Genomic DNA, 55,566 nt, shown 5'->3' with positions numbered 1-55,566 from the left:
CTGTTCCCCCACGAGGACATGACCGCCGACATCAAGGGCAACCTCGCCCGCACCCACGACAAGGACCCCTGCCAACCCGCGATGCGAGTCGGCCGGGTACGCGAACTGGGCTGGGCGGCGACCTTCCTGACGTCGCCCTACGCCCGCTTCATCTCCGGCCACACCCTCGTCGTCGACGGCGCCAACTGGCAACGCCGTACCCTCCTCAACCCCACAGTCGTCACCGTGCGCGAGCAAATGGGGAAACGACCGTTCGAGCCGTAGGCCGGCCCCACCACACCGGGATCGCCGCTGATCACCAGGACCTGCCGCGAGGCGTCGAGTTCCATCCGAAGCCCGAGGCCGGAAACCCTCCTGACTCCGATCCCTGCCAAGGCGTCCCCGTCCGACAGTGACGTGGAGCCGACGAACCCGTCGCCTTCGGCCACCGCGTCTGCCGGAGCGGCCGGTTCCTCCGCTGAAGCGGTGAGATCCACTTCGCCGAACACGGGATCGGAAACCAGTCGCACCGGTGGCACTCCTTCAAGGTCGGACCTCCATGGTGCCGTGGGAGGTCGTCGGCTCTGCGCTCACACCCCCACCAGCCGACCAGGCGAGAGCGGAAACGTCGGAGCCACTCGTCCGGGCTAGTCTCGTTCCCGCAGCGGTCGGAAGAAGTCCCGTAGGTCGCGGGCCAGTTGCTCGGGCTCCTCGTGGGCCATGAAGTGCCCGCCGCGCTCCGGGGTGTGCCACTGCCGCAGGTCGGTGAAGATCCGCTCGGCGAGGCCGCGCGGCATTCCGCGGAACGCCGGCTCGTTGCTCAGCGTCACGGCGCCGGGCACGGTGATCGGCGGCACCGACCGGTTGTGCGGCCAGTCGTAGTACTCGCGAAACGACGTGCCGATCGACCCGGTGGTCCAGTACAGCGTCGCCACCGTCAGCAGCGTGTCGCGGTCCCAGCGCGTCGTCACGTCGCCGCCACAGTCGCTCCAGTCGCGGTACTTGTCCACGATCCACGCCAGCAGCCCCGCCGGGGAGTCGACCAGCGCGGCCGCGACGGTGTCCGGGCGGGTGGACATGATCCCGCTGTAGCCGCCGTCGGCGGCGTCGTACACGGCCAGCGCGTCGAGGAACGCCTGCTCCTCGGGCGTCGGCGGCGCCGCACCGAAGTCGGTCGGGACCACCGACGAGGTGACCAGCACGCCGGCCACCTCGTTCGGGAACAGCGCGCCCAGCCACTGCGTGATCCCGCTGCCGATGTCGCCGCCCTCCGCGCCGAAGCGGCCGTAGCCGAGTACGTCGGCCATGAGCGTGTGCCATGTCTCGGCGACGGCGCGCCGCGTGAACGGGCCGCTCGGCGGCTCGGAGAAGGCGAACCCGGGCAGCGACGGGATCACCACGTCGAACGCGTCCGCCGGGTCCGCGCCGTGCGCGCCCGGGTCGGTCAGCAGTTCGGCGATCCGCAACATCTCCACGAAGCTGCTCGGCCATCCGTGGCTGAGCACCAGCGGCAGCGGCGCCGGCCCTCCGACCGGGCCCTTGCCGCGCATGTGTACGAAATGCACCTTGCGGCCGCCGACTTCGGCGCGGAAGTGCGGGTACGCGTTCAGTCGGGCCTCGGCCGCCCGCCAGTCGAAGCCGTCCGCCCAGTACGCCACGAGCTTGCGCAGGTCGCCGGGATCGACCCCGGCCGCCCCGTACGCCGCGTCCGTCGCGGTGGTGAACCGGGTGCGTACGAGCCGCTCGCGCAGGTCGTCGAGCACGTGGTCGGGGACCGAGATGTGGTATCGCTCTGTGCTCATGTGTCCTTCGGTGGTTCATCCGCCGGCAGGGCGCGTGTCCCGGGACGACCGGGGCGCGGCCGGCGCGAACTTCGCATCGATAGCTGCAAACGCCGACCGCCCTTCGCTGATTCCGGACAGTCGCAAGCAACGCCCCGACGGATCCGGGGCCGACCGTTTCCCCGGCTGTCGGGCGCCATGCACAGTCGCCACAGGGTCTTCGCCGGTGGTCAACCTGCTGTACCCCTACCGGATCGTCTCGGATATCCGGCGAACCAGCGCCCCCGGAGCCCCCCGCCCGTCGCCCTGGTCAAGTGTGGTGGGACTGTCTCCCCCGCCCGGCACACCGGCCGCACGAGCCGCAGGCGGAGGGACTTCCCCGACCCGCAGCTCTCGACCGACACGCGCGCGCTCCGGCCGGAAACACCTGTCGAGTCGGCGATATGGGCCATGGGTCGGGGACGCGCCGCAGCCGCGCGCTGCGAAAGATCGTCGCGGCCGGTTCGCCGGGATGCCTGCGTGATGGGGTCGATCTCAGGGCTGTTCGCCGCCGGTCAGGCGTGTGCCGATCAGATCCCGACAGACCTCGACCGAGAAGGCCATCAGTGCGCCGGCCTGGGCATCGCGGAAGTGCCGCTGGATCGGCGAGGATCGCAGGAACCCCGAGCCGCCGCCGACCCGGAGCCCGAACTCCGCGATCGACTTGGCCACTTGGTTGGCGTACAGCTTCGCCTCCACGGCGGCATCCAGGGTGCCCGGCGCGCCCCGGTCGGCGAGCCACATGGCGCGTTCCGCGAGAGTGCGGGCGGCCAGGAGCTTGACATGGGCGTCGGCGGCGTCGAAGTGCACCCACTGCATGTCGCCCACCGGCCTGCCGGTGGTCGGTACGACGCGTTTGCGGGCATGGTCGACCAGCGCGTCGAGCGCGGCCTCGGCCACGCCGATCGACAGCCACGGCAGGCCGAGCGCGATGATGTTCGGCGCCGTCGGGTCGACGATGCGACATCGGTTCTCGTGACGCAGGAGCGTGTTGCGGAAGTTCACCAACTGGCTGCGGGTGCCGCGCAGGCCCATCGAGTCCCAGATCGACACCATCTCGACGCTGTCGTCCCGGCCGACCCCGAAGAACGCGGGCCCGTCCTCGACCAGTGCGTTGACCAGGAAATGATCCGCGATCTCACACCCGGACACGAACCGCTTGGCACCGTCCAGTTCGAATCCGCCGTCCACCGGACTGGCTCGCTGGAGCGGCATCAGGAACAGGTTCCCGCCGGTCGGCTCCGACAACGCGTTCGCGAACCGTTTGCCCGCCGCCAACTCGTCCGCATAGACGGGCGGTCCGAAGCCGACCAGCGCCTGCGCCGCGCCCAGATGCATCGTCCACACGCACGCCGTCGACGGGCACGCCTTGCCGACGATGCGCAGGATCTCCCCGAGCGCCTGGTAGGACAGCCCGGCACCGCCCCGGTCCCGAGGCATCGCGGCCAGGTCCAACCCCGCCTCGTGCAAGGCCGTCAGATTGGCGAGCGGGAGAGTGGCCTCGTGATCATGCCGGTCCGCCGCCGCCGCGAACCGTGGGGCCAGGTCCTGCGCCGCGTCGACGAACCGCTGTTCACCTCGGGAAACCGCAAACGGAGAAGTCACCGACCCAGCCTAGAAGCCGCGCCCGGAAGTCGCTTGCACGTTGGCCGAGTTCGGCCGAGTTCGACGGAGTCCGGTCGGGCGACGCGAGCCGGCGACCGGAGGATCAAGGGATCGCGGCCGGCCCCGGCCGCGATCCCCGGCAACGGGCGGGCATGCCTTCGCCTCCCACGCTCGGGACGGTCAGGGGCAGCGCTCCGGCAAGCGCATTCGTCCTCCGGGAGACAGGGCGCCCGCCGTGCCGCCCGTGGTGCGCGACGGGCGGCGGCGCAGCGGGGGAGCCGACGGTCCGTTCCGGTGACGCCCTGGGGCGGCCGTACCGGGGTGAATCGGTGTACGCGATGGTTCCTTCGATCGACACCCACGGTGCGGCCGTACCAGGGTGAACCGGTGTACAGGATGGCTCCTTGGATTGCCTGGCCGGCGGGCCAGGCCCGGAACCTGGTGCCGGATCACATCCCGGTCAGGACCATCATGAACAGGACGAGTACGAGCAGGGCGATGTAGGCAACGGAGTGAACGCGATCCGGGACGCGGCGGCCGATGCGCTTCACCACGGCGATGGTGGGCAGCGAACCGCCGAGCAGGGCCGCGGCGGAGATCAGATCGACGTAACCCACCCGGCCCGCATGCGCCGACGAGCCGGCCGCGAGTGCGTACACGATGCTCCCGACCACGGCGACGGGAAGGCTCAGCGGGTTCGCCATCGCGGCCGCTTCGGCCATCGGGAGACCCCTGCGCCGCAGGAGCGGGACCGTCATGACGCTTCCGCCCACTCCCAGGCACGCGGCGACCGCGCCGATGCCGGCTCCGCCGAAGGTGGTGGTGAGCCGGCCGAGGGGCGCCGGCCGTACGGCGTGTGTGGGTACCACGAACCCCTTCCGCAGCAGACTGTCGACGATCGTCACGACCAGATAGGCGGCGAAGAGCACGTGCAGCAGCGGGCCGTCGACCCACGTGGTCGCGACGGAACCGACGACGGCGCCGATCGCGACGAAGGCCGGCAGCGGCCACAGGTACTCGCGACGGAGCCGCCCGAGGCGCAGTTGCACCAGGGTCGCAGTCAGCGAATTCACCAGCATGACCGCCGTCGACGTCGCCACCGCGACGTGCATCGCATCGGTACCGGAATCCGCGGTGACCGTCTGGAAGGCGTAGACGACCGGGACGGTGATGAACCCGCCGCCGAAACCGAAGAGCACCGTCGTGACGCCCGTCAGGCAGCCGAACAGAAGGAGAACAAGAAGAGGAGTGAGCACTGCAGGAACGCTACGGACGCCCCTGGCCGGCGGGCAATCGATCGATCGCCATGTTCTTACGCGTAGCGGACAGCAAGGGTAGCGTCGCCACATGCGCAACATCCCCGTCGCGGAAGTGGACGGCCTCGATCGTGCCGTGCTGGCCATCGGCACCGACTATCCCCCCGATCACCTGCTCCCGTTCCACGAGCATCGCCGGACCCAGTTCCTCTACGCCGTCACCGGCGTCATGCAGGTGGAGACCGTCGACGGCACCTGGACCGTGCCCGCGCACCGCGCCGTACTGATCCCGCCCATGACCGCGCACCAGGTCACCATGACGCGAGTCGGCACGCGCAGCCTCTACATCGAGCCGAGTGCCGTCCCGTGGTTTCCCTCGCGCTGTCGAGTCGTCGACGTCTCCGCGTTGCTGCGGGAACTCATCCTCGATGCCGTCGAGATGGAACCCCGCTACCCCGAGCATGGGCGCGATGCCATCCTCATCGATCTGCTCCTGCACGAGATCAGGAACCTCACACCGCTTCCGCTCGATCTTCCGCTTCCCGCCGATCGGGAGCTGCGTCGACTGTGCGACGCGTTTCTCCGAAGTCCCGATATTCATGACCCGCCCGCCCGCTGGGCAGCAGCCCTCAACGTGAGCGAACGCACGCTCAGCCGCCTGTTTCGCAGTGGCACGGGTCTGAGCTTCACCCAATGGCGACAGCGTGCGTGTGTGCTGCACTCGCTGCGCCACCTGGCCGCGGGGGCGCCGGTCGCCCGGGTCGCGACCGCACTGGGCTACGAGAATCCCGCCGCCTTCACCACGGCGTTCGGAAACCTTCTCGGCCGCCCACCGACCGCCTACGGACCCGCCGCCATCCTCCGGCAGCGGTGAGCGGCGGGGGACGGTCGGCGAATCGACTCGGCGGTGGGCCCGCGTGTTCGCCGTGCAGTCGTCGGCTACGGAGCCGGCCGAGGTGGGCCCGCAGGTGGCTCGGGCGGGGCGCGGCAGTGCGGGGCCCGGCAGGGTGGGGCCGGGCGGCACCACGGCGCCGAGCCCGCACGGAGGGTGCAGGTCAGGCTTTGCCGTTGAGCATGATGGCGGTCAGGACGGTGCCGGCGACGCCCCAGCCCCCGTCGACGACTTCGTCGATCAGCACGACGGAGGTGCGGGCCCGCTCGCCGTAGAGTAGGCGATCACCACGCGGACGCCTGCGGTTTCGAGGGCGTCGGTCACCCGGGACCGGGCAGTGGCGTGAGCCGGGCATTCGGGGACCTTCAGACAAGTGGGGACCTGACGGCAGAAGATCGCGGCGCACGACTTCGGGGCAATCGGGCCCAGGAGCCGCGAGCGGGCGAGGATCTCGACGTCTTGGCGCGGCCCGATGGTCCGCTCGCCGGCGGCGACGTCCCGGGGCCGGTCGACCGTGTCCGACCCCTGACGCGCGAACTCGGTTTCGGAGGGCCCGGGTCGTCGTCGAGAGCGTCGCCGGCATCCTGCCTGCCGGGTTTGCCGAGCAGGTCGGCGTAGTAGGCCCCGGACGCCTCGGGTGTCGGTCCGCCGGCTCCGGCGCGGTGGAGTGCCGTGGTGAGGTGGGTGTGCCGGGCCCGGTCCAGGGTTTCGGCCGCTTCACCGGGTGTCTCGCCGCAGCGCGAGTTCCCTGTGCCGTGGACTCCCACGATGGACCGTGTCACGAAATGTCCCAAGCAGTGGGCGGGTTCAGGCGTAGGCGGTTCGACCATGTCGGGGACCGGCGCACGAAGAGCGCGACGTCCGCAGCGAAACTGACGAACAACGGTTCGCCGACTTCTCTGCCGAACACGCCCGGTGGAGCGGGCAGCAGGAATCCATCGATGCGTTGTTCGGCGGCCAGATCCCATGCCTGCACGTCGCCGTCCGCGGAGCCGGTGACGGCCACGGGCCGCCCGTTCCAGGTGGTGCACGCCACCACAAGCACCGACCCGGTGTGTCCGGTGAGGGGTTCGCCGGATCGCCCGAGTGGCGCGTCGGGTCCCGGGCGGCCCAGGTCCCATACCCGCACGGTGCGATCGTCGGATCCGGTGACCGCGACGGGCCGCCCCTCCACGAAGGTGCATGCCACCGCATTCACCGTCCCGGTGTGCCCGGAGAGGGGATCGCCGAGTTGCCGTCCGTCGCGCAGGTTCCATACCCGCACGGTGTGGTCGTCGGATCCGGTGACGGCGGCGAGCAACTCGTCACCATCCAGAACAGTGCACGCCACCGCATTCACCGTCCCGGTGTGTCCGGTGAGGTGACCGAGGAGTACTCCCGTGGTCAGGTCCCATACCCGCACGGTGTGGTCGTCGGCTCCCGTGACGGCGACAAGCCGCCCGTTCCGGACCGTGTACGCGATCGCATTCACCGCCCCGGCGCGTTCGGTGCGGGCGTCCCTGCGCTCGTACTCGAAGGGATCGGCCGTCCGCACGACGGCCGTCCAGGTGCCCGCTTCGGTCTTGTCCGCGAAGGCCAACGCGAGAGCCGCCGCCCGGAACCGTGTCGCGTCCAAGGCAAGGACGCGACGGCGGGTGGCGGGGTCGGCGTGGTGATGGTCGTGGATGGAGGTGCGGTAGACGGCACGGGCCAGCAGCGCCCCGGAGGTTTTGGCATCGAGGAATGCGGGGGCCAGTACGGCCGGGTCGCCGTGGACCAAGTACTCGGTGTCGACCAGGAGTTCGTCGAGGCGGCCGGCGGCTTCGGCGTAGGCGAGAGCGTGGCGCACGAGGTAGGGGGGTGCGCTGTCCCAAGTGCGGATGCGGCCGTCGAACGTGGTGTGCGTGGCGAGGAGATGGTCCAGGACGTCGCCGGGGGTGGGCGTCGCGGAATCGAGCGTGGGCTGTCGGGTGAGATGGTCGACGAGTGCCTGGTGGAAGAGGCGGTACAGCAGGGTTCCCTCCCGGTCGGGGATCGCACGCAGGTAGAACAGTGCGTCCGGCAGGAACGTTCGCGCGCGTTCGGGATCGACGTCGGCGAACAGGCCCGCCAACGGCAGCGCCACCTCCAGCGGCATGCCCTCGCCCCGGGCCGGCGCCAATGCCGACAGCACCGCGCGGATGCCGGGACCATCCGGACGGCAGGCCATGTCCAAGTCGAACACCGCCGGCAGCGTCGTGGGCACGGAACGGCCCAACTCTCCCGCCTCGTCGAGGTCGGCCGGCACCGGGACCCGGGTCAGGTGGAGGGTGAAGATCTCGGCCACCAGGAACGCCCCCCATTCCGCGCTCCGATCCGAGTGCGGAGACAGGCGATCGGCGATCGCCTGGGCGAGACGATGTCGGATCGCACGCATGCGAGGCGGAGCGTAACCGGCCAGGTCGGCGAGGCGAGCATTGAGGTGGTCCGCCAAGTCCTGGCGGATCTCGGCACGATCGACGGTGTCCAGGTCCAGCAGCCCACCCGCCGCGGACGCCCGGTCGAGCAAAGCCGCGAAGGCCGGCCACGACCGGGTGCCCACCAACAGGCGCACTCCCGCCCTGCCGTCCGGGCGGCGCACGTCCGCCAACCGGATCAGCTCCGCACACAACACCCCGGGGTCGGACGCCTCGTCCAAGGCGTCGACCACGACCACCGGGACCTCGCCCCGCTCGCGCAGCAGGCCCGTGCACACCGTCGTGCCCATCGACACGCCGGACGCGCGCACCATGCCGAGTTGACGAGCCATCGACGCGAACACCTCGGAAGAGGTGCGACCCCGGGCATGCACGGCGGCCAATCTGTCGTTGACCGAGGGACACCCCGACGCGTCCCGGGCGTCCAGGCGTTCGCGCACGTGCGGCGCGACCTCCACCAACTCCGGGTGCGCGGCGCATGCCAACGCCCCCAACAGAGCCGACTTCCCCACCCCGGGACTGCCGGTCACCACCCGCAGGCCACCCGCCTCGACGTCGTCCAACCAGGGTGCGAGCAGGCGCAGTTGCGAGCGTCGACCGGTGAACCGGGTACCGGCCCGGTCGGTGAAGTGCCGGGCGTCCGAAGGGTCGAGGAACACCCGCAGCATGGGATCCACACCGGCCGCGCGGGCGGTTGCGGGATCGTAAGCGGGGTTGGGGAAGAACGGCAGGTCCGGCTCGTCCTCGGCCAGGACCATCGCGGTGCTCTGCACGCTCTGCACCGTCCCGGGCATCCCCTCCACCTGCCGGCGGATTCTGCGGGCCACCGTCGAGAACGGCACGTGCGACCGTGCGGGGTCCGTGTCCAACCCGGTGCGAGCGATCTCATCGAACACCTCGGCAAGGGCGACGCTGAACCGCCCGTCGTACGCGCTCTCGTGCCCGCTCGACGCGGCGATCACCCACGCGTTTGCCGGCGAGTCCGACCGGTGCACCAAGTGCGGTAATGCCGCCGCGCGACCGGCCCGGCACAAGTCGAACAGGAACAACGTCGGAACACCCAGTTCCTGCGCGTCGTCCACCCATTGTGCGGCGTTCGTGCCATGCCCCACCCGGGCGTCCGCGGGAACCACATCCACACGATCGGGGTTCGAACCGCTCGCCTGCCCGTGGGACGCCACGTAGACGACCCGCGCGGTCCCGATTGCGCCGGCCACCGCAACGCGCAAAGCGGCCGAACCGATGTCCATGTGTACATCGGTCGTATACCCGAGTCGGTTCAGCGCGGCCACGACCGGCGGCACCACCTCGTCCACGAACGGCAATTCCGACCACACCGACGCGCCGACCGGAACCTCGCCCCCCGACCCGTCCGCCGCGAAACGCCCGATCCCCACCACCAACGCACGCCCGACGACATCCACCCACGCCCCCGACTCCCGTACGGAGCAATCAGCGTGCCAGACATCGCACATCGGCCGGGCCACACCGCCGAACGCGAGCGAGACCGCAGGCACAGGCGTCCCGGACGTCTCGTGAGACATGTCGGCCCGACCGGGACAGCCGCGTGGTCGAAGCAATCGGGTCGGGCCGCGTCGGGCGGCTCAGCGTGGTGGGGGGCCCGCTGTCCAGGCGCCGAGGAGGAGCCCGGTGTGGTCGGCGAGTTGGGCCGGTGTCAGGGGGTGCCCGGTCTCCAGGATGACGGCGACGACAGGGCCGGCGAGTTGGGCGGCGGCCAGCGGCGGAGTGGGCATGGCGGCGGCGTGCGGACGTACGCGAGCGAGCACGGCCGAGGTGGCGGTGCCGACGAGGTCGGCGGCGCGGACGAGATCGCGTACCGCGCTGTCGTGCTGCGCCTCGCCCAGCAACGCCCGGTAGGCGAGGCCGGCCGGCGAGGTGGTGAGGAAGGTGGTCAGTGCTTCGAGGAAGGCGAGGAGGTCGTCGGCGGGACGGGCCTGCGGCTCGACGGCCAATTCGTGGGCGGCGTCGGACGTGCTCGCCTCCAGCAGGATCTCGGCCTTGGTGGACCACCACCGGTACACGGTCTGGCGCCCGACTCCGGCGCGTTCGGCGATGCCCTTCATGGTCATCGCCGCGTACCCCTGTTCGACGAGCATGTCGTCGACCGCGTGCAGAACGGCGATCCGCGCCGATTCGCTGCGGGGGCGTCCGGGTGTGGCCTGTCCGTGGGCTGTGCGTGACATGCGACCAGCTTATCAAGACACGATGCCTCGAAATGATGCTAGCCTCATATCGAGGCACGTTGCCTCGAAATTGGAGCGGGCCGCCACAGGCATGTCCCGCACTCCCCGGACACCATAGGGAAACCCCATGAAGACAACCCACCGCTGTACGGTGCTGGCCCGGCGCCACCTCACCCCCCGCACGGTCAGACTCACCTTGGGCGGCCCGAGCCTCATCGGCCTGACTCCCCTGCCGGCCCAGGACATCGAGGTGCTGCTCGCCGACGCCCGCGGGAGCCGGGTCAAGCGGCACTACACGATTCGGCAGGCCCGCCCGCAGGTCGGCGAGTGGGACATCGACGCGGTCCTGCACGCCGGCGGCGGGCCGGGCAGCACCTGGGCGGCGAGCGCCGAACCGGGTTCGCCCGTGGAGTTCGTCGGCCCCAAGGGAAAGTTGCAACTCCGGCCGGCCGACGGCCATCTGTTCGTCGGCGACGAAGCCTCCCTGCCGGCGATCGCGGCCCTGACCGAGGCACTGCCGGCCGGTCAGGAGGCCGCCGTCGTCGTCGAGACCGAGTCTGCCGCCGACCGGGTCCCGATCGTGGCGGGCCGGGTGCGCTGGCTCGAGCGCGACGGCGTCCCGGCCGGCGACCCGCAGGCGCTTCTCGCCGCGGTCGCGGAGGAGTTCCGGGCGGGCCGCTTCGAACAGGTCTACCTCCTCACCGAGGCCCACGCGGCGCGGTCGCTCCGCGAACTCGTGCACGGCCTGGGTGTCCGGCCCGACCACGTCTTCGCCAAGGGCTACTGGACCGCCGACCGCCGCCCCGCCGTCACCTCGCGGAACCCGACGTGACCCCAACGGCGCCCGAATTGCGGGGCGCACCGACGAAGCGACAGGTCACCGCCGCCTTCCGAGGACTCCTGGTCGTCCGGCTGCTCGGCGCCCTGGCCAACGGCGTGATGCTGCCCTTCATCATCCTGTGGGCGCATCGTGTCGGCGGGCTGAGCGGAGCGGCGGCCGGCGCGCTGTTCCTCGTCCAGGCCGCCGGCGAGTTCACCGGCGGTCTGGCGGGTGGCGCCCTGGCCGACCGCATCGGCCACCGCCGCATGCTGCTGCTGTCCACCACCGGGATGGCCCTCGGCTACGGCAGCCTCTTCCTGGTGCACCACCCGATACCCGCCCTCGGTCTGTTCCTGGCCGCGGGGCTCTTCGAGTCGGCGTTCCACCCCACGATCGCAGCGCTCATCGGCGACCTGCACGCCGACGAGGACCTCGCCCACGCGTTCGGCCTGACCCGGGTGGTGGCCAGTGTCGGCGGCGTGATCGGCCCGATCCTGGGAGCCGTCGCCGTCACCTTCTCGCTGTCGGGCGTATTCGCCGCCACAGGCGCCCTGCTCGTCGGCGCCGCCCTGACGGTGCTCGTCGCCGTTCCCCCCGACCGCGTCATCGGCCCGGAGACGGCCGAGAAGGACAGCGGGGAAAACGCCGCGGAGGTCTACGGCGCGGTCACCCGGATCCTGCGCGACCGCAGACTGGCACTGCTCATCCTCGGCGGCAGCCTGCTCAGCATCACCTTCACCTGGTGGGAAGCCGACGGCCTGGTACTCCTGAACGGACTCCACCCCCTGGGTACCACCGCCTACGCGGCCCTGTTCGCCATCGACGCCCTCGCCATCATCGTGTTCCAACTCCCCGTCACCCGCTGGACCCGCCGACACGACACCGGTCGCCTGCTCTTCCTCGGCGCCGCGCTCCAAGGCGCGGGCCTCGCGGGATTCGCCGCCGCCGGACTCGGCTACCCCGCACTCGTCGTGGCCGTCCTCGTCACCTCCCTCGGCATGATGATCACCGGCCCCGTCACCTCGGCCTTCATCACTCGCCACGCCCCACCGGGACGCAGCGCCACCTACCAGGCCGCCCTGTCCACCACACAGGACATCGGCACCGCGATCGGCCCCACCTCCGGACTCGCCCTCGGCCGCATCGCCACACCCGCCCTGGTATGGATCTCGGCGCTCCCCCTGGGCCTCATCGCCGGCATCGCCACCGCACGGGCCGCCCGCCCGCCGTCACGACCGGACCCCGGTGCCGCGACGGTCGGCAGCGCACATTCGTCGTGAAAGGGACCATCAAGGACCCGGTGTACACCCTGGGCAAAGGGAGTCATCCGATGCCCGACATCGCGATCACGACATCCGGGTCGACTGCGGTGGAGGCCGTTTCGGGAACGTCCGGGCCGGCTGACGGGCCGGGCGTCGACCGTATGTCGACGGCTGCGGTGGCCGAACTCGCGGGGAAGGGAGCCGAGTTGGCCGGGGCCGGGCGATCTGTGCCGGCTCGGTTCCCCGGCGTGGTCCGGGAGTTGCCTGCACCGATCCGCTGTGCGGGTCGCCCGGTCCGCGACGTCTCTCGGATTCCCGCCGGACCCGGCCACGTTCGACCGGGCTCAATTGTCCGAGTCGGGGTCCCACCCGCAGTCCACGAGCAGTTCCCGGACCCGCCGCACCGCCGGGTCGGTCGACTCCAAGTCGCCGGCAATACCGTATGCGTCGTGGTGGGCCTCCAGGAAGGTGGTGAACGCGAACATCACATCCCCCAGGCTCCGCACCGACATTCCCTCGTCGGTGGGATGCGGGTGCCGGGTCAGCCTTCGTCGGCGACCTTCGCGGGGGCGCGCAGGCCGTCGAAGAGGATGGTGGCCAGCGCGTCGGATACCGTCCCCACCGGGAGGGCACCGCTCGGGCGGTACCACTCGATGAGCGAATTGACCGTGCCGAACAGCAGCTTGCTGATCAGGCCCGGATCGATGTCGTCCCGCACCCCGCCCTCGGCGGCGGCCTCGGCCACCAGGTCGGCCACCCGGTGGTCGAAATCGCGTCGCCGAGCCAAGGCCCGTTGCTCCACCTCGCTGTTGCCGCGCACCCGGAGCAACAACGTCACGTAGGGCAGTTGTTCGGCGAGGACCTCGACGCTGCGCCGGACGGTTCGTTCCAGTCGCGTCGTGGCGCCGGTCGACTTCTCGCGCTCCTCGTCCAGCACGGCGAACAGGGCGTCCAAGGCCCGGTCGACGGCGAGTTCGAGGAGTTCCTCCTTGCCGGCGACGTGGTGGTAGATGGCGGATTTGGTGATGCCCAGACGCCGGGCCAACTCCTCCATGCCGGTGCCGTCGTAGCCGCGTTCGTTGAACGCCGTCACCGCGATCGCCAGGAGGGATTCGCGGTCGTAGCCTGGCCGGCCCCGGCGTCCGCCGGTGCCCGAGGGGAGAGTGGTGCTCATACAGGCATTGTGGCAAACACGCCGGTCACGGCTCGCGCAGGTCACGGACGCGGCGCAACTTGCCCATCGAGCGCTCCAGGGTGTCCACGTCCACCACGTCCACCTCCACGCTCACGCCGATGCCGTCCTTGACCGCCTTGGCGATGGCCGCCGCGGCCGGTGCCCGGGTCGCCGGATCGCTGCCCACCCGGGTCTCGGCGCGTATCAGCATGTGGTCCATGCGGCCTCGGCGGGCGAGTTCCACCTGGAAGTGCGGGGACACGTCGGGCGTGCGCAGCACGATCTCCTCGATCTGGCTGGGAAAGACGTTGACCCCGCGCAGGATGATCATGTCGTCGCAGCGCGCGGTGATCTTGTCGATCCGGCGAAACGCCGGGCGGGCGGTGCCGGGCAGCAGCCGGGTCAGATCGCGGGTGCGGTAGCGGACGACCGGCATGGCCTCCTTGGTGAGGGAGGTGAAGACCAACTCGCCATGTTCGCCCGCGCCGGCCGGCGCGTCGGTGAGCGGGTCGACGATCTCGGGATAGAAGTGGTCCTCCCACACGTGCAGACCGTCCTTGGTCTCCACGCACTCCTGCGCGACGCCGGGTCCGATCACCTCGGACAGCCCGTAGATGTCGACGGCGTGGATGCCGGCCCGCTCCTCGATCTCGCGGCGCATCTCCTCGGTCCACGGCTCCGCGCCGAAGATGCCGATCCGCAGGGACGAGCCGCGCGGGTCGACGCCCTGCCGCTCGAACTCGTCGAGCAGGGCCAGCATGTAGCTGGGGGTGACCATGATGATCTCGGGCTCGAAGTCCCGGATGAGCTGCACCTGACGCGCCGTCATGCCACCGGAGGCGGGGATCACCGTACACCCGGCGCGCTCGGCGCCGTAGTGGGCGCCGAGTCCGCCGGTGAAGAGCCCGTACCCGAACGCGTTGTGCACCCGGTGTCCGGGCCGGCCGCCCGCGGCCCGGATCGAGCGGGCGACCACGTCGGCCCAGGTGTCCAGGTCGCCGTCGGTGTAGCCGACCACGATCGGCTTGCCGGTGGTGCCGCTCGACGCGTGGATCCGGCGGACGTCCGCGCGCGGGACGGCGAACATCCCGAAGGGGTAGGTGTCGCGTAGATCCGCCTTGGTGGTGAAGGGGAACAGCGCCAGGTCGTCGAGGGTGCGACAGTCCGCCGGTCGGACCCCGGCGGCGTCGAACTTGCGCCGGTACAGCTCGACGTTGTCGTACGCGTGCCGGAGGGTGGCCTGCAACCGTCCGAGTTGGAGGTCGCGCAGCTCGCTGCGGTCCATCCGCTCGCCTGCGTCGAGGAGTTCCCGCGGCGGGGCGTCGCCCAGTCGTGGCGGGGACGCGGTGGTGCGCTCGCTCATGCGGACTTCTCCATGCCTCGGATGCCGCGACTGCGACCGCGAAACTCCGCGACCACCTGTTCGTCGCGAGTGACGGTCACGTCGTAGATGCCGCTTCGGCCGAACCGGCCGACCTCGTGCGCCTTGGCCACCAGCGTGTCGCCCTCGTACGCGGGGGCGACGAAATCGACCGTGGCGCCGGCTCCCACGGTGGTCGGACCGTGGCTGTTGCAGGCGCACGCGAAGGCGGTGTCGGCCAGCAGGAAGATGTAACCGCCGTGGGCGAGGCCGTGGCCGTTCACCATCGAGGCGGTCACCACCATGCTCAGGTGGGCGGCGCCCTCGCCGGCCTCGTGCAGTTCGATCCCCAGGCCCTGGGACGCCCCGTCCGCGGCGAACATCCGCTGCGCGGGATCCTGGACAGATGTCATGTGTGCTTCGCCGTCCCTATAACTGACCGAACATTCGGTTACGTTAGTGGCGGCTCCAGTAATCCAGGACTTGCAACCTTGTGTCAAGGGGTGCGGCGCATGTCCGAACGGAACGCACGGGCAGATCGGGAACGCATCGGACTCGTCACGTACGGGCGGCTCGTGGACCGGGATCCGGTCGAGGTGCACGAGCGCATGTCGGCCGCCTACGGCGAACGGCGCGGCCCATGCCTGCTCGACACGATCGGGTCCGCCGCGGGCCGGGCCGAAGGGCGGGCCGGCCGGCCGCGGTGGCACTACAGCCCTGAGCGCAAGCGGCTGTTGATCGAGTGGAAGTAATCACTCGATCAACGCGGTTCCCCGGTTCGACAGCGGCCTCGATCCCGACACGGTCGCGACGACCATCCGCACCGTCGCGATCAACGCGCCGCTCATCCCGCCGGACCCGAACCGACCCGACGGGCCACCGGCCGTACTCGTTCGTCGCCGCCCTGACCCCGGACCGAACCTCGTGGACCGCCGTCCTGGACGCGGTCGACCCGGAGCACACGCTTCGCCTGCTACGAGAGCACCCCGAACCGGCGCGACATCCAAGCCCGGAGCCACACACGACTCACGGGACGGAACGCTCTGTCAGAAGCCGTGTGACGATGTCGTCGAGGATGGCAAGCACGTCGCGCAGGGGGTACGTGTCGTCGCCGAGCGCATGGTGGAGTTCGATGCCGTCGACGGCCGCGTAGACGAACTCGCCGATGGTGCGCAGGCGTTCGGGATCCAGCAGCGGGCGTTCGTCGGACGCGGCGTCGGCGTTGATGGTGTCGGCGAACGCGCGGACCGTCCAGGCGTTCAGTTTGGCGAGCCGGGCGCGCAATGCGTCGTCCCGCAGGCCGAGTGCGGCGATGGCGAAGTACGCGCGGGTCGCGTCGCCGTCCTGGCACATGCGTTCGACGCCGTCGAGGTACACCTGCCAGCGCTCTTGCCCGGGTGGCAGCTCGCGGGCCTTGTCGGCGAAGTCGACCGCCTGGTCCTGGTAGAGGCGGTCCATCAGGGCTTCGATGAGCCCGTGCCGGGTGCCGAAGTGGTACGAGACGGTGGTCACGTCGACGTGGGCTTCGCGAGCGACGGCGACCAGGGTCAGCCCGGCCGTCCCGGCGCGGAGCAGGACGCGGTGTGCCGCATCGAGGATCGCGGCGGTCGTCCGTGGAGAGTCCGCAGGGCGACGGTCCAGCGGGGTGCCTTCCCCGGGGTTGCGGCGGACGACTTCGCGCGGCCGACCGCGTCCGCGGCGAGGCTGGGGTGCGCCGGGTGATGTGTCCATGCCACTCCGTTGAGATGCCGGCGAATTCTTCCCATGGTCGCGCGTTCTGCGGCGACTAGCGTCACCCGCCTGTCACGTCGCGAAGGGGAAACATCGATGAAGCATCTCATTGCGGACGCAAAGTGGGGAATGACCCGGGCGTGTCTGGTCGGCGCGAAGCATCTCGCCCTGCCGTTCAAGGAACTGCCCTCGGCATCGCCGGAACGTTTCCCCAAGGTGCGGACGGTGCGGGGCGCGATGGTGTCGATGCGCGACGGCGTGCGCCTGCTGACGGACGTCCACCTGCCGGCCGACCGCACCGCGCGCCCGTCCGGACCACACCCGGCGATGCTGATCCGGATGCCGTACGGGATCCGCGAGGCGTACGCGTACATGCCCGCCGTCGGCCGCTTCTGGGCCCGGCGCGGCTACGCGGCGGTGGTGCAGGACGTCCGCGGCCGGTTCGGTTCGGAGGGCGAGTGGCGTCCGCTGGTGCACGAGGTGGACGACGGCTACGACACGATCGATTGGGTGGCCGACCAACCCTGGTGTGACGGCCGGGTGGCGATGACCGGCGAGTCCTACTACGCGTTCACCCAGTGGGCCGCCGCGGCGTCCGGCCATCCCGCGCTGGCCTGCATCTCGCCGGGCGACATGGGCCTGGACATGCACACGCTGCTGTTCGAAGGCGGCGCGCTGTGCCTCGGCAGCACCGCGATGTGGGCGTGCGACCAGGCAGGGCGCGGGTTCCTCAACTGGCATCGCCTCGATACCCGGCAACTGCCGGTACGGGACATGGCGGACGCGGCCGGACTGCCCGGCGGGCTCTACCGCGAGTTCGCCGACCGCCCCCAACGCACGGGTCCCGACGACCACTTCTGGAACGCGCACGACTTCCGGCACCTGCTCGACCGCGTCGAGGTGCCGACGATGGTGTGGAGCGGCTGGTACGACAACCTGCTGCCCGGCACGCTCCAGTGCTGGACGGAGCTCGAGGAGCGCCGCCCGGACCTGGCGCACCTGAGGCGCCTGGTGATCGGCCCGACCGACCACGAGACAAGCTGCGACTTCGACGGCAGGGTGGGCCGCATTCCGATCCCGGCCGGTCCCCGCTCCTGGGACCGGGTGCTGGCGTTCACCGACGAGGTCCTCGCCCGGACCGGCGGGTCGACGACGGTACCCGTCAAGCTCGACGGACCCCGGGTACGGGCGTACGTCACCGGAGCCGACCGCTGGCACACCGCCGACGCATGGCCGCCCCGCGACACCGCCGAACTCCGCCTCTACCTGCGGGGAAACCGCGAACTCACCACCGACGAACCCGAGTTCAGCGAGCACGCCGCACGGTTCGGTTACGATCCGGCCGACCCGGCGGCGCCGTGGGAAGGCAAGGACCTGTGGGGGATGACCAAGGCGCTGAGGGACCGCCGCGATCTCCACACGCGCCCCGACGTGTTGGTCTACCGCAGCGAACCGCTGACGGACGACATGGTCGTCGTCGGCCCGATCACGGCCACGATCCACGCCTCCACGACCGCCGATGACGCGGACGTCACCGTCGCGTTGGTCGACATCGCCCCGGACGGTTCCGCCCAACTCGTCCAGGAGGGCATCCGGCGCCTGACGCACCGCGATCCCGCCAATGCGCCGACGCCGGTGGAACCGGGTCGCGTGTATGCCGCGTATGTCGGCCTGGCGGCCACCGGTCATCGCTTCCGCGCGGGTCATCGGATCGGCGCCGAGATATCCGGCAGCGCCTTCGACCGCTGGGACCGCAACACCCGTGCGGGCACGACGACGATTCATCACGACGCGGCCGCCGCGTCCCACCTGGACCTGCGGGTTGCCGGAGGCACGTCATGACGCGCCCCGCATCCGCCGCGGCCCTGCCGAGACGCGTGCGGTGGGGGTACGGAGGCGGCGAGTGGGCCAACGCCGTTATGTGGACGGCGTTTTCCACCCTGTTCCTCTACTACATGACCGACGTCGTCGGCGCGTCCGCCGCGCTCGGCGGAACGGTGGTGGCGCTGGGCACGGTGTGGAACGCGGTCCTCCAGCCGTACATCGGCCGGCGCTCGGACCGCCTGCGCTCGCGCCACGGACGCAGACTCCCCTTCCTGACGGCCGCGGCGATTCCGTACGCGGTGACGTCCTGGCTGCTGTTCACCGACTTCGGCCTGACGGGCATCGCCCGTGCGGCCTACTACACCGCGGTCGCACTGGCCTGGTTCACCAGCCTGACCGTCTTCTACGTGCCCTACGGAGCACTCGGCGCCGAGCTGAGCACCGACCCGACCGAGCGCACCGCCCTGTCGAGCGTACGCACCGCCTTCTCACAACTCGGCGCACTCGTCGGCGCAGTCACCCCCCTCGCGCTCCACGGGGTACTCGGCGACGCCCTGGGCGGCAGCGACAGGGCCGGCTGGTCGGCCGCCGCCGCGGTATGCGCCCTGTTGGCCACCGGCGGACTGCTGGTGACCCGGGCGACGGCGCGCGGCCGCGAACCGGCGGCGGAACCCGCGACCGTCCGACCACGAGAGGGCCTGGCGATGGTCCGCGAGTCCCGTATCGTGCGACTGGCGCTGGGCATGCTCGCGTTCGGTTGGGCGCCCTTGAGTGTCACCGGTGCGGTCGCGGTGTATTACGGCGTCCATGTCATGGGCTACAGCGAGGACACCGCGTCCCTGGTGATGCTGACCTGGTTCGCGGCCGGACTCGCGTGGCTGCCGCTGGTGCGCCGAATGACCGACCGGATCGGCAAGCCCCGCACATACCTGCTGTTCACCGGCTGCTGGGCCGTGGTGCAGTGCCTGTTCGTCTTCCCGGGCCGGGGCGACGACGTCCTGTTCTGGACGCTCATCCTGCTCAGCTCGGCCGGCAGTATGGCAGTCGCCGTCACCGGCTGGGCCATCCTCCCCGACATCGCCGACACCGAATCGGCCCGCACCGGAGAACGCCGCGAAGGCACCCTCTACGGCCTGGCGGCCTTCGCCCAAACCGCACTCGCCGCGGTCGTCGTCTGGCTCGCCGCCCTCGCCCTGTCCTTCGCCGGGTACGACGGCGGCGACCACCCGGATGCCCGGGCACGCCACGCCATCACCGTGCTGATGTCGCTGGGAACCGCCGTGTGGATGCTCCCGGGCATGTGGTGCGGCCGGCAGATCCACCACATGGTCCGCGCGCCCCAACCACGGGTACAGCAGGGCACGGCACGTCGGTAGGCACCGCGTGGACCGGCATCACAACGGCAACGCCGACCGACGCGCACACGGCACGGACCGGACCCACCGGATCGGCGGCAGCACGACGGGCCCTCACCTGTCCGGGGCCACGGTGCCCACAGCGGGTGCTCACCAACGCCGAGGTGTGGACGAGGCGTTGCAGCATGCGGTGGTAGCGGGTCGGCCGACGCAGGTTGCCGCCGACCTTGCCCGAGTCGTGGGGCGCGGAAGCGGAGCCTGCCCGGGTCGCCCTCGTCGTCGGTCCGGGATCTGCCACCACCCGCGAAGGGGCACCTCGGAGCCGTCGTGTCGTGCGATGAACCGGTCGGATTCCGGGGCAACCACGACCGGCCGGCGGTGTGTTTCGGCTGCTCGGGAACAGGGGCGCTTGCGCGTCCGGGTACCGACGAGCCGTTGATCCCGCCGATGCGCCGGCCGCCCTAGTCCGCGCCCCGGTTCCGCACCCGGGGTGCCGGGCGCCGGGAAGGCGGCGTAATACCGCGCCGGTAAAGCCCGCCCGCCGAATTCCTCGCCCCGAAGAATGTCGACGCATTCCCCGCCGTCCCCGAGCGGTCGCGATACCGGGTGGTCGCGAAAGGGGCGCGACGGCCCCACGCCGTGGCTCCGGGCGGCCGATCACGATCCCGCGCCGCGCACGAAATCGCCCGGTGGCGGGGGCACCGGCCGGAGCGGCCGAGTCGTCCCACACCACCGGGCGGGTAATGCGGCACCGCCTCGAAGCGTCGACACCCGCACATCCCGACGCGTCGACTCGGTGTCGACCATCTCAAGCCCGGTTGACGCGAGCCTGGTTGACTCCTGTTCGGCTAACTCAGGCTCAGCGTGAGCGTCCCCGAGTAGGTCCCCGGGCGTACGAACGCCGGGGTCGTCAACGTCAGGGCGGCGTCCGCCGAAACGCTGCCGCCCGTGGCTCGACCCTCGACCGGCGTCTGCGTGCACAACTGGGCCTGGGTCGTCCCGAGCGGCCCCGCAGTGCCGGGGGTGACCGTTCCGGGTGCGCCGTCGGCCGCCGCGCACGCGGGGGTCCAGGTCACGCTCCCGACCGGGAGCCTGTCGGTGCCGTTCTCGGCCGTCATCTCCGACATCGTGCCGGTGAGCGACCACCCGAGGTCGGTCCCTCGGGCATCGACCACGGTGACCCGGTTGAGCGCCGCGTTCAGGCGCAGCGGTTTGCCGTCGATCGTCGCGCTGCCGAAGTCGATCCGGCCGCCGGCCTGGGACATCGTCAGGCCGCCGGGCTTGATTTGCCCACTGACCGACTGGGTCAGCCCAGCCGGGCCCTCGCCCACCGTGTACGGCGTCCGCATGCCGATCGCGGGGTTGCCGAACTCGTACGCCGCGACCGCGGCGGTGGCCGCGGCGGTCACCGTGAATGTCGCGGTGAACGAGCCGTTCGCGTCCGCGGTGGTGGTTATGGCGTCCTCGGTCGGCGCCCCGGGCCCGTCCTGGGGTTGGACGGTGATCTGGGCGTTCGGCGAGAACGCGGTGCCGGTGACGGTCACCCGGGTGCCGACCGGACCGGTGTTCGGGCTCAGCACCAGCCCCCGCCCGCCGACCGGTACGGACACGACGGTCAACGGCGCCTCCAGGGCCACCGATCCCGACGTGACCTTCAGGAGCGCCGTCGTACTGGGAACCGCGCCGGCGACGTGCACCCACCCCGACAGCACACCGTCGACGACCTTGACGTCGCTCGCGGCGATGGTCGAGTAGCCGTTGTCGCAGAATCCGCCGAACTCGGGGAAGCACATGGTCAACCCCACCGGACCGGCCGGCCAGTGTGCGCCGGACAGTGTGACCCGGGAGTTCGAGTCGACGGTGCTCGGCGTCGCGGTCAGCGTGGGCGCCTGACTGCCCTGCTCGACCGTGTACGACGCGAGCACGCCGTTACCGGAGATCGGCACGCACGTCGCCGTCGCGAGCAGGTTTCCGCCGACGATGGTCTGCACCACGATCGACTTCAGGGTGAGGTCCACCGTGGACCCGGCCGGCGCGCCGACGATCGTCGTGGGCACGGTGAACGGGGGCGGCACGATGGGCGTGTTCACCTCGATCGGCGTCTCGAACGAGGGTGGCGCCACCGAGAGATCCCCGGTCGTACCGCCGGACATGGCGAACGTGTAGACGGACTTGATCGTCGCGAGCGGAATCGGGATCGGGCTGGTCGCCGGACTCCCACCCGCCACGACGTGCATCGAGGTGGCACCGTCGCCATGCGTCGGGTCCAGGGTCACCTCGAACCGCTGCTGCCCCTCGGGGGCACCGACCGGCGTGGTACACCGCATGACCGGGGTCACGGTGCCCGCGCCCGCCGACGGCGCGAGGGCGACCAGGCCGCCGCCGAGGGCCAGGGCGCTCGCCGCCACCGAGGCGGCCCAGCGATGGCGGGTCAATCGTCGGGATAACCGTTTTGACACGTTGCTCCTTCGTGTGGACGGCCGGTGCGGACGGCCTGTTCGGAGCCCGTCGGAAACGAAAGGCGTAGCGAACTATTCGCACATTTGGATCATCGGTAGTCAAGAGCGAGACGCGATCCGATTCAGTCGACACGTGTCACCATGATCGAGAAATACCCGGGAAACCGAATATTCTTTGCCGAGGTGACTGGTGGTGAATTGCGATCATGAATTGTCCATCGCGGATTTCGCCGTCGGGGTATTGCGTTCCGATCCTGCTTGACGAAATCCGAGACTTCGGATTCACTCCAAATGCGCCGACAGGAACTTTCCGCAGTATCTGTCGAAAGGGGCACCTTCCATGTCACGATCCAAAGCCCTCGCGGCCTGCGCCGCCGTCTTCGCCGGTGCCATGGCCGCGACCGTCGCCCTCAGCGGCACGGCCACGGCCGGCGGTCCGTCCACCGCGAAGTACGACTGTCTGACCTCGATCGGGGTCAGCTACACCGGCAAGACCGCGACGTTCACCACCAACGCGTCGCACCAGCTCTCGGCCACCATCGCGCTCGCGCCGCTGATCACCATCAACAACGGCGATCTCACGATCACCGCCAACCTCGGGGGTCCGAGCGGCACGGTCACCTTCAGCGGTACCGCCGGCACGTCCGGTCCCTTCGGTCCGGTCAACCTGGGTCCGCTGAACAAGACGGCGGGCACGATATCCGCCGGTCAGGCCATGACCGTGATCCAGTCGGCCAGTCCGCCCAGCGCCACGAACTGGTCGGTCAAGCTGCACCACAATCCCAACAACGTCGACATCTGGTGTGTCGGCAAGAGCGCGTTCAGCCCGGCTTTGACCTACTGATCCACCAGCCCCGCCCTCGGCGCGGCGGGGGATCGACAGCAGGGGGTTCGACGCCGCTTCGATCGTCACGTTGGGCCGGTTGAGCCCGGGTGCCGTCGAACCCCCGTGCGTACGAGCGCGCGACGTCCCGACTCCCGCCCGTCGGCGGCGCTCACGATCACCCGCCGTCGACTCTCACCCGTACACCGTTGTCGACGGTAGGGTCACGGCTGCCGTACACCGGGCCGCTCGGTCCCCGGGCGGAGGCTGCCGTCAAACCCGCCCGCCCCGGCGGGATCCGCGAACAGACCACCCGCGAACGCCGGCGCCGGGTGCACGCCTGCTCGGCGAAGGCGCCGGCCTCCTCGAATGCGCCCGGCGACCGGACGTGTCCCGTGTGGGCGGGCAGGGCCGAGTGCACGGGACGGCCGCCCCGCAGGCGCAGGTCCGGGACGAACGGGCCCTTCCCGGAGTCCGGTTCGTGGTGTGGGCGCGGTGACGTGCTCGAATGGCGCGCGTTCGAGGGGCGATTGCCGGTGGCCGGTTCGCCGGACGGGAGCCGAGCACCATGGCCGAGGCGCGGTGGCCGAGGCGTTGCCGCCGGCGCGAGTCTTGCGAAGCGCACGCACGTGGGGCCGCGTTGCCGGGCGTCCCGGCCGGGTTGCGTTCCGCCGGATCAGGCGCCGACCCGTCGGACCGACTCGGATGCTCCGACCCGACCGGATAGAAATGTACGCACATTTTCTTGCGCAAGACCGTGGGTCTTGTCCATATTAAATGTCTGCACATTTGATCCCTGTCCTGGAGGTCGTGATGGTGTCGGCGCAACGTCATCGGACAGTGATCATCGGGGGAGGGAGCGCCGGCATCACCGTGGCGGCACGGCTGCGCCGCTCCGGCGAGCGCGATGTCGCGATCATCGATCCGGCCACCCGGCACTACTACCAACCCTTATGGACCCTGGTGGGCGGCGGGCTTGCGACGATCGGGGAGAGTGCCCGCCCGCAGGCGTCCGTGGTGCCTCGAGGAGTGCGGTCGATCCGTCGGAGCGCGGTCCACATCGATCCGGACGCACGGGAAGTGACCCTGGACGACGGGGAAATCATCGGCTACCGGTGCCTCGTGGTGTGTCCCGGGATCCAACTCGACTGGTCGAGAATCCCCGGACTGGAGGCCACGCTCGGCGTCGAGGGCGTCTCCAGCAACTATCTGCCCGAAACGGCACCGGCGACATGGCGCTTCATCCGGGACACCCGGTCGGGAACCGCCGTGTTCGGCATGCCGTCGGGGCCCATCAAGTGCGGCGGCGCGCCCCAGAAAATCGCCTACCTGGCCGCCGACCATTGGCGCCGCGAAGGCGTCCTGGGCGACATCGACGTGCACCTGGTGCTCCCGACACCCACCATGTTCGCGGTCCCGGAGTTCTCGCGTGTCCTGGATCGGGTCGTTCGGCGATACGGCATCACCGTGCACTTCGACAGCGAGGTGAGCGAGGTCCGTTCCGAGTCCAAGGAAGTCGTGGTCACCCACAACGGCACCCGGGCATCCACCACGCTGCCCTACACCATGGCGCACCTGGTACCTCCCCAGAGCGCGCCCGACTGGATCAAGCAGGGTCCCCTGGCCGACCCCGAGAATCCCGCGGGCTACGTCCTCGTCGACCAGTGGACCATGCAACACCCGTGCTACCCCGACGTCTTCGCACTGGGCGACGTCGGCTCGTCACCGAATTCCAAGACCGGCGCCGCCGTGCGCAAACAGGCCCCGGTCGTCGTGCGAAACCTCATCGCGCGCCTGAACGGTCTCGCGCCACCGGCCCGCTACGACGGATACGCGTCCTGCCCGCTGACGACGGCGCGAGGCAAGATGCTCCTCGCCGAGTTCGACTACTCGATGAAGCCCGCCCCTTCGATCCCGTTGATCGACACGACCAGGGAACGCACCGACATGTGGTACCTCAAGCGCTACGGACTGCCGTTCCTGTACTGGAACCTGATGCTTCGCGGGCGTGCCTAGCCACATCACGACCGCCACTTCGAGGCCGCCGCCGAGCCGCGCCCGCCCGCGCCCGCCGCACCGCACCCGAAGAAGCCACCCATCCGACCCGGCCGGAGCTCCTCAATGGAACGCGTCGATACGCTCGTTTTCAAGCAGTACTACCTGGATTGCCTTTCCCACGCCTCGTATCTCGTCGGCGACAGCGGATCGGGACGCGCGGTCGTGGTCGATCCCCGACGCGACGTGGGCGAGTACATCGCCGACGCCGCACGACTGAACCTGAACATCGAGCGGGTCGTCGAAACCCACGTGCACGCCGACTTCCTGTCCGGACACCTCGAACTCGCCGCCCGGACCCAGGCGCGGATCTCCTACGGCTCCGCAGTCGTGGTCGACTTCGCCGTCGATCCGCTGCCCGACGGCGGGAAACTCCCGCTCGGTGATGTCGAACTCGAGATCCTGCACACTCCCGGGCACACCCCCGAGTCGATCTGCGTGGTCGTGCGAGCCCACGCGGACGACCGGGTGCCCTTCGGCGTGCTGACAGGGGACACAGTGTTCGTCGGCGACGTGGGACGTCCCGATCTGGCCGCCGGCGCGGGCTGGTCGGCGGAGAGATCGGCACGGGCCCTGTACCGTTCCACCCGACGCCTGCTGGCCCTCCCGGACGCCACCGGCGTCTACCCCGCGCACGGGAGCGGGTCCTCCTGCGGCAGCAACCTGTCCGCCGCGCATCACAGCACCATCGGAGAGCAACGGCACACGAACCACGCACTGGCCGACATGGCCGAGGACGAATTCGTGAATCTGGTGTGCTCCGCGCGGACCCGCGTGCCCCGCTACTTCCCCTTCACGGCCGCGCGCAATCGACAGACGCGGTCGACCCTGGACGAGACCACCCACGTACCCGCCCTGCCCTTCGCCGAGTTTCTGCGCGTCCGATCGACCGGAGGTGTCGTGCTCGACACCCGCGATCCCGACGCGTTCGCCGCCGGACACCTCGCGGCCTCGATCAACATCCCCCTGAGCGGTCGATTCGCCGAACTCGCCGGCGAGATCCTGAGCGCCGACAGCCGCATCCTGCTCGTCTGCGACCCCGGCACCGAACGCGAGGCCCGCAACCGACTCGCCCGGATCGGCTTCGACCGCGTGTCGGGAGCGCTCGCCGCCGGGGCACCCGGCATCGAGCCCGGACACCGCCGGATCGCCGTACGTCATCGCGTCGACGCATTCGTCGCGCTCGACGCGGACACGCGCGTCGTCGACGTCCGCAATCCCGGCGAGGCGCGCACCGACGGCACAATCCCCGGGGCCCACCTGATCCCGCTCCCCGAACTCCTGTCACGAATAAACGAGTTGTCGCCCGACGAGTCCGTCGCCGTCTTCTGTGCGAGCGGCCGCAGGTCCTCCATCGCCGCGTCGATCCTGCGTGCGGCGGGCTTCACGAAGGTGTGCGATCTCCAAGGCGGCTTCGCCTCCTACCGCCGCGAGCACCCCACAGCACGACGGGACTTCCCGTAGGCCGCGCCACAATCGACGTTCCGGCCCCGAGGGGAGCGTCCTGATGCTCGCTCGCGTCCGGCGCCGGATCGGGCTCGCCACCGGTGCACTGGGCGGCGGAGGAGCCCTCGCCGTACGGACTTTCGGGGATCGCCCTTCAGTGGATGTTCGCCGCGCTACTCATCATCGCCCTGCGGCGTTCATGCATGTGGCCGCTCTTCGTGGACCGTTCGGCCCGTTTAGACCGTTTGGAGTTTTTGGATCCTTTGGACCGTTCGACCGTTGCCGTGACACCCGTATGCGGGTCGCCGAGCAAGCACTCCGGAGACGTCCACGGGTGCCCCTGCGGAGTTGCCATCGGAAGGCGTGCTTCCGTACTTTCGTGACCTCACACAGGACACGAGCACGGGTCCGTCGCACGTCAGGGGAACCCTCGGTGACATCAACGCAGCCCGCGGGAGCGAATCCCGTCGATCGCGCGAGTGGAGTGCCGCTGTGGGTCCAACTGCGAGCCGACCTGCGCCGTCGCCTGGAGGCCGACCAATTCCGCGACCACTTCCCCGGCGAGCACGCCCTCGCGACCGAATACGGAGTCAGCCGCCACACGGTTCGCGAGGCCCTGCGCCAGTTGCGCGGCGAAGGCGTCGTCACGGCGCACCGGGGACGGGTATCCGCACTCGCGGACACCTCGATGGAACAACAGGTCGGCACGCCGTACAGTCTCTTCGCCTCGGTCGAGGAGATCGGCGCGGTGCAGCGCAGCGTGGTGCGCGTGCTGGATCGGCGCGCCGACGGGGTGGTCGCCGCCCGGCTCGGCCTCGAGGAGTCCACACCGCTGGTGCACTTGGAGCGCCTTCGCCTCGCCGACGAGCGGCCGCTCGCCGTCGATCGGGTATGGCTCCCCGCCGACATCAGCGCCCCCCTGCTGGGGGTCGACTTCACGCACACGGCGCTGTACGCCGAACTGGAGCGGCATTGCCGCATCAGGATCACCGGGGGATGGGAACGCATCCGAGCCGTGGTGCCCAACCGTGCCGAGCGCACGTTGCTGGAAAGCCCGCCGAACACGGCCCTGTACGCGATCGACCGACTGGGCGTGGCCGCATCGCGCCCGGTCGAGTGGCGTCAGACGTTGGTGCGTGCCGATCGGTTCACGGTGACCGCGGCCTTTTCCGCCGAGGACGGATACCGACTGGGGACGGCCGAGCAAACGGAAGGCCGGATGTCCCCGGCGCTGCCCACGGCGTGAACGCAGCTGCGACGGGGACGGGGACGGGGCCGTCGCCGAGCCGGTGTGGTTGCCTCGTTCCGAGGCGAAGTCGCGGCGACGAGGAGAGAACGCTCCCGCCCGTGGGCGCCATTTCGCGTGGGTTCCCGGGGTTCGCCGATGCCCGCGGATCGCATCGTTGTCTCGACGCGACCCAGGCGTGACCAACGGGCAGGGCATCGGTGTGCCTCGGCTGCGTGCCGAGGTCTCGACGGCGTGCAGCGGCGCTCTCCTCGGTGTGGTTGGGGAGTTGCGGGCGTCCGGTCCTCGCGGGATCAGCCGATGGTGCGCAGTACGGCGGTCCTGGGGTGCTCACTCGGGACCTGGATCGCCTTGTTCATCCCGGACTTGGCGGCATCCTCCATGTGCGCGCGGAAGGCATCCGCGCTCTCCCGGACCTGGATGGCGTGGAACGCGGCGGGGTCGTGAAGGTTCTCGTACTCGGTGGAGCCGATCAGGCCCCCGTGTGTCCGGTGTCGGCGGTTTCGTGCGTGGGATGTTCGGTGTCGCCGTGGTCGTCCGTGTTCTCCCGGAGCGCGTGTCGGAGGGCGGGTTCGAGGTGGAGGGCGGTGTGGGTGTGCGCTTTGGCGTTGGGGTGGACCAGGGTGGCGCGTTTGTCGATCTCGGCGCAGTCGAAGGGCAACGCGCCGGGGAACGCGCTCGGCCAGAAGTCGGCGGCGTCGCCGCAGAGTCCTTCGATCCATTTCGTGCCCGGGGGTCGGCAGGCGTCGTGGCCGATGCCGGCGGTGTAGAGGTCGATGTAGTGGTCGTGGTGGTGGGAGGCGACGCGGTGGATGGTCTCGTTGAGTGGCTCGAGCACGTCCTCGCGGAGCCAGTCGACGTCGGCGGGGGTGATCGGGCCGATGTGGGTGAGGTCGGCGCGGTCGCAGTCCGTGCCGTGTTCCGGCAGGAGGGCCGGGTAGCCGATGGTGATCACGCGGGCGTGCGGGGCGGCCTTGTGTACGGCGTCCAGCATGCGTGAGTACTCCCGGTCGAGTCTGGTGAGCATCGTGGCGAGGTTGTCCTGGCCCTGGGGTGGGTTCGTGTAGTGGTCGCGGCAGGACTTGCCGGACAACGCGCGTTGGAGGCAGCCGCCGAAGGGCAGGCCGTTGGCACCGATGCCGATGGTGACGACGTCGGTGCGCTCGTCGAGTCCGGCCCGTCGGATCTGTGGGTCGAGGGCGGGCCATCCGCCGGCGGGGGGATCCACGACGCTGACCGGTGTCTGTCCTGTCGAGGCGATCTCGTCGACGGTGGCGTTGTCGCAGCTGACGTCGGTCAGGCGGACAGGTCTGTCCGGCGGGTTCGCGGCGAGCGCCTTGGCGACGAGATCGGGGTAGGAGCCGGTGGTGCGATCGCATCCGTCCCGGGTGGGGTCACCGAGTGCGGGGCGTGGGCTCCCGATGAACAGGCCCGCGGTGTACGAATCGCCCAGGGCAGCCCATTCGTACCGGTGTTCGGCGATGCCCGAGGCGGTCGAGGGCACGAGTGCGGCTGCGGCCAGTGCGGACAGTCCCGCCGCCAGGATGCGCGCTCGCAGGTGGGATAGGCGGTATTCGGGTTGCCGCATGGGTGCTCCGTGGGAGTGTGCGATGCCCGGTGTCCGGACGTGGCCCCGGGCGAGGGATACCTCGACCGGGATCGTCCCCGCGGACCGGGGACAAAAGTCGGGAAGCGTCGAGGGATTCCCCGGTCGGCGCATTCGGTTCGTCCCTCGTATCGCGTGTGGGCTCCGCCTCGTGATGCGGAGGAGGAGTCCACGGCCGCGGCCGCGGGCACGGCGGAGCGACGCGCACGCCGGATCCCGAGATCGCCGAGGACACGGGTGGGTGGCGTGGCGTCGACGCGCGGTTCCCGCCCGGAGGCGTCCGGTGCGCAGTTGGTGGTTCCGACGTCCGACCGGCCCCGGCCCGGCTGCGTGAAAGCCCGCTCGCGGGATCGCGGAGGCCCTGTCCCCGATCGTTCCGACGTCGAGTCCGAAACCCTGGAGGTCGGGGACTGCTGCCATGCGCAGGGTGCCCGACAACCTCCGCGCAGGGTGCCCGACGCCCTCGAAGCGGTACGCGACGCGGCTTCCCGGTAGAGCGGCGGGGTGTTCCGTGTTCCTGTCGTCCTTCCGGGGCGGGTTGAGGGTGCGCACCACGGTGCTGTCCCGGGTGAGGGTCGGTGTGACCTTCCGCCCGGTCACGGTGATGGCGCCGGGGCCGATGGTCACCGTTCTCTTGCTCGGCTTGCGCAGGAGAATGTCCGATGGCACGGTGTGGGGCCATGCCCCGACACCGTGCCATCGCATGCCTTCCGGTGCGCGTCGGTACTCGACCCGCCTCCGGGCGGTCACTCCACGCGCAGCCCCTCGGGTCGCATCAGGCGCCACAGGGCGGGCAGGCTCGACACGGTCACCGCCACGACCGCGGCGCGGCCCGGAGCGGTCATCGCCGCGACGAACCCCGGTTCCAAGCGCGGGCGTTCGCCGAACACCGCCGGCGACAGCCACCCGACCGAGGCCCCCGGCCGGCGTGAGAGCCGGTCCCAGCACCATCGGCACTGCGGCTTGGGCCAACAGCCACAGCGCCATGGTGTGGTGCGGGGTCCCGAGCGCGGCCGTCGCGGCCGGCGGGCGCCGTCGTTCCCGCATCTGTTCGAGTGACGAAACGAGCATGCCCGCGGCGACCGGACCGAGCGTCGGTGTCGCCCTGGCGAGAAGCCTGCGGCGGATGTTCGTGAACATGCGAAGGTCAACCCGCCAGGCGATCCGTCACCGACCTCCGTGGGCAGTACACCTGGCGCGTGGGTGCTGCTGCTCAGCGCCTCGTCTCGTACCTGGTCAGGACCACGCCGCCGGGAAACGTCCGCGTCTCCACCAGGTTCAGGTTCACCCAGCTGTCCAGCGCGGTGAAGAACGGCGTGCCGCCGCCCACCAGGACCGGATGGGCGGCGATCGCGTACTCGTCGATCAGCCCGGCGCGCATGGCCGCCCCGGCGAGCGTTGCGCCGCCGATGTTCATCGGGCCGCCGTCCTCGGCCTTGAGCCGGGTGATCTCGGCGATCGCGTCGCCGGTGACCAGGCGGGTGTTCCAGTCGACCCTGTCGATCGTCGAGGAGAACACCACCTTCGGCGTGTCCCGCCAGTTCCGCGCGAACTCGATTTCCGCCGGGGTGGCGTCGGGCTGCTGGTCGCCGGTCGGCCAATAGGAACTCATCGTCTCCCACAGCTTGCGCCCATACAGCGACAGGCCACTCTCCCGCTCGTGGTCGAGCCACCACTGGAACAGCTCGTCGCCCGGAGGTCCGCCCCAGCCGATGTCGTCGCCGGCCGCGGCGATGTAGCCGTCCAGGGTCAGGTTCATGCCGTAGATCAGTTTTCGCATGGCTCAGCCTTCCGTCCGTGGGTGTCCGGCGTATTGACCGGCGCGGCGTGGGAAACTCATCGGTGCGCGATCCGGGTTCGCCGGCCCTCGTGCTCGGGGCCCAGCGTGCGATGGCCTTGAGCGGGATCCTCAGGTCGCTGTGGGCGGTGTGTGCCGGTGCCGCGCCGCGAGGTACCTGCGGCGCCGGTCACGCCGTTCGCGGGCGATGACCCGTAGCTTGACGAAGTCGGCGAGCAGGGCGGGATCGCGCTCGGTCATGAACCGCGCGAGGAACCGCTCTTCGTCCTCCTCGGATTCCTTGCCCCGCCGCCTTCGGAGTCCTCCTCGGCCGGCTCGCCGGCTGGGTCCCGGACATGCTCACCACCCCTCGTACCCAGCGGCAGCGGCGTCAGGCTCACGGCCCCCACGGACACGGACGCCAAGGGGGACGAGGCACCCGGAACGCAGGACGGTGAACGGTCCCTGAGCATCCGGCGAAATCGGGCGCGCCCGCTTGCACGGCCGTCGCCACCGGTGTGTGTCACGGGTGCCCGATGGTGGTGATCACGCCGCTCGGCCGGCGCGGGCGCCTGCCCTGCTGCGCGGCCGGCCGACCCCTACGAGACCGGCCCGGCCGAGACCGGCCCGGCCGAGACCGGCCCGGCCGAGACCGGCCCGGCCGACGATGTGGCGGTGGGTGTGCACGGTGGTCCGGGGGTGACCGGCGACCTGGCGCGAGAGGGTCGTCGGGCGTCCGCCTGTCCTGTCGTTCGTGTCGGTCGCCTCGGTGGGCTGCGGCCCTCACAGCCCGGGCCGGCATCGGGTGCGGTGGGTGTTACATGGCCGTGGCGTTGCCGGTCATGCCGGGGAAACAGGGCCTTTCTAGGTTGGCGGGGACGGGATCGACCCGCGCTGCTGGTCTGGAGGGGGCGTTCCTGTGGCGGAGCAGAAGGCTGTGGCGGGGCGGGTGCGGACGGTCTGTTCGTACTGCGGGGTCGGCTGCGGGATCGTGCTGGACATCGCCAAGGGTGCCGACGGGCGGCGGATGGTCGCCAAGTCCTCCGGTGACAAGGAGCATCCGGCCAACGGCGGACGGCTTTGCACCAAGGGTGCGACGCACGCGGACCTGTTGGCCGCCCCGGGGCGGTTGGCGACCGCGCGGGTCCGTCCCGGGCGGGGTGCCGAGCCGGTGGCCCTGGACGTGGATGCGGCGATCACGCAGGCTGCCGGGCGGCTGCGGGCGATTCTCGACGAGCACGGGCCGGACGCTCTGGCGCTGTACGTGTCGGGCCAGATGTCGCTGGAGGCGCAGTACCTGGCCAACAAGCTGGCCAAGGGTTTCCTGCGCACCAACCGGATCGAGTCGAACTCCCGGCTGTGCATGGCGAGCGCCGGCACCGGCTACAAGCTCTCCCTGGGCGCGGACGGGCCGCCCGGTTCGTACCAGGACTTCGAGAAGGCGGACGCGTTCTTCGTCATCGGCGCCAACATGGCCGACTGCCACCCGATCCTCTTCCTGCGGATGATGGACCGCGTCAAGTCCGCGGGCGCCAAGCTGATCGTGGTCGACCCGAGGCGCAACGCCACCGCGGACAGGGCCGACCTGTTTCTGCAGATCAAGCCCGGCACCGACCTGGCGTTGCTCAATGGCCTGCTGCACCTGCTGGTCGAAGGCGGCTGGACCGACCCGGCGTTCATCGCCGAGTACACCGAGGGTTGGGAGGAGATGCCCGGTTTCCTCGCGGATTACCCGCCCGCGAAGGTCGCCGAGGTCACCGGGATACCGGAGGACGACATCCGTCGGGCGGCTCGGTGGATCGGCGAGGCCGGGGAGTGGATGAGCTGCTGGACCATGGGCCTCAACCAGTCCACCCACGGCACCTGGAACACCAACGCCCTGGTCAACCTCCACCTCGCCACCGGCGCGATCTGCCGCCCCGGCAGCGGCCCCTTCTCCCTCACCGGCCAGCCCAACGCCATGGGCGGGCGCGAGATGGGCTACATGGGCCCGGGCCTGCCCGGGCAGCGAAGCGTCCTGGTCGAGGAGGACCGCCTCTTCATCGAGGACCTGTGGGGTGTGCCGGAGGGCACGCTGCGCACGGAGGTCGGCAAGGGCACGATCGAGATGTTCGAGCGCATGGCGGCCGGTGACATCAAGGCGTGCTGGGTCGTCTGCACCAACCCGGTGGCCTCGGTGGCCAATCGGCGTACCGTGATCGAGGCGCTGGAGAAGGCCGAACTGGTCATTACCCAGGACGTGTTCACCGAGACCGAGACCAACGCGTACGCCGACATCGTGCTGCCCGCCACGCTATGGGCGGAGTCCGACGGGGTGATGATCAACTCCGAGCGGAACCTCACCCTCGTCCAGGGGGCGGTCGACCCGCCGGGGCAGGCGCTGCCGGACTGGCAGCTCATCGCCCGGGTCGGGTGCGAGATGGGCTTCGCCGACGCGTTCACGTACGCCTCCGCCGAGGAGGTCTTCGACGAGCTGCGGCGGGCGTGGAACCCGAAGACCGGCTGGGACCTGCGCGGCGTCACCTACGAGCGGCTGCGCAGCACGCCGGTGCAGTGGCCCGCGCCGACGGTGGACGGTCCGGACCGCAACCCGATCCGCTACCTGAACGACGGTGTCAGCCAGACCCTGGTCGAGCGCCCGGACGGCAGCCGGCCCCGCCTGGCGTTCCCGACCGCGTCCGGGCGGGCCTCCTTTTTCGCCCGTCCGCACCTGCCTGCCTCCGAACTCCCGGACGACGAGTACCCGTTCGTGCTCAACACCGGACGTCTGCAGCACCAGTGGCACACCCTGACCAAGACCGGGAGGGTGGCCAAACTCAACAAGCTCAACCCCGGACCCTTCGTCGAACTGCACCCGCAGGACGCCACCGCGCTGGACATCGTGGCCGGCGACGGCGTGGAGGTGGCCTCGCGGCGCGGGCGGGCGGTGCTGCCGGCGGTGGTCACCGACCGGGTCCGGCCCGGCAACTGCTTCGCGCCGTTCCACTGGAACGACCTGTTCGGCGAGTACCTCAGCGTCAACGCGGTCACCAACGACGCCGTCGACCCGATCTCCTTCCAGCCCGAGTTCAAGGTCTGCGCGGTGACCCTCACCAGGACCAAGGCGCCGGTGCCCGTCCTCGGCCCGGTTTCCGCGACGGCAGGACCGGCGCCGGCTCCCGCGCCCGTCGCCGCTACCCCCGTCGCTGCCACCTCCGCCCCCGCCCCCGCCGCCGCCGAGCAAGGTGCCGTCACGACCCTGGTGCGTATGGAAACGAGTCCGGCCGTCTCGCCCGTCTCCGGCATCGCGGGCCTGTTCGGCCTGGCCGACCTGAGCGCCCCGGCCCTCGCCGATCACGAGCGCCGGTACCTGGCCGGTTTCCTCGCGGGGGTAGCCGCCGCACCGCCCGGCACGGCCGTGCCGACGCTCCCCGCCAGTGCCCCGTTCGAGGCGTCGAACCTCCTGTGGGTCGACGGTGTCCTGGCCGGTACGTTCTCCCGGACGCCGGTGCCGGTGCCGGGGTTGCCGGCGGCCCCGGGGCTGCCGGCGGCGCAGCCGACGGAGCCGACGTCGCCCGCTGCCGCGAGTGAGCCGACGCGGCGGGTCGTGGTGTTGTGGGCCTCCCAGACCGGCAATGCCGAGGACTTCGCCGGCACCATCGGCGGGCGCCTGGCCGACTCAGGCCGTCCGATGACCCTCCACAGCATGGCGGACCTCGGTCCTGCCGCGCTGTCGCCCGGCACGGACCTGCTGGTGATCACCAGCACGTTCGGCGACGGAGAAGCGCCGGACAACGGGTCCGATTTCTGGCAGGCCCTCAGCGCTGCCGACGCCGCCCGCCTGGAGGACGTTCGGTACGCGGTGCTGGCTTTCGGCGACTCCGACTACGCCGACTTCTGCGGTCACGGCCGCCGTCTCGACCAGCGCCTCGACGAGCTCGGAGCCGTGCGTCTGCTGCCCCGTGCGGATTGCGAGCCGGACTACGAAGAGCCCGCCGCACGGTGGCTGGACCAGGTGATCGCCGCCCTCGCGACCCCCACCGAGCCGAGCGCGGCTCCTGCGGTCGCAGCTCCTGTTGTGCCAACGGAAGGCGCTGCGGGCGCTGCGAGCACGGTGCGGCCGAGCAAGGCCGCCCCGTACGCCGCCCGGCTGTCCGGCAATCGGCTGCTCAGCCTGCCCGGCGCGGGCAAGGAGATCCGCCGCTTCACCTTCGACCTCGGTGACAGCGGCGTGGAGTACGAGGCCGGCGACGCCCTGGGGATATGGCCGGTCAACTGCCCCGACCTGGTGGCGGAGTGGCTGGCCGCCACCGGTCTGTCCCCGGACGCCGAGGTCCTCCTCCCGGGCTCGGAACCCATGCCGTTCGCCCAGGCGCTCCATCGCCACCTGGACATCACCCGCATCACTCCCGACCTGCTGCGTTTCACCACCGAGCGCACCGGCGACCGCGAACTCAAGCACCTGATCCGCCCGGACAACAAGGACGGCCTCGCGAAGTGGACCTGGGGCCGGCAGGCCGTCGACGTCCTCACCGAGTTCCCCGTCCGGATCGGTGCCCAGGAATGGACCGAACTGCTCAAGCGGCTGCAACCGCGCCTGTACTCGATCTCCTCCAGCCCCCTCGCCAACCCCCGCGAGGTCGGCCTGACCGTCTCCGTACTGCGCTACGACGGCCCATCCGGCCGCCCGCGCAAGGGCGTTGCCTCCACCTTCCTCGCCGACGCCGAACCGGGCAGCGAGGTGCCGCTGTACGTCCGGCGCTCCACCCACTTCCGCCCGCCGGCCGACCCCGGCACCCCCGCGATCATGGTCGGCCCCGGCACCGGGATCGCCCCGTTCATGGGCTTCCTGGAACAGCGCCGGGCCCTCGGCCACCACGGCGGCAACTGGCTCTTCTTCGGCGAGCAGCGCAAGGCCACCGACTTCTACTACCGCCACGAACTGGAGGAGTTCCACCGCCACGGCACCCTGAGCCGCCTCGACCTGGCCTTCTCCCGCGACCAGCGCAACAAGGTCTACGTCCAGGACCGGATGCGCGAACACTCCGCCCAGCTGTGGTCCTGGCTCCAGGACGGCGCCCACTTCTACGTCTGCGGCGACGCCGGCCGGATGGCCAAGGACGTCGACCGCGCCTTGCGCGAGATCGCCATGGCCCAGGGCGGCCTGAACGAGGACGAGGCAGCCGCGTACGTCAAGCAGCTCGCCGCCGACAAGCGCTACGGCCGCGACGTGTACTGACCTCGCACGGCCGGGAGCGCACCGTCGGTGTCAAGCCCGGCGCACGGTGCCACCCCGGCGGATCCGGCCGGAGCGCGGGACTCGGGCGTAGACCGGGCGCAGGGTTGTGGTGTCGCGGGGCAGGTCGCTATTTGTTCTTCGAGAGCTCTCCCAACTGCCCGGGGATGTCCGAGCGGATGCCTCGAAACGGCGCCGATCGTTGCCGGTGCCTACCAAGGAGAGCTTTTCGAAGGTCGAGATGAAACGGGTCAGGGACGGGGCCGCACGCACGGTGAGGCAGGCTCGGCTGCGGATCGACGAGAAGCTCGGCGTGCTGCAGCGCCGGCGGGGCGGGGAGTATGCGGCCGGAGCCGAGGACTGGCACCGGGGCAAGCCGCTGGACCATCTCGCCCCGCGCCCGAGGCGCCCACGGTCTCCTGCAGCATCAGGTACATCCGATGTTCGGTGGCGCCCATCGCCACATGGGCGGCGCTGTCCAGCCGGTCGAAACCCGAACTCGACACGACCGGGGCGGTGTTGTCCCCGCTCGGGGGGATCTACGACCCGGGCGGCATGGGCGCGACGCGGTCGGGATCGGCCCGGCCCCGGGGTTTGAGGCGACGTTCCGCAACAACGCGGCGTCGGGAATGTCGTCATCCGATCCCCACCGCTCCCGACGGACGCCGTGACACCCGCGAGCAGGTCGGCAAGTGCCGGTCCCACCTCACGATGTTGGCGAACGCGGGCGCGGAGGCGGCGGCCCGGACTTGCCTCGCCCTGCGGTGTCCACCGACGCGGGCGGGACGGCCGGGGCGGACCCGTCGGGGACCGGGCGGCGGGACAGGCCCCGATGTCGGTGCGGGTCGCACGGCGCCGTGGGTGACGTGGAACGGCGGCCCGCCGCCAGGCGCGACGAGCCGCCCTTGGTGACCCGCAGACGTGTGTCGTGTCGGGGCGAAGTCCCCAGGCTCCGTGCGGAGTCGGGTCATCGGGTGGGGCGGCGCCCGCGCGCCTGCGCGGGGCCGGTCGGAGCGGGTGTTCGTTCGGTTCGGATCCGGCTCAGGCGAGGCCGGCCGTGAGGGTGATCGCGACTCCGGTGAGGGCCTGGCTGACGGGGCAGTTGGCCTTGGCGTCCTCGGCGGCCTTGACGAAGGCGGCCTCGTCCAGTCCGGCCACCCGGCCGACGACGGTCAGGTGGATGCCGGTGATGCCGGTGCCCGGCTGGAAGGTGACGTCGGCCTTGGTCTCGAGTTTGGTGGGCGGGGTGCCGGCGCCGGTCAGACCGTGGGAGAGGGCCATGGAGAAGCAGCCGGAGTGGGCGGCGGCGATCAGTTCCTCGGGGCTGGTCTTCCCGTTCGGGGTCTCGGCGCGCGCCGGCCACGACAGGGGGTATTCGCCGATGCCGGAGGAGTCGAAGGTGACGAGGCCCTTCCCATCCAGGAGGTTGCCTTCCCACTCCGTGTGGGCGGTGCGTGTGGTTGCCACGGCGAATCCTTCACTTTCGGGTAACTCGACGATGTTCGGCCCGATTTGCGGGCCTGGTCATCCGACCACATCGCGAGCACGCTCCGCAAAGTCCCGGTTGCACCCATCGGGTGAACCATCCTGCGGCGAGCGAGCCGAGAACGGCCGGCGGGGCGGCGGATGACGGCGTCGCGGGTCCACGTGCGCCGGCGTCGCCTTGCGCAAGCGGCGCCGTGTCGGGCCGGTGGGGGGCGGCGTTCCTGTCAGGCTCCCCGATAGGTCAGGAGTACCAGGACGCCTCCGTTGGGCGTGACCGCCGGGGCACCTCCCGGGTGGGCATGGGCTTGCGTTCGCCATCAGCGAGCAGGATGCTCACCGGATCGCCGCCGAGAGCGCCCGGGAGCGTCACTTCGACCTCGATGCCGCAGGGCGGGTCGGTGGGCAGGATCGCGGTCATCACTTGCGTTTGGACGCGGTGGCCGTGGACGCGGGCGGCGGCGACCTCTTTCCCGTCCACGAGGAGCTCCAGTTCCCGCGTCCTGCCCATCCGCAGGCCCACGGTGACCGAGCAACCGGCGTGCTCGCAGTGAAAGTGATACTCGCGGCTCATGATCGCCTTCCCCGATCGCCGGGCGAAAAGGTCTCTCCACTCCATCGTGGCACCGGGCAGCAGCCGCGTCATCCGTGGATCCGCCCCGTGATCGTCCACGTGCTCGTGGCGTGTCAGGAGGGGGCAATGGGCGGCGTCGTCGACGGCGGTCGTGAGGTCGCGGGACATGCGGGGACTGTCGTCCGGGTGACGGCGGAGACGACCTTGCGGTTCGTGTCGGCGTCGATGGTGATCGTGGTTCGGACGCCGGTCACGTCTTGCTTTGCAAGGGTGGGGTGCGGAACATCCCACACGGGATCACACCGCGACGCCGCACGGGGGGTCGGGTGCCGGTTGCGACTCGGTCCGCGACGGCTGGTGCGGGCCGGATGGGATCAGGCGTACGACTGGTCGAGGTCGATCAGGCGGACGTCGTCGCGGGCGTCGGCTTCGTGACGGAGGCGGTCGGTGAAGCGTGTGGCGCTGAACCACGCGAGGACGCATCCGGTTGTTTCCAGTCCGCGGCCGGTGAGGACGTCGCGGGCACGAGTCAGGCGTTGGAGGTAAGGCAGCCCGGTTGTGGTTCCCCATTCGACTTCGCCGAGCAGCGCGACCCTGGACGGGTGGGCGCTGGTGCCGGCCGCGACGATTGCCGCGTCGATCTCGACGGAGGTGCGGGAGGACGGGTCGGTGACCGCTCACGCGCTGACGTGCCCCAGGGGTGCGCCGGCGGGGTCGGCGCCGGGACTGAGAAGGTGGTCGCGGCACACGGCCTCGAAGTGGGGTCGGCGCTGTTCGTGGTGCTGCGCGGCGCGTCCTGCGCGGGTAGGACGTGCGCCGTGTACGACGGGCTGCGCGCGGCTGTTCGGCGCCGACCCGCAGTGGCCACCCTCGTGACCCCGACGAGTCCGGACGCGGTGGGAGTTGTCCTGGATACCGGTGGCAGCAGGTCCGGCGCGGCTTGCGTATCCCCAGCCGTCAGCGTGAGCCCGAGCGGCGGGAGAAGGTCGGTGGGTTCGCGGCCCGCAGCGCCGAGTTCGGGGTCGTTTGCTGCCGGTCGGCTCGCGGCCGGCGTGGACCGGACGGCGTCCAGGTCGCAGTCCCACCGCGCCGGCCGGTCCTCGCGTCCCGTCGGTGCCGCCTCGAACAGGCGCGCGACCATTTCCGTCGGCCACTCCCCATCGATGTTCGGCTCCGGAGCGCCGGTCTCGTCCTCGTACTGCCCTGCGGAGAACCGGAGTTCCGGCAGGTCGCCCCTGTCCTTGACGGAGTTGTGCCAATGCGTCCAGACGACGTGCTCGCCGTCGATTTCGACCGTCACGTACAACGCGCCACGGCATTCCTCGACGCACCCGGTTCGAGCGAGGCGAACCTCGTGGGGAGTTGCCGTCGTCCGCAACGGCGCGCCCGGACCCGCCACCGGATGGCGTGGAGTCGCTCCTATCGGCCCTCGTGCGTCACTCTGAAGTCGAAGGTGTGCCACCATTCCGGCCGCATGTGGATCGTGATGTAGCCGGCAGCGGTCTTTTCCGTCGCGTCGATGTAGTCGGTGGCGCGGTCCGGGCCCATGTATCGGGCGGCCAGGTCGAAGCGCTCCTGCCTCGGGGTCGGTGCGATCCCGGTCACCGGGCCCTCCACCGACACGTACCGGTAGTCGTCGACTTCGGCCACCTGCGCGCACAGCGCGAACCGGCCGGCCTCCTCGATGAGCCGGACCTTGCGCAGGCCGGGGGCCGTGATCACCTTGACGAGTCCGCCCGGCCGGTACTCGTACCAGATCGGGACGGTCAGCGGAGCACGCCCCGCTTCGGCCGTGACGCTCAGGACTCCGACACGCGGCTCTGCGAGGAAGGCATCTCGTTCCTCGTGGGTCATCGGACGCATGACCGTCAGGCTAGCGTCATGTCGGGCTGCCGAGGGATAGGCAGGCGGGTTCGCCTCGGGTGTGGTCCCGGCGACGCTGCCCTCGGTACTGCCCGCCCCTGCTCTCGGCCCGAGCCGACCGGCACCGCCGTACCGCCGACGCCCCCTCGGTCGCCCGAACGCGAGGCCCGACTGAGGCGAAGCAAGGCCGAGGCCGCACCGGCGTGGCGCGGGAGAGCGGCAGCGGCAGGGGAGCGCCGTCTCGAACTCGCGTGCGCCCGGCGGACGTCGGAAGACGAGGAGGATCGCGTCCGCGCCGAGCAGGCATGGCTTCGGCAGGCCGCCGATCAGGAGCGCCGTGCCCGTGAGCGGGCCGGGGAGCGGCCGCCGCGTGGTGGGACCGGCTGTCCCCGGAGCGCCGCGAGGAGTTGTTCGCCACGCCGGGACTTTGGAGCCGATCGTCAAGGGCGCCGATCATGCGGAGGAACGGATGCGGTCCGTCCTGGCCAATTGGATCCAGCCCGTCGTCCACGGGAGTGAGATCCTCCGGATCCCCTCGACCGAGCAACCGGGCCGCGCTACTGGACGATCGCCGTCCCCCGCACGGTCCTGACACAGCACGCTTACGTGGGCGCCCAAGGCAACGACATGAGCTTCCGCTTCCCCATCCGCCGTGACGGGGACGCGGACCTCGCTCGGCGGTGCGGGATTCACCGGGGTCTCGGCGATGCCGACCTTCAACGGTTGTTTGACCTGCGGGGCGGCTCCGGGTCGTGCCGACGGTTCGAGCGGGCGCTGAAGTGGGCCACGCGGAGACAGGACGATGCCGGGAGTGGGTTGCTGCTTGCCGCGCCCGATGATGCGTGGACGGCGCTGCTCGACGTCGTCGCGAACGTGGTGGCGTATGCCGTGGGTGTAGCGGCGTACCTACGTAGCCGGCCATGCACCGCCGCGGAAGCGTTCCGGCGCGGCGACGTCGCTGTCGGGTAGGGGTGCCGCCGCACGTGGTGCACTTGGTTGCGTGGACGACCAAGGGGAAGCCTGATGGGCCGAGTTGCTTCACCTGTTGCGGAGGTGTCGATTCAGAGTTCGGCCAGGCGTACCTTCACCAGCAGGTCGTGGAGGGCATCGTGGCCCTGGGGTCGATCCGCGAGTGTGGATGCCTGGTGTGCGTCGTCCAGTGCTGCTTGCAGTCGTTCGATGTCCGCCCGGATCGTGTCCGGCGCCACCAGTTCGTGCACGGCCCCGTGCTCCGCCGCGCGTTTCGCGGCCGTCAGGTCGTCGAGGTATGCCGGCGCGATGGTCGGGTGCAGGGCGGCGAGTTGGCGCAGGTCGGCGATCACCAGACCCGTCCTCATCAGGTGGATCCCGGTCAACAGCACGCGGAACGTGTAGAGCAGCGGCTTGAGTTCGCCGTTGCGGTCGAACAGCCGTGACTGGGTGCGGGCGAACCCGGCGTAGTGGTGCGCGTGGTGTCGGGTCACAAGTCCCGGGGCGAGGGCGACCAACTCGGCGTGCGCCGGGGTGGTGCGTCGAACACCTCCGGCTCGGCCTGAGCGACGCCCCCGAGCCCGAGGAAGAGGAGCCGGTGGCCGCCGCCCCGAGCACCTGACCGCCCCCGGCACGACATGCGACGCTCCCCTTGCGGAAGGGAGGGAGGCGCGGGGGCACGTGGACCTTCTGGACGCTCGTCCCCGGATCGCGGCGACCCGCGCGCGCCCGGGGCCGGCCCACGGCCCGACCGACCGGGGCATCGGCGTACGCACCATTGCCTACGCAGTGCTCGCGTGCGGCCCGGCGCCCGATGGCCCGGCACAAACCCGGTCATCGCCTCGGTGCTCCTTCCACGCCGGCGACCCGGAACCCGGCGCGAGACCTGCCGCTGCCCCTCGACGTCCCGGGCACGAGGGGTCCACCGTCGTCGGCCTCGAACGTCCACGACCGCTGCGCGAAGTCGCCCGGGACCGGGCGCGAACCGGACCTATCCCCACGGCCGGCCGCCGGCACCGGGAGCGGCGACGATTCGCCCTACGATGTGTACATGAGCGTGGACGAACGTCTCGCAGATGCAACCTCTGCGCAGAAGCCGGACGAAGGCGAGAGGCTGGACGTCGCCGCGTCCATCCTGGCCCTGCTCGCGGATCGCACCCGCCTGGCGCTGTTGTACCGACTCGGTCGGGGCGAGGCGGACGTCACCACCCTGATCGAGGCATGCGAGGCGCCCCGCCCCTCGGTCAGCCAACACCTCGCCAAGCTGCGCCTGGCCGGTTTGGTCACCACCCGCAGGGACGGTCGCCGCGTGGTGTACTCCCTGCGCCACGGCCACCTGCGACGTCTGGTGGACGAGGCCCTGAACGTCGCGGACCACGAGATCCGGACCCTTCCGCCCCACGACTGACCCGGCCGCCTCACTGAAGGGACCCGCTGCGCCGTCGTCAACATGTGCACACGTATGCACGTGATGGCTATGATGGTTTCGTCCTTCGACACCGCCGACCGGGACGGGCCGATGCTGGTCGTACTGCGCAACCGCACCTACCGCCACCTGTTCACCGCGCAGGTCGTCGCCCTGCTGGGCACCGGCTTGGCCACGGTCGCGTTGAGTCTGCTCGCGTACGACATAGCCGGGGACGACGCGTCGGCGGTGCTGGGCACCGCGTTGGCGATCAAGATGGTCGCCTATGTCGCCATCGCGCCGGTGGTCGGCGCGGTCGCCGACCGGATCCCGCGCCGCGTGTTGTTGGTGGTGACGGATCTCGTCCGTGCCGGCGTCGCGCTCGCGCTGCCGTTCGTCACCCAGGTCTGGCAGATCCACCTCCTGATCTTCCTGCTCCAAGCAGCGTCGGCGGCCTTCACCCCGGTGTTCCAGGCCACCATCCCCGAGGTGCTGCCCGCCGAACGCGATTACACGAACGCCCTGTCGATGTCCCGGCTCGCCTACGACCTGGAAAGCCTGTTCAGTCCGGCCCTGGCCGCCGGGTTGTTGGCCCTGCTCTCCTACAACTGGCTCTTCGTCGGGACCACCGTCGGATTCGTCTCGTCGGCCGCGTTGGTGGTGTCGGCCGTGCTGCCCAAGCCCGTTCCCGTCGAGCGCACCGGCGGCATCCACGCCAGGGCCGCGTTCGGCATCCGCCTGTTCCGGGCCACCCCTCGGCTGCGAGCCCTGCTCGCCCTGGACCTGGCGGTCGCGGCCGCCGGAGCGATCGTGTTCGTCGACACGGTGGTGATGACACGCGGGCACTTCCACCGCTCCGCCGGAGCCGTGTCCGTGGCTCTGGGGGCCTACGGTGCCGGGTCCATGGTTGCGGCCCTGCTTCTGCCCCGCCTCCTTCGTCGCTTCACCGACCGTGCGGTGATGCTGTCGGCGGCGCTCGCCCTGCCGGTGGTCCTGGTCGCGGTCGGGGTGATCACCGCCGGCGCACCCGACACCCGGTCGTGGATCCTGATCCTCCTGGCCTGGGCGGCCGTCGGCGCGGCGTGTTCGGCGGTCCTCACACCGGGCGGACGGGTGATACGGCGCTCCGCCGGCGACGCGGACCTGCCCGCCGCGTTCGCCGCCCAGTTCTCCCTCTCGCACGGCTGCTGGCTGCTCACGTATCCCCTCGCCGGTTGGCTCGCGGCCGGCAAGGGGCTGTCGACCACCTCGGTCGTCCTGGGAGTCATCGCCCTGTCCGCCACCGCCGCCGCTGCGGCGAGTTGGCCCTCCCGGGACCCGGAACGGCTCGGCCACGTCCACCCCGATCTGCCTGCTGGGCACCCGCACCTGTCCGACGCCGTCCGGTCCGACGCCGGCTGGCGACACAGGCACCACTACGTCATCGATCGGCACCACCACCGTTGGCCCACCGGCGCTTCGGTTGCGGGCCGGCGGGTGGGCTCCGCCCGCTGAACGGCCCGGAGCCGATGGTTCCAGCGCGCCTCCAGTAGCTCGCGCAATGTCCGGTTCCGGTCGAGGTCGTCCGTGTCCACGGGGTCACCGTGACACCCGTGGCGGACGGGAGCGGCCCGCTTTCTCGAACCGTACGAACTCGTCACCCCCGCACCAGGCACCGCAAACCTCGATGGCGCCTCGCCGCCACCACCGCCCGAACCGCCCGACGGCGACGACCACTTGGGGCGCGCGTTGCGGGACGTCGGGGTTCAGGCGGTGACGGACGCAGCAGTTCCCCGGCGCTCGGCATGCCCTGGGGCGACGCCCGTGCCGCGCGGTGGGCCGTGTTGCGCGGTGCGGTCGTGCGGCGGGCCCGGGCGGGCCCGGGCGGGTCAGAAGGTGAAGTCGGGCGAGGTCCACCCCTGGTCGCCGGTACAAGCAATGTCGAGTGAGTAGCCGTCGATGGTGGCGGACATCCTGAGTGACCAGTTCGTGGCGGTGGGCGTGCCGGTGGTGGTCTTCAACCGTACGGAGGTGCCCGGCGGGATCCTGGTGACCGTACGCAGCGGTCCGAACGTCTGGGGGACGCCTGGTGGGTTGAACGTGCCGGTGAAGTCCCACACGGTTCCATTCCCGGCCCCGGTCTGCACGGTGCGCACGGTCGTGGTGAAGATGTTCGGGGGGAACGACGCGGGGGAGGTGGGGACGGCGACCTTCATTCGCTGCGGGTATGGGGCGCCGGCGGGGTCCGACGTGACCAGTGTTGCACTGGTGCCCCACCAGCCGGACGTGCCGGAGGGGAGATCGAGACAGTTCATGGAGATGCTGCGGGCTTCCGGCGGCAGCGCCTGGGCGGTTCCGGACAGGGCCACAACGGCGGCGAACGCCCCCGCGACACCGGCCGTCGCCCCGGCGGTGAACGTGCGACGAGACATGAATCGATCCTTTCGAATATTCGTTGCCGAAAACGGATCCGCGCACGCTCACCCTCACCGCGCGCGGATTCCAGAAGTCGTGCCGTAATACACGCGATGCCCGAAAGGGGCACGCGCAGCGGTACGTACGAACGGTCGAAACACCGACACCAGGCCCCTGCTTCGGCCCGCGCGAATCGGTCGACCCCCACCGAATCGCCGTGCCAGTGACCGGAGTTCACGGAGACTCCATTCACCCCCCGGACGTCGACAGCGACGAGTAAAACCGCGACGATAAACGAAGTCAATACAAAAGGGGGAAGCAGATCCATCGGCCGCGGACCAGGCCCGCGAACACCCGCTATTCCACCGACCAGCGCGCAACGAAGTTGATCGTGGTGACACGTGACAATACGTTCGCCATTGTCGAACCGCCATACGGAATAGCCGTCGACCAGGACAATCGGGGCGCGATGTGTCGGTCGCGTCCGACGCATAGCCCGCATGTTGATCGGACTCGATGACGTCGACTGGGCTTCGATGGAGCAGGCGTACGGCTCCGCTGCGGAGGTTCCCGTGCTCCTACGGGCCCTGCGATCGGCCGACGCAGAAGACCGCGAGAGGGCGTTCGACAGGTTCCACAGCGTGGTCCACCAGTAGAACGGCGTCTACGAACCGACCGCCGCGAGCAGGCTGTTCCGGTTCGAGTCGGCCTGCGACGCCGCCAGACCCGACCGGGCCGCCGTCGCCGAAAGGCAGCGCCGCTGCGCCGACACCCTCGTGGCCCGCACCGTCGGCCCCACGTTGCGGGAGCGGTCCGATCATTGTGGGCCTGCCGGTCGAGGTGCTCGGCCGGATGTGCTCGGACCGACCGCGTCATGCGCCGGCCGACACCTTCGCGCGTCTACGACCCGAAGGGAGGCCGACTGCCCGAACACGGCGGCAAGTTCGTCTTCGGGCAGCCCGAGACCTGGGGCGAGCCGCAGGCCACGACACACGCCCGCTCCTGCGCCGAACTTTCGCTGCTCGCCCGATGATCCTGTGGCGCGCGGCCGATGTGCACGCGCCTTCGGGGGTGCGGGCACGGGGCGACGACTCGGCTCGGTGGGGGAGTTCGGGCACATCAGCGATCCAGAGGGCCCCACTGCGTGGGCCGAATGCGGATCGACGTTGTGGTGGCGCCGTCGTGGATGTGGACGTGGATGTGGACGTGGGCGGGTCCGGGCGCGGGGCGAGGACATGCGTTGCTTCGGCGACGTCGGGTGTTCGTCGGTTCCCCTCGGGATGTTGCTGCGTCATCATGAGACTCCGGAGCGTGACGATTCCGAGGAGGTGTGCGGTGGGCGAGCACAACAAGCCGGACCAGCCGTTGGACAAGGGTGACCCGCCTCCAGGGAACGGGGATGGTCGTGTTCCCAAGCCCGAGGATCCGAAGGGCAAGCACAAGAAGGACCGGCGGGAGTGAGCGCCGGCCCCGACGACATCGGTGTCCATCGCCGCCGTGCGCTCGCGATGATGGACACCGGCAAGGCGTGGCCGGAGGATTCCCCGTGGCTGCGGGAAGCCGTCCGGGCCCTGCCTCGCGACGAGTTCGCACCCGAGGCCCTGTGGACCTGGGACGGCCACGCCTGGCAACGCGTGCTCCGCGCGGGCGACTCGCAGGTCTGGGCTAGGCTCGTCCACGCCGGCCCCGACGACGCGACGATCACCGAGATCACCGGCGGTGTCCCGTCCTCGTCCCTGTCCTGCACCTCGATCGTCGTCGACATGCTCGACTCCCTCGACCTCCAACCCGGCCACCGGGTTCTGGAGTTGGGCACCGGCACCGGCTGGAACGCAGCCCTGATCGCCCACCGCGTCGGCCCCACCGGTCACGTCACCAGCGTTGAGACCGACCCGACCCTGGCCACCACCGCAGCCGCGACCCTGACCCGCGCCGCAGCGCGCGTCGACGTCCGGGCCGGCGACGGCACCCTCGGCTGGGTTCCGGCAGCCCCCTACGACCGGCTGATCGCCACCTACGCGGTCGACCGCGTCCCCCGCGCCTGGATCGCACAGACCCGCCCCGGTGGCGACATCGTCTTCCCGTGGACCCGCCTGGGCTACTTCGCCCTCACCACCGGCAAAGACGGCCGCTCGGCCACCGGATGGCTCCACGGCCTCGCTCAATTCATGAACGCCCGAGGCACCGCCACCACCCCCACTCACCGCGAGGTTCGCGCCGACCGCGATCCCGACCACGAACGCCCCTTCACCCGCGACCCGCGGCCCCTGCACGACGACGCCCACCTGATGTGGGCACTACGCCTGCGGCTGCCCGACGTGCTGTTCGACACCTCCGCCGACACGCACGGCGTCCACGCACGCCTTCACGACGGCGCCGGGTCCTGGGCGACGATCTCCACGCCGCCGACCGGGCGCGCAACCACCTTCCAGGGTGGACCGCGTCGCCTCGTCGACGAAGTCGAGACTGCCTGGGACGCGTGGACCGAGGCCGGCGCGATCGGCCTGTACGACCATGGCATGACCGTCACGGCCGACGATGAGCAGTTCGTCTGGGCGGGCGACCCCGACTCCGGCTCCCGATGGGCCCTTCCCGCTCCCGCGCCGATCACGATCGGGTGAGCCCGACACCCCTCGCGGCGCAGCCCGACGCCGTCGGGAACGCGCTCGGGGCCGGCAACGGCGTGACCCCCGGCCGCCGGTCCGGGTGGTCACGCAGGCGACGGGGCGGCCAGCCACGCGCCGGGTTCCCGCAGAAGGCGGCGCAGGCGGTTGCGCAAGTCATGGCGCGGCGAACCCGACCCGTCGACCCGTCCCCGTCACAAGGAGGCGGCTTGGTGCCCCGGCCCGGCAGCGGTCGTGAGCGTGGCGAGGGCGCCGCGTCATCGGCAAGCGGGGTTTCCTTTGCGTGGGGGCGTTGTGCGCTGTCCTGGAGAGTCAGGTGTTCGGGGCTTTGGAGAGGACGAGGCGGATCCAGAAGCAGGTCCAGTCTTCTTCGACCGACCGTGGGGAGGGGGTGTGGATCTCTGCTTCGGGCATGTACCGTCCGCGAGCCCCTTCGTGCCATCCGCAGGTCACCTTGTACGTGCCGGGTTCGGCCGAGAGCATGGTCGGCGGCCACGGGCCGATGTTGGTCTCGTGGGCGGCTGCCGCCGCCCAGACGACCACGATGTGGTCGCCGCGGATGTGGAGGTCGCCCGCGGCCGGCTCCTGCGTCGCGGCTGCGGTGGCTGCGCGCCGGCGGGGCGCCTGGGTCCTGCCCAGGGGAATCCATGAGCGTACGAGGAGGAAACCGTCGTCGGCGGTTGCGATCTCGGCTGTTCCCTCGCCGTCCAAGTCCCATATGAGACCGGTGTGTTCATGGTGGTCGCCGAAACGGATGACGGCGGCGTCCGCGTCGTCGGCCGCGGACATGGCTCGGGCGTAGTCGCAGGTGGGGTCGAGTTCGTAGTCGGGTCGGTGGACCGCGCCGCTCCAGTACGGGAAGGCGTCGGCGTCGCAGATCAGGAGCGGCCCGCCGAGGGTGCTTGCGGTGGACGGCGACCACGAGTAAGTGCGTTGTGGGGTGGATGCGTCTTTGCTTGTCATGCGGTCGTTGCCGATCGATGAAGGGGCGGTGGGGCCGGCCGGGGGCATGGTGTCTTGGTGATGCCGGAGAGTACTGGGCGGGACCGTCAGTGGCTGGGCGTGTTGCCGCCATCGGTTGTGTGGATCCTCCCGGTGAGGTCCGAGCCTGCGTGGGTGGGGCCATGGTGTGCGCGGCAATATGGCGCATGACCATCGCTACTGCCCACGGACGTGGTGGCGGCTCGCGGGCGATTTCGCTGAACAACTCGGCGGTGTCCGCGTTCGCGCCGGCGGTGAATCGGGGCTTCAGGAGGTTGAGTCCCGGATTTCGGGTGAAGCGAGATGCGACGCGGAAGCTGACAAGGGCTCTGCGGCAAGGGCGTCGAGATCGCGTAGCGGCCGTTCGGACGGATGCTCCGCGAGTACGGAGCGGATGGTTTCCCGCTGTTCGCGGCCCTGGGTTCGTCGGCCGCCTTGCGAAAGGAGCGGCCACACCTCCGACCAGGTTCGCCATCCTGCAGACTTCGCACGTCGAACCGATGCCCTTCCCGCAGGGGGCGAGCATGACCAGCCGATGCGTGGCCGCGAGCGCAAACTGCCCGGGCAGATGCTCCAACATCACCGAATCGTCGTGGCCTTCGCGCATGATCGTCCACCGGCGCGCCGCCGAGCACCTACGTACCCGCCGCGGCCCGCACCCGCGGCGGCGACCTGCGCGGCGCGATCTGCCACAGGGACCACAGCCTTCGAACGCGAGACGCTCCATCAAGGCGCCAAGCACCGGCCTCACCGGCCTCGATACCGTCCGCTGGGCCAACCGCTACAAGACCCGACGCCGCCACTCCCGTAGCGGCCAACTCAGCCCCACCACCTAGGAAGCCGAGCTTCGGACGATTTCACCTACACGCGCAAACGCCGCATGAGACGTGTCCTTACTCGGGGGGAAGGCCCAACCGCCGCTGGTACGGCGATTGGTATCCCATGGACGAGCCTTCCGAGAGTGTGAAGGCTCCGGCTGCATTCGTTGGCTGCCTGTCGAGACGAGTCTTCGACGCAGGACGGACGAGACGAAGCGCTGGATGCCATGGCTCGGATCGCCGAATCGGTCGACCTGGCCCACAGCATGGAGATCTTGCGGTTGGTCGCATGGCCGCTTCGGGACTACAACCTTCGTTGGGTTCCGGAAGCCATGGCCGACTCGATCAATCTCGTTCCGGCTCGACCGCAAGAAAGCCGACGCGAGAGCACCCCAGGTCGGCACCTCCAGACACCCGCGTGTCCACGTCTCCGTCGTGTTGGCGACCACGCGGGGCGCCGCTGCGTCGCCCGCGACTGGGGCGCTGCCGCGGGCTGCACGGTGTCGGCCTCCCGGCTCGCGGCCCGGTGCGCGGTCGGCGCGCGCTGTTCGCGGCGCGCCGACGCAGCCGTCGTTCAGTTCTTGATCACGACGGTCGAGCAGATCTTGTCGGCGAACGTCTGCTTCTTCTCGTCCCACGCCGGCCACAGCCAGCCGAGGTAGCACGGAAGTGTGTCGAGCATGTGTGCGAAGTAGCGCCCGAAGGACAGCCAGAAGCCGGTCGGCTGTCCGTCCCGGATGCGGACCACCCGAATGTCCACGACGCTTTTGCCGATCGTCTGTCCGGTCTTGCCCTGGCGGTAGCACTGCCAGAGGGCGAACAGCAGGACCAGTGCGGCGCCGGCCACGATGAGGGATATCGGTGCCGAACCGCCCTCGTACTCGGTGGTGATCGTGCCGTCGAAGTCTTCGTACTCCGTGGTCTTGTTTCCCACCCACAGAACGCCGCCGTACATGGGCGCCATGACCAGGGTGAAAATCACGCCGTCGATCAGGTATCCGCCGGCACGCCGGCCCCAGCTCGCGCAGTAGTCTCCGAGGTCCTGCGGGACGCCGTAGCCGAAGTTGTAGCTGCTGTAGTCGTAACCCCGGCCCGCCAGGTGAGTCTGGGACATGGGTGGCCCGGCCTGGTCGTAGCCGGCGGCCGGATTGCCGGATGCCGGCATTTGGCTCGGCGCCGTCTCGGAGGCAGGCGGGTCGTAAGGGGATGCCGGAGACAAGTGGGACTCCCTGGAAGGTTGCGTGCCGCGCACGCGAATGAGACGGATCCAGGCGAATCGACGCGCGGTGCCCGGGATCGGGCGGCGACGTCTTCCCCACCCGCCCGGGATCCCGTTGACGGCGGCAACTTACCCCGAGCGGTTGGCGATTGACAGAGGTTATTCGAGCGGGAGTGCGCTCCGGCCGGGAGACGGAACTCCCGAGGGGAACAACCGGTTCGAAGCACCACGGAAGCAACGGAGCACCGACACCACCGAGGTCACGCTGACCACGAGCCCGGCACGAACCACGATTTCGACGTCGAACCACGCTGCCGCGCCGCCCTGATCGGAGTGCGGGGGCGGAGTGGTCCTCGGCGTACGGTGCGTCCCGGAGCAGAGCGTCCGCCCGCGCTGCCGCTCGGGCGATTGCACGGGCCGTATGTGTCACACGGGTTGCCGCTGCGGCGCTTCCAAAGGATGATCCCGGAGTAGACGGCGATGTCCGTTCCGGGGACGAAGCCTTCGACCGTGTCGTTGCACCCCCGGCACCCGCGGCGTGTCGCAGCACGACTCCCGTGCGGATCGACGCTGTTCATGTCGTTGCCGAAGCGTTTACCAGGCCGTGTCCGGTGGATCGTCGGTGCGGTGCCTGTGCGTTGGCGGGCCGTTGGTCCGTTGATGTGCGGGTCTGTGGATGGTCAGATCCGGTCCCACACGATCGACGCGTAGAGTTCGCCGAGCGTTGCCGTCAGTGCGGTGTCGACCGGGATCGGTACGTCGTCGATCAGTCGGACCGGGGCGATGCCGCGCGAGTTCGTCACGAACGCCGCCCGGAAGGAGCCGACGTCGGACAGGTGGACCGGGCCGCGTCGGGAGGGCGACGGCCCGGTGGCGAGGGCCCGTTCCAGCAGTTGCATGGTGATGCCCTCGAGGACCGGCGCGTCGGGCCACAGCAGCGAAGTGCCGTCGTGGAACACGATATTGGTGATCGCGCCCTCCGCGACGACCCGGTCCGGCCCGGTCAGGAGCGCCTCGTCGAAGCCCTCGCGGGTGGCCTGCCGGCGAAAGTGCGCCTGCCCGAAGTCCCCCACCCGCTTGATGTGCGGCACGGCACGCAGATACGGGACGGACCGCAACGCCTGTGGCGTGGGCGGCATGTCGCCCGGTGGCCGCACGGTCACCAGGACCGCGGTCGCCCCCGCCTCGTCCGCGGCGAGCACGTGGACCCGCACCGAGGCGTCGGAAACGTCGTCGGCCAGCGCGTGCCGGATGTGACGCCGAATCAGGTCGCCGTCCAGGGCGCTGCCGAACAACTCCCGGTTGGCCGCGTCGAGCCGACGCAGATGATCGGCGAGGCCACGCACCCGACCGCCGCGCACCTGCATCGCGGTGAAGTGCCCGTATCCGCCCACGGCGACGGCGTGCAGCCGTTCCACCGTGGTGGGTCGGCCGTCGATCTCGACCCGTGACACCGTCGAAGCGCTCATGGCCCCGACAATAGCCGCCCCGCCCGCTGGACTTCCGGCCGCCGGCCGGGCCGGATCGCGCTTCGCGGCCGGGCCCGGGACGTTGTTCGACGCCCCGGCGAACCCGGTCGCAAACGCCGTCAGTGGCTGATCGCGTCGATGCCGGCCTGGGCGAACTGCTCGTCGAGCAGACCGCTGGGCGCGCCCGCGACGCCGATGCCGGCGATGGGGGTGTTGCGGTACACGATCGGCAGCCCGCCGGCCAGGAACAGGGTGCCGGGGATGTCGGCCAGTGTCGGGTTCTGCTCCAGCCGTCCGACCAGGACCGAGGTGGGCGCGTTGAACGACGCGGCGGTGTAGGCCTTCCGCCGCGCCGACTCGTAGGTGTGCGGTCCGGAGCCGTCGCCGCGCAGCTGCACGATGGCATTGCCGTCACGGTCGACGACCGCGACGCTCACGTGCTCCCCGGCGGCCTCCGCCGCGGCCAGGGCGGCGAGCGCGGCCGTGGTCGCGGCTTCCTCGGTCAGGTGATCGGTGGTGACGACGTAGTCGTCGTTCACACCACACGCCGACCCCTGGCAGCCCGTGGCGGTCGCGGGCGCGGCACCGGCCACACCGAACGCCAGGACGGCCGCGCCGACACCGGCGACCAGACGCGTACGCAGCGACAGGGAACTTCTCACGATCACTCCCGGAATCGGCCGCCCGGGAATCCGGGACGTTGTGCCGCCGACCATTCGAACAGGCGATTCGCCCCATGGTGCGCAACCCCGCCGCACGCTGCTCCGAACGGACCACAGCGTCGACACGCGCGGGAGACGCGCCCCATGCGGCCTGCCGCCAGTGGTGCTTTGTCGGGTGGTGGTGGTCGGTCTTCGTGGTCGTTGGTGTCGGGACAGTGCTCGGCGGCGGGTGGGGCGGGTCCGGTCCGACAGCGAGGGCAGGTTCGTCAACCAGTGGCCGGTCGGCGCCTCGGCGTCGGTCGACCACTCGGTAAGCAGAGTGAACACGTGCAGCACCCGGTCCCAGGCGGCGGTTTGGGCGAGCGGGCCGGGCATCCTCCCTGCCGGACGCACTTCGGTGGTGGCGAACCGCGATTGCATCGCGCCGCGCGAGCCCCGCCGCCAGACGACCTCGGTGAACGCCTCCCGCCCCGCGGCGACGGCGTCATCGACCAGCGACCGGCCCCGATCACGCGGCAGCGGAGCGGGCCCAGGCCCGAGAACGCGAGCGTCGACGGATCTCGTTGCCGGCGTGGGCGATCTCGTCCCCGCGCACCGCGACCGCGAAGTCCGGGCTGTGGAGGGCGAGTTTGTGTCGGAAGTCGCCGACCTGCCCGTAGCCGGCGTCGGCGGCGACCAGCGGCGGGACCAAGCCCCCACCCGGTCAGGGTGTCGATGCCGTCCAGGTCCAGACGCCACTTCTCGACATGCTCGACGTCGTCGGACTCCGGCCCGTGCGCATCGCACCGGATCGTCGGCCCACTCCTCGGGCAGGAACAACCGCCACTGCAACGGGCACGACATTGTGTCCGTCGCCGCGTGGATACTTACCCCCACCTGGCAGTTCGCGCGTTTGCCGAGCGCGCCGCAGTACTGCTGGGCGACGCCCTCCCGCACTTGAGGAACGACGTATCGTCCACCATCCACACCTCCGGGGCCATCACGTCACCCATCCGTTCCGCGACCCGCCGCAGCATCCGCCGGTGCTCCCACGGCGAGCCCGTGACGAACTGCTGCAACGCCTGCGCCTTCCCGTCCGGTAACCGCTCCGCCTTCGGCACGATCGACTTCCTGTGACCGTCCACCATCAACCCACGCAGACAGCAGGCGTCCCGATGCCGCGCATCCCGACGCGGAACCGACCCGAACAGCCCGAACACATCACCCACGAATGCCGCGAGTTCCTCCCGCAGATGTTCCACAGCCCGGAGGCCCACCACCCCACCACGCACTCGAAACGCGTGGGTCATGCAGCCCCGGTCGGGTGGGTCGGACACCGGGCTGCACGACAGGGAGGCGGAAAGAGCCGGCCGAGGCGCGAAACGACACTGTGGCTCCGGACGCGGCCCGTCGAAACCTGTCGCAGGTACCGGCTCTTCAGAGCCGCCTCCCGGCGGGCGGCGGGCGGTACGCTGCACTGCACATCGAGACACGGGGGTGGATCGTGATGCAGTGCTGACCAACCGGGTGGCCTATTCGGACCGCGTGGTGTGGCAGGGCGCCCGCAACGGCCGGGTTGCCGCAGGCATGGTTGCGGGGGTCGCTCTCCTGCTGTTCGCCGCCTCCCTGCTCTGCCTCGGCATGTCCACCACGCGCGGGCTGTCCTCGATACCCGTGATGATTCCCCCACTGGCCTTTGCCTGCGGCGGCCTGAGCTTCTTACTGGGGTCGGGTCGGCTCGCGCGCGTTCAGGCGAACCGGCGCTTCGAGATCGGCCCGGGCGCGCTCGTCCTTCATGATGCGGACGGCACCGTGCCGCTGCCCTGGGGCGCCGTCGCCGGGGTGACGTTGACGCTGCGCCCCGGCCCGGGTACGGATACCGGGAGGGTGCGTCTGGAGGTGCGGTTGCGCGACGGGACGCTGCACGACCGTTCGATGTACTACGTGGAAGAGGGCATGTTCCGGGCTCTTGCCCTCGACCTGTTCCCGGGACCGGCCGGCTGCGGAGTGCCGTACATCGTCCACGGATCACAGGTGATCACCGACGAGATCGCGGCCCTGGCGGCGAACGCGAGGCCGTCGATGCCGCCCCGGCCTCCGGCCCCGCCTCCCGGCCCGCCGACCTCGTCGCACGGACCCCGGGCCGTCCCGCCGCGTCCACCCGCGCCACCGCCGTGACGACGACGCCTCGCCGCCCCGTCCAGGTGCCGCCGGTCGGTGCTCGAAGGGGTTCCCACCGCAGGCGGATCCACGTCGCCGACCCCACCCGCGGCACCACGCCGAGCGCCCGCTACCGCAATGTGCAACGCCACCCCGTCGCCCACACCCGCGCCGCCCTCGTCGCGCTCCCGCGCCGACGAACACGCCTTCAGGACGTCGAGGCCCACGAGACCGGGGCCGTCCTCGTCTGCGTGTAGAAGCGGGCCCGCGCCCGGAACAACAAGCATGACGCTTCGGGCGGAATCGGCTCCGGTCGCACCGGCGTTGGTGGCTGTTTCCCCTGGCCACGCTCGGTGCCGGGTGGGGTGCATCGCCCATCGGTGCTTGGGCAGCTCCAACCATGCCCATTTACGGTCGGGTGCGACGGTGATGCCGAAGTCGTAGCCGTGCGACTGGTGTTCGTCATGTCATGCCGGAGCGGCGGAGACTACTGAGGTTTCCGAGCCCGATTGACGGTGTGTCAAATGAGGGGCCACCCAGATTGCCACTCGTCCACCGTGCCCGACGCCGCCGGGCGCGGGCCCGCGCCCGGCCGGGCAGCACTTCGCCCCGCCGGGTGACAC

At 70.6% G+C, this 55,566-nt stretch carries 41 protein-coding genes and 3 pseudogenes; 18 read left to right on the top strand and 26 right to left on the bottom strand.

What is annotated here, in order from left to right; all coding sequences use genetic code 11:
- Positions 1-264 (top strand): SDR family oxidoreductase (locus ACFXMF_RS21520; RefSeq protein ID WP_379992738.1); only part of this gene is annotated, 264 nt, incomplete at its 5' end.
- Positions 265-626: 362 nt separating this feature from the next.
- Here ACFXMF_RS21520 and ACFXMF_RS21515 read toward each other — a convergent pair.
- The 3 genes from ACFXMF_RS21515 to ACFXMF_RS21505 all read right to left on the bottom strand — a co-directional run bounded on the left by ACFXMF_RS21515 (position 627) and on the right by ACFXMF_RS21505 (position 4,660).
- The gene (locus tag ACFXMF_RS21515; protein WP_379992737.1) at positions 627-1,781 is read right to left on the bottom strand and encodes an epoxide hydrolase family protein; all 1,155 of its coding nucleotides are present in this window, start codon (positions 1,779-1,781) and stop codon (positions 627-629) included.
- Between the two features lie 513 nt (positions 1,782-2,294).
- Complete coding sequence (locus ACFXMF_RS21510) at positions 2,295-3,404, bottom strand: acyl-CoA dehydrogenase family protein (RefSeq protein ID WP_379992736.1); 1,110 nt, start codon at positions 3,402-3,404, stop codon at positions 2,295-2,297.
- Between the two features lie 449 nt (positions 3,405-3,853).
- Positions 3,854-4,660: a sulfite exporter TauE/SafE family protein gene (locus ACFXMF_RS21505; RefSeq protein WP_360315446.1), complete on the bottom strand. Its 807-nt coding sequence runs from the start codon at positions 4,658-4,660 to the stop codon at positions 3,854-3,856.
- A gap of 91 nt (positions 4,661-4,751) precedes the next feature.
- Between ACFXMF_RS21505 and ACFXMF_RS21500 the strand changes: the two genes are divergently transcribed.
- Entirely contained in the window at positions 4,752-5,534 is a 783-nt protein-coding gene (locus ACFXMF_RS21500; RefSeq protein WP_360315444.1) for a helix-turn-helix transcriptional regulator, read from the top strand.
- Positions 5,535-5,715: 181 nt separating this feature from the next.
- Here ACFXMF_RS21500 and ACFXMF_RS21495 read toward each other — a convergent pair whose 3' ends face one another.
- The 3 genes from ACFXMF_RS21495 to ACFXMF_RS21485 form a co-directional block, all read right to left on the bottom strand.
- Complete coding sequence (locus ACFXMF_RS21495) at positions 5,716-5,907, bottom strand: 4-oxalocrotonate tautomerase (RefSeq protein WP_379988143.1); 192 nt, start codon at positions 5,905-5,907, stop codon at positions 5,716-5,718.
- 423 nt (positions 5,908-6,330) lie between these two features.
- The gene (locus ACFXMF_RS21490) at positions 6,331-9,411 is read right to left on the bottom strand and encodes a hypothetical protein (protein WP_379988142.1); all 3,081 of its coding nucleotides are present in this window, start codon (positions 9,409-9,411) and stop codon (positions 6,331-6,333) included.
- A 180-nt stretch (positions 9,412-9,591) separates the two neighbouring features.
- A complete protein-coding gene (locus ACFXMF_RS21485; protein ID WP_360315438.1) occupies positions 9,592-10,191 on the bottom strand; it encodes a TetR/AcrR family transcriptional regulator in 600 nt (199 codons plus the stop codon).
- 127 nt (positions 10,192-10,318) lie between these two features.
- Between ACFXMF_RS21485 and ACFXMF_RS21480 the strand changes: the two genes are divergently transcribed.
- Together ACFXMF_RS21480 and ACFXMF_RS21475 are read left to right on the top strand one after the other, a co-directional pair.
- A complete protein-coding gene (locus ACFXMF_RS21480; RefSeq protein WP_360315436.1) occupies positions 10,319-11,023 on the top strand; it encodes a siderophore-interacting protein in 705 nt (234 codons plus the stop codon).
- Positions 11,020-12,291 carry an MFS transporter gene (locus ACFXMF_RS21475; protein WP_379988141.1) on the top strand — a complete coding sequence of 424 codons (1,272 nt, stop codon included), beginning with the start codon at positions 11,020-11,022 and terminating at the stop codon, positions 12,289-12,291. The genes ACFXMF_RS21480 and ACFXMF_RS21475 overlap by 4 nt, the downstream gene beginning before the upstream one ends.
- A gap of 326 nt (positions 12,292-12,617) precedes the next feature.
- On the opposite strand, the gene ACFXMF_RS21470 is transcribed toward ACFXMF_RS21475, so the two are convergent.
- The 4 genes from ACFXMF_RS21470 to paaI are packed head-to-tail and all read right to left on the bottom strand — an operon-like array spanning position 12,618 to position 15,220.
- Positions 12,618-12,785: a hypothetical protein gene (locus tag ACFXMF_RS21470; RefSeq protein WP_380020723.1), complete on the bottom strand. Its 168-nt coding sequence runs from the start codon at positions 12,783-12,785 to the stop codon at positions 12,618-12,620.
- 29 nt (positions 12,786-12,814) lie between these two features.
- On the bottom strand, positions 12,815-13,447 hold the full coding sequence (locus tag ACFXMF_RS21465) for a TetR/AcrR family transcriptional regulator (protein WP_360315430.1): 633 nt from the start codon (positions 13,445-13,447) through the stop codon (positions 12,815-12,817).
- Between the two features lie 25 nt (positions 13,448-13,472).
- Positions 13,473-14,810, bottom strand: coding sequence for a phenylacetate--CoA ligase PaaK (gene paaK / locus ACFXMF_RS21460; RefSeq protein ID WP_360315428.1), 1,338 nt, complete (start codon positions 14,808-14,810; stop codon positions 13,473-13,475).
- Positions 14,807-15,220, bottom strand: coding sequence for a hydroxyphenylacetyl-CoA thioesterase PaaI (paaI, locus tag ACFXMF_RS21455; protein WP_360315426.1), 414 nt, complete (start codon positions 15,218-15,220; stop codon positions 14,807-14,809). Before paaI ends, paaK begins: the two co-directional genes overlap by 4 nt.
- Positions 15,221-15,319: 99 nt before the next feature.
- On the opposite strand from paaI, the gene ACFXMF_RS21450 reads away from it, so the two are divergent.
- A complete protein-coding gene (locus tag ACFXMF_RS21450; protein ID WP_360315424.1) occupies positions 15,320-15,559 on the top strand; it encodes a helix-hairpin-helix domain-containing protein in 240 nt (79 codons plus the stop codon).
- Between the two features lie 274 nt (positions 15,560-15,833).
- Here ACFXMF_RS21450 and ACFXMF_RS21445 read toward each other — a convergent pair whose 3' ends face one another.
- Positions 15,834-16,538, bottom strand: coding sequence for a TetR/AcrR family transcriptional regulator (locus ACFXMF_RS21445; RefSeq protein WP_379988139.1), 705 nt, complete (start codon positions 16,536-16,538; stop codon positions 15,834-15,836).
- Positions 16,539-16,634: 96 nt separating this feature from the next.
- On the opposite strand from ACFXMF_RS21445, the gene ACFXMF_RS21440 reads away from it, so the two are divergent.
- Both ACFXMF_RS21440 and ACFXMF_RS21435 read left to right on the top strand, forming a co-directional pair.
- The gene (locus ACFXMF_RS21440) at positions 16,635-18,380 is read left to right on the top strand and encodes a CocE/NonD family hydrolase (protein WP_379988138.1); all 1,746 of its coding nucleotides are present in this window, start codon (positions 16,635-16,637) and stop codon (positions 18,378-18,380) included.
- Complete coding sequence (locus tag ACFXMF_RS21435; RefSeq protein ID WP_360315418.1) at positions 18,377-19,738, top strand: MFS transporter; 1,362 nt, start codon at positions 18,377-18,379, stop codon at positions 19,736-19,738. The genes ACFXMF_RS21440 and ACFXMF_RS21435 overlap by 4 nt, the downstream gene beginning before the upstream one ends.
- Before the next feature lie 827 nt (positions 19,739-20,565).
- Here ACFXMF_RS21435 and ACFXMF_RS21430 read toward each other — a convergent pair.
- A complete protein-coding gene (locus ACFXMF_RS21430) occupies positions 20,566-22,176 on the bottom strand; it encodes a hypothetical protein (RefSeq protein WP_379988137.1) in 1,611 nt (536 codons plus the stop codon).
- A gap of 340 nt (positions 22,177-22,516) precedes the next feature.
- Here ACFXMF_RS21430 and ACFXMF_RS21425 point away from each other — a divergent pair, with 340 nt between their 5' ends.
- The 4 genes from ACFXMF_RS21425 (at position 22,517) to ACFXMF_RS21410 (ending at position 27,746) form a co-directional block, all read left to right on the top strand.
- Positions 22,517-23,020, top strand: coding sequence for a hypothetical protein (locus ACFXMF_RS21425; RefSeq protein ID WP_379988136.1), 504 nt, complete (start codon positions 22,517-22,519; stop codon positions 23,018-23,020).
- 792 nt (positions 23,021-23,812) lie between these two features.
- Positions 23,813-25,015, top strand: coding sequence for an FAD/NAD(P)-binding oxidoreductase (locus ACFXMF_RS21420; protein ID WP_379988145.1), 1,203 nt, complete (start codon positions 23,813-23,815; stop codon positions 25,013-25,015).
- A 105-nt stretch (positions 25,016-25,120) separates the two neighbouring features.
- Positions 25,121-26,518: a rhodanese-like domain-containing protein gene (locus tag ACFXMF_RS21415; protein WP_379988135.1), complete on the top strand. Its 1,398-nt coding sequence runs from the start codon at positions 25,121-25,123 to the stop codon at positions 26,516-26,518.
- A gap of 415 nt (positions 26,519-26,933) precedes the next feature.
- Positions 26,934-27,746 (top strand): GntR family transcriptional regulator, encoded by an 813-nt coding sequence (locus tag ACFXMF_RS21410; RefSeq protein ID WP_379988134.1) that lies wholly within the window; start codon positions 26,934-26,936, stop codon positions 27,744-27,746.
- Positions 27,747-28,218: 472 nt separating this feature from the next.
- On the opposite strand, the gene ACFXMF_RS21405 is transcribed toward ACFXMF_RS21410, so the two are convergent.
- The 3 genes from ACFXMF_RS21405 to ACFXMF_RS21395 form a co-directional block, all read right to left on the bottom strand.
- Complete coding sequence (locus tag ACFXMF_RS21405; protein WP_360315408.1) at positions 28,219-29,334, bottom strand: SGNH/GDSL hydrolase family protein; 1,116 nt, start codon at positions 29,332-29,334, stop codon at positions 28,219-28,221.
- Between the two features lie 1,231 nt (positions 29,335-30,565).
- The gene (locus ACFXMF_RS21400) at positions 30,566-31,132 is read right to left on the bottom strand and encodes a dihydrofolate reductase family protein (protein WP_360315402.1); all 567 of its coding nucleotides are present in this window, start codon (positions 31,130-31,132) and stop codon (positions 30,566-30,568) included.
- Positions 31,133-31,261: 129 nt separating this feature from the next.
- Entirely contained in the window at positions 31,262-31,390 is a 129-nt protein-coding gene (locus tag ACFXMF_RS21395) for a hypothetical protein (protein WP_379988133.1), read from the bottom strand.
- Positions 31,391-32,048: 658 nt separating this feature from the next.
- Here ACFXMF_RS21395 and ACFXMF_RS21390 point away from each other — a divergent pair.
- Positions 32,049-36,347: a molybdopterin-dependent oxidoreductase gene (locus tag ACFXMF_RS21390; protein WP_380020721.1), complete on the top strand. Its 4,299-nt coding sequence runs from the start codon at positions 32,049-32,051 to the stop codon at positions 36,345-36,347.
- A gap of 1,038 nt (positions 36,348-37,385) precedes the next feature.
- Here the strand turns inward: ACFXMF_RS21390 and ACFXMF_RS21385 are convergent.
- The 4 genes and pseudogenes from ACFXMF_RS21385 to ACFXMF_RS21370 form a co-directional block, all read right to left on the bottom strand.
- Positions 37,386-37,811: an OsmC family protein gene (locus ACFXMF_RS21385; protein WP_379988131.1), complete on the bottom strand. Its 426-nt coding sequence runs from the start codon at positions 37,809-37,811 to the stop codon at positions 37,386-37,388.
- 259 nt (positions 37,812-38,070) lie between these two features.
- Positions 38,071-38,568: a hypothetical protein gene (locus ACFXMF_RS21380; protein WP_379988130.1), complete on the bottom strand. Its 498-nt coding sequence runs from the start codon at positions 38,566-38,568 to the stop codon at positions 38,071-38,073.
- A gap of 1,251 nt (positions 38,569-39,819) precedes the next feature.
- On the bottom strand, positions 39,820-40,263 hold the full coding sequence (locus ACFXMF_RS21375) for a pyridoxamine 5'-phosphate oxidase family protein (RefSeq protein WP_360315390.1): 444 nt from the start codon (positions 40,261-40,263) through the stop codon (positions 39,820-39,822).
- 1,061 nt (positions 40,264-41,324) lie between these two features.
- Positions 41,325-41,780 (bottom strand): annotated as a pseudogene (locus ACFXMF_RS21370) (DNA polymerase beta superfamily protein); the annotation flags it as partial.
- A gap of 503 nt (positions 41,781-42,283) precedes the next feature.
- Between ACFXMF_RS21370 and ACFXMF_RS21365 the strand changes: the two are divergent.
- Together ACFXMF_RS21365 and ACFXMF_RS21360 are read left to right on the top strand one after the other, a co-directional pair.
- Positions 42,284-42,640 (top strand): metalloregulator ArsR/SmtB family transcription factor, encoded by a 357-nt coding sequence (locus tag ACFXMF_RS21365; RefSeq protein WP_360315384.1) that lies wholly within the window; start codon positions 42,284-42,286, stop codon positions 42,638-42,640.
- A 111-nt stretch (positions 42,641-42,751) separates the two neighbouring features.
- Complete coding sequence (locus tag ACFXMF_RS21360; protein WP_379988144.1) at positions 42,752-44,131, top strand: MFS transporter; 1,380 nt, start codon at positions 42,752-42,754, stop codon at positions 44,129-44,131.
- 374 nt (positions 44,132-44,505) lie between these two features.
- Here ACFXMF_RS21360 and ACFXMF_RS21355 read toward each other — a convergent pair whose 3' ends face one another.
- Entirely contained in the window at positions 44,506-45,048 is a 543-nt protein-coding gene (locus ACFXMF_RS21355) for a hypothetical protein (RefSeq protein WP_360315380.1), read from the bottom strand.
- 799 nt (positions 45,049-45,847) lie between these two features.
- Between ACFXMF_RS21355 and ACFXMF_RS21350 the strand changes: the two are divergent.
- The 3 genes and pseudogenes from ACFXMF_RS21350 to ACFXMF_RS21340 all read left to right on the top strand — a co-directional run.
- Positions 45,848-46,022 (top strand): annotated as a pseudogene (locus ACFXMF_RS21350) (transposase); the annotation flags it as partial.
- 344 nt (positions 46,023-46,366) lie between these two features.
- Positions 46,367-46,492: a hypothetical protein gene (locus ACFXMF_RS21345; protein WP_360315378.1), complete on the top strand. Its 126-nt coding sequence runs from the start codon at positions 46,367-46,369 to the stop codon at positions 46,490-46,492.
- Positions 46,489-47,652, top strand: coding sequence for a methyltransferase domain-containing protein (locus tag ACFXMF_RS21340; protein WP_379988128.1), 1,164 nt, complete (start codon positions 46,489-46,491; stop codon positions 47,650-47,652). Before ACFXMF_RS21345 ends, ACFXMF_RS21340 begins: the two co-directional genes overlap by 4 nt.
- Positions 47,653-47,967: 315 nt before the next feature.
- On the opposite strand, the gene ACFXMF_RS21335 is transcribed toward ACFXMF_RS21340, so the two are convergent.
- The 6 genes and pseudogenes from ACFXMF_RS21335 to ACFXMF_RS21310 form a co-directional block, all read right to left on the bottom strand.
- Entirely contained in the window at positions 47,968-48,618 is a 651-nt protein-coding gene (locus tag ACFXMF_RS21335; protein ID WP_379988127.1) for a hypothetical protein, read from the bottom strand.
- Positions 48,619-50,028: 1,410 nt separating this feature from the next.
- Positions 50,029-50,568 carry an RDD family protein gene (locus tag ACFXMF_RS21330; protein ID WP_379988126.1) on the bottom strand — a complete coding sequence of 180 codons (540 nt, stop codon included), beginning with the start codon at positions 50,566-50,568 and terminating at the stop codon, positions 50,029-50,031.
- Between the two features lie 785 nt (positions 50,569-51,353).
- A complete protein-coding gene (locus tag ACFXMF_RS21325) occupies positions 51,354-52,142 on the bottom strand; it encodes an aminotransferase class IV family protein (RefSeq protein WP_379988125.1) in 789 nt (262 codons plus the stop codon).
- 119 nt (positions 52,143-52,261) lie between these two features.
- Positions 52,262-52,804 carry a heme-binding protein gene (locus ACFXMF_RS21320; RefSeq protein WP_360315358.1) on the bottom strand — a complete coding sequence of 181 codons (543 nt, stop codon included), beginning with the start codon at positions 52,802-52,804 and terminating at the stop codon, positions 52,262-52,264.
- Positions 52,805-53,312: 508 nt separating this feature from the next.
- A complete protein-coding gene (locus tag ACFXMF_RS21315) occupies positions 53,313-53,495 on the bottom strand; it encodes a hypothetical protein (protein WP_379988146.1) in 183 nt (60 codons plus the stop codon).
- 110 nt (positions 53,496-53,605) lie between these two features.
- Positions 53,606-54,093 (bottom strand): annotated as a pseudogene (locus ACFXMF_RS21310) (transposase); the annotation flags it as partial.
- A gap of 187 nt (positions 54,094-54,280) precedes the next feature.
- Here ACFXMF_RS21310 and ACFXMF_RS21305 point away from each other — a divergent pair.
- On the top strand, positions 54,281-54,961 hold the full coding sequence (locus ACFXMF_RS21305) for a hypothetical protein (RefSeq protein WP_379988124.1): 681 nt from the start codon (positions 54,281-54,283) through the stop codon (positions 54,959-54,961).
- Positions 54,962-55,566 lie beyond the last annotated feature (605 nt).

Source organism: Embleya sp. NPDC059213, assembly GCF_042754445.1.
Taxonomy (GTDB): domain Bacteria; phylum Actinomycetota; class Actinomycetes; order Streptomycetales; family Streptomycetaceae; genus Embleya.
This window is presented reverse-complemented; position numbering and strand designations above follow the sequence as displayed.

Coding starts and splice junctions, on each gene's coding strand:
- ACFXMF_RS21495 (WP_379988143.1), bottom strand. CDS start 5,907: ATGCCCGGCTCACGCCACTGCCCGGTCCCGGGTGACCGACGCCCTCGA.
- ACFXMF_RS21435 (WP_360315418.1), top strand. CDS start 18,377: ATGACGCGCCCCGCATCCGCCGCGGCCCTGCCGAGACGCGTGCGGTGG.
- ACFXMF_RS21325 (WP_379988125.1), bottom strand. CDS start 52,142: ATGAGCGCTTCGACGGTGTCACGGGTCGAGATCGACGGCCGACCCACC.
- ACFXMF_RS21395 (WP_379988133.1), bottom strand. CDS start 31,390: ATGACCGAGCGCGATCCCGCCCTGCTCGCCGACTTCGTCAAGCTACGG.
- ACFXMF_RS21420 (WP_379988145.1), top strand. CDS start 23,813: ATGGTGTCGGCGCAACGTCATCGGACAGTGATCATCGGGGGAGGGAGC.
- ACFXMF_RS21515 (WP_379992737.1), bottom strand. CDS start 1,781: ATGAGCACAGAGCGATACCACATCTCGGTCCCCGACCACGTGCTCGAC.
- ACFXMF_RS21440 (WP_379988138.1), top strand. CDS start 16,635: ATGAAGCATCTCATTGCGGACGCAAAGTGGGGAATGACCCGGGCGTGT.
- ACFXMF_RS21365 (WP_360315384.1), top strand. CDS start 42,284: ATGAGCGTGGACGAACGTCTCGCAGATGCAACCTCTGCGCAGAAGCCG.
- ACFXMF_RS21425 (WP_379988136.1), top strand. CDS start 22,517: ATGTCACGATCCAAAGCCCTCGCGGCCTGCGCCGCCGTCTTCGCCGGT.
- ACFXMF_RS21335 (WP_379988127.1), bottom strand. CDS start 48,618: ATGACAAGCAAAGACGCATCCACCCCACAACGCACTTACTCGTGGTCG.
- ACFXMF_RS21355 (WP_360315380.1), bottom strand. CDS start 45,048: ATGTCTCGTCGCACGTTCACCGCCGGGGCGACGGCCGGTGTCGCGGGG.
- ACFXMF_RS21450 (WP_360315424.1), top strand. CDS start 15,320: ATGTCCGAACGGAACGCACGGGCAGATCGGGAACGCATCGGACTCGTC.
- ACFXMF_RS21480 (WP_360315436.1), top strand. CDS start 10,319: ATGAAGACAACCCACCGCTGTACGGTGCTGGCCCGGCGCCACCTCACC.
- paaI (WP_360315426.1), bottom strand. CDS start 15,220: ATGACATCTGTCCAGGATCCCGCGCAGCGGATGTTCGCCGCGGACGGG.
- ACFXMF_RS21470 (WP_380020723.1), bottom strand. CDS start 12,785: ATGTCGGTGCGGAGCCTGGGGGATGTGATGTTCGCGTTCACCACCTTC.
- ACFXMF_RS21360 (WP_379988144.1), top strand. CDS start 42,752: ATGCTGGTCGTACTGCGCAACCGCACCTACCGCCACCTGTTCACCGCG.
- ACFXMF_RS21380 (WP_379988130.1), bottom strand. CDS start 38,568: ATGTCCCGCGACCTCACGACCGCCGTCGACGACGCCGCCCATTGCCCC.
- ACFXMF_RS21485 (WP_360315438.1), bottom strand. CDS start 10,191: ATGTCACGCACAGCCCACGGACAGGCCACACCCGGACGCCCCCGCAGC.
- ACFXMF_RS21465 (WP_360315430.1), bottom strand. CDS start 13,447: ATGAGCACCACTCTCCCCTCGGGCACCGGCGGACGCCGGGGCCGGCCA.
- ACFXMF_RS21415 (WP_379988135.1), top strand. CDS start 25,121: ATGGAACGCGTCGATACGCTCGTTTTCAAGCAGTACTACCTGGATTGC.
- paaK (WP_360315428.1), bottom strand. CDS start 14,810: ATGAGCGAGCGCACCACCGCGTCCCCGCCACGACTGGGCGACGCCCCG.
- ACFXMF_RS21445 (WP_379988139.1), bottom strand. CDS start 16,538: ATGGACACATCACCCGGCGCACCCCAGCCTCGCCGCGGACGCGGTCGG.
- ACFXMF_RS21500 (WP_360315444.1), top strand. CDS start 4,752: ATGCGCAACATCCCCGTCGCGGAAGTGGACGGCCTCGATCGTGCCGTG.
- ACFXMF_RS21330 (WP_379988126.1), bottom strand. CDS start 50,568: ATGTCCCAGACTCACCTGGCGGGCCGGGGTTACGACTACAGCAGCTAC.
- ACFXMF_RS21405 (WP_360315408.1), bottom strand. CDS start 29,334: ATGCGGCAACCCGAATACCGCCTATCCCACCTGCGAGCGCGCATCCTG.
- ACFXMF_RS21400 (WP_360315402.1), bottom strand. CDS start 31,132: ATGCGAAAACTGATCTACGGCATGAACCTGACCCTGGACGGCTACATC.
- ACFXMF_RS21375 (WP_360315390.1), bottom strand. CDS start 40,263: ATGCGTCCGATGACCCACGAGGAACGAGATGCCTTCCTCGCAGAGCCG.